General features: G+C 45.5%; 49 protein-coding genes and 1 other RNA gene. 14 read left to right on the forward strand and 36 right to left on the reverse strand.

The features are described from left to right. Positions 1–299 precede the first annotated feature (299 nt). From AB6E52_RS12875 to AB6E52_RS12900, 6 genes are all read left to right on the forward strand, one after another. Positions 300–728 (forward strand): DUF1499 domain-containing protein, encoded by a 429-nt coding sequence (locus AB6E52_RS12875; RefSeq protein WP_017059301.1) that lies wholly within the window; start codon positions 300–302, stop codon positions 726–728. A 127-nt stretch (positions 729–855) separates the two neighbouring features. Continuing rightward, positions 856–1,551, forward strand: a complete 696-nt coding sequence (gene mtnN, locus AB6E52_RS12880; protein ID WP_017059300.1) for a 5'-methylthioadenosine/S-adenosylhomocysteine nucleosidase — start codon at positions 856–858, stop codon at positions 1,549–1,551. A 10-nt stretch (positions 1,552–1,561) separates the two neighbouring features. After that, complete coding sequence (locus AB6E52_RS12885; RefSeq protein WP_102319700.1) at positions 1,562–2,521, forward strand: cobalamin biosynthesis family protein; 960 nt, start codon at positions 1,562–1,564, stop codon at positions 2,519–2,521. A gap of 1 nt (position 2,522) precedes the next feature. Continuing rightward, a complete protein-coding gene (gene btuF, locus AB6E52_RS12890; RefSeq protein ID WP_017059298.1) occupies positions 2,523–3,392 on the forward strand; it encodes a vitamin B12 ABC transporter substrate-binding protein BtuF in 870 nt (289 codons plus the stop codon). 74 nt (positions 3,393–3,466) lie between these two features. Further along, positions 3,467–4,084 carry a TRIC cation channel family protein gene (locus AB6E52_RS12895; RefSeq protein ID WP_017062893.1) on the forward strand — a complete coding sequence of 206 codons (618 nt, stop codon included), beginning with the start codon at positions 3,467–3,469 and terminating at the stop codon, positions 4,082–4,084. Positions 4,085–4,288: 204 nt separating this feature from the next. Then, positions 4,289–5,134, forward strand: a complete 846-nt coding sequence (locus AB6E52_RS12900) for a LysR family transcriptional regulator (RefSeq protein WP_102319699.1) — start codon at positions 4,289–4,291, stop codon at positions 5,132–5,134. On the opposite strand, the gene AB6E52_RS12905 is transcribed toward AB6E52_RS12900, so the two are convergent. The 22 genes from AB6E52_RS12905 to rsmI form a co-directional block, all read right to left on the reverse strand. Beyond that, entirely contained in the window at positions 5,085–5,864 is a 780-nt protein-coding gene (locus AB6E52_RS12905; protein ID WP_102319698.1) for a TSUP family transporter, read from the reverse strand. The two genes, AB6E52_RS12900 and AB6E52_RS12905, sit on opposite strands and share 50 nt — an antisense overlap. 195 nt (positions 5,865–6,059) lie before the next feature. Then, on the reverse strand, positions 6,060–9,290 hold the full coding sequence (gene carB / locus AB6E52_RS12910) for a carbamoyl-phosphate synthase large subunit (RefSeq protein WP_017059294.1): 3,231 nt from the start codon (positions 9,288–9,290) through the stop codon (positions 6,060–6,062). Positions 9,291–9,306: 16 nt separating this feature from the next. Continuing rightward, complete coding sequence (carA, locus tag AB6E52_RS12915; RefSeq protein ID WP_102319697.1) at positions 9,307–10,461, reverse strand: glutamine-hydrolyzing carbamoyl-phosphate synthase small subunit; 1,155 nt, start codon at positions 10,459–10,461, stop codon at positions 9,307–9,309. Positions 10,462–10,964: 503 nt separating this feature from the next. Then, positions 10,965–11,789, reverse strand: a complete 825-nt coding sequence (dapB, locus tag AB6E52_RS12920; protein ID WP_020628676.1) for a 4-hydroxy-tetrahydrodipicolinate reductase — start codon at positions 11,787–11,789, stop codon at positions 10,965–10,967. A gap of 92 nt (positions 11,790–11,881) precedes the next feature. Then, positions 11,882–12,280, reverse strand: coding sequence for an 8-oxo-dGTP diphosphatase MutT (gene mutT / locus AB6E52_RS12925; RefSeq protein ID WP_017062897.1), 399 nt, complete (start codon positions 12,278–12,280; stop codon positions 11,882–11,884). Positions 12,281–12,628: 348 nt separating this feature from the next. Further along, positions 12,629–15,355: a preprotein translocase subunit SecA gene (secA, locus tag AB6E52_RS12930; RefSeq protein ID WP_017059292.1), complete on the reverse strand. Its 2,727-nt coding sequence runs from the start codon at positions 15,353–15,355 to the stop codon at positions 12,629–12,631. Between the two features lie 390 nt (positions 15,356–15,745). Further along, positions 15,746–16,663, reverse strand: a complete 918-nt coding sequence (lpxC, locus tag AB6E52_RS12935) for a UDP-3-O-acyl-N-acetylglucosamine deacetylase (protein WP_010434751.1) — start codon at positions 16,661–16,663, stop codon at positions 15,746–15,748. Positions 16,664–16,759: 96 nt separating this feature from the next. Further along, positions 16,760–17,989 (reverse strand): cell division protein FtsZ, encoded by a 1,230-nt coding sequence (gene ftsZ / locus AB6E52_RS12940; RefSeq protein ID WP_017059291.1) that lies wholly within the window; start codon positions 17,987–17,989, stop codon positions 16,760–16,762. Positions 17,990–18,020: 31 nt separating this feature from the next. Next, positions 18,021–19,289 (reverse strand): cell division protein FtsA, encoded by a 1,269-nt coding sequence (gene ftsA, locus AB6E52_RS12945; protein ID WP_010434747.1) that lies wholly within the window; start codon positions 19,287–19,289, stop codon positions 18,021–18,023. After that, entirely contained in the window at positions 19,282–19,974 is a 693-nt protein-coding gene (locus AB6E52_RS12950) for a cell division protein FtsQ/DivIB (RefSeq protein WP_372134463.1), read from the reverse strand. The genes ftsA and AB6E52_RS12950 overlap by 8 nt, the downstream gene beginning before the upstream one ends. A 278-nt stretch (positions 19,975–20,252) precedes the next feature. Beyond that, the gene (gene murC, locus AB6E52_RS12955) at positions 20,253–21,713 is read right to left on the reverse strand and encodes a UDP-N-acetylmuramate--L-alanine ligase (protein ID WP_017059288.1); all 1,461 of its coding nucleotides are present in this window, start codon (positions 21,711–21,713) and stop codon (positions 20,253–20,255) included. Between the two features lie 13 nt (positions 21,714–21,726). Next, on the reverse strand, positions 21,727–22,788 hold the full coding sequence (gene murG / locus AB6E52_RS12960; RefSeq protein ID WP_017059287.1) for an undecaprenyldiphospho-muramoylpentapeptide beta-N-acetylglucosaminyltransferase: 1,062 nt from the start codon (positions 22,786–22,788) through the stop codon (positions 21,727–21,729). A gap of 12 nt (positions 22,789–22,800) precedes the next feature. Then, positions 22,801–23,997: a cell division protein FtsW gene (ftsW, locus tag AB6E52_RS12965; protein ID WP_102319695.1), complete on the reverse strand. Its 1,197-nt coding sequence runs from the start codon at positions 23,995–23,997 to the stop codon at positions 22,801–22,803. A gap of 22 nt (positions 23,998–24,019) precedes the next feature. Beyond that, on the reverse strand, positions 24,020–25,345 hold the full coding sequence (gene murD / locus AB6E52_RS12970; RefSeq protein ID WP_102319694.1) for a UDP-N-acetylmuramoyl-L-alanine--D-glutamate ligase: 1,326 nt from the start codon (positions 25,343–25,345) through the stop codon (positions 24,020–24,022). A gap of 57 nt (positions 25,346–25,402) precedes the next feature. Further along, complete coding sequence (mraY, locus tag AB6E52_RS12975) at positions 25,403–26,485, reverse strand: phospho-N-acetylmuramoyl-pentapeptide-transferase (RefSeq protein WP_102319693.1); 1,083 nt, start codon at positions 26,483–26,485, stop codon at positions 25,403–25,405. Then, positions 26,482–27,855: a UDP-N-acetylmuramoyl-tripeptide--D-alanyl-D-alanine ligase gene (murF, locus tag AB6E52_RS12980; RefSeq protein WP_017070828.1), complete on the reverse strand. Its 1,374-nt coding sequence runs from the start codon at positions 27,853–27,855 to the stop codon at positions 26,482–26,484. Before murF ends, mraY begins: the two co-directional genes overlap by 4 nt. Further along, positions 27,855–29,339, reverse strand: coding sequence for a UDP-N-acetylmuramoyl-L-alanyl-D-glutamate--2,6-diaminopimelate ligase (gene murE, locus AB6E52_RS12985; protein ID WP_102319692.1), 1,485 nt, complete (start codon positions 29,337–29,339; stop codon positions 27,855–27,857). Before murE ends, murF begins: the two co-directional genes overlap by 1 nt. A gap of 18 nt (positions 29,340–29,357) precedes the next feature. Next, positions 29,358–31,115, reverse strand: a complete 1,758-nt coding sequence (locus AB6E52_RS12990) for a penicillin-binding transpeptidase domain-containing protein (RefSeq protein WP_102319691.1) — start codon at positions 31,113–31,115, stop codon at positions 29,358–29,360. After that, the gene (ftsL, locus tag AB6E52_RS12995) at positions 31,112–31,429 is read right to left on the reverse strand and encodes a cell division protein FtsL (protein ID WP_017062901.1); all 318 of its coding nucleotides are present in this window, start codon (positions 31,427–31,429) and stop codon (positions 31,112–31,114) included. The genes AB6E52_RS12990 and ftsL overlap by 4 nt, the downstream gene beginning before the upstream one ends. A 3-nt stretch (positions 31,430–31,432) precedes the next feature. Further along, a complete protein-coding gene (gene rsmH, locus AB6E52_RS13000; RefSeq protein WP_017062902.1) occupies positions 31,433–32,383 on the reverse strand; it encodes a 16S rRNA (cytosine(1402)-N(4))-methyltransferase RsmH in 951 nt (316 codons plus the stop codon). A 228-nt stretch (positions 32,384–32,611) separates the two neighbouring features. Continuing rightward, positions 32,612–33,051, reverse strand: an RNA gene (rnpB, locus tag AB6E52_RS13005) — RNase P RNA component class A. Between the two features lie 176 nt (positions 33,052–33,227). Then, positions 33,228–34,094 (reverse strand): 16S rRNA (cytidine(1402)-2'-O)-methyltransferase, encoded by an 867-nt coding sequence (rsmI, locus tag AB6E52_RS13010; protein ID WP_017066241.1) that lies wholly within the window; start codon positions 34,092–34,094, stop codon positions 33,228–33,230. A gap of 61 nt (positions 34,095–34,155) precedes the next feature. On the opposite strand from rsmI, the gene AB6E52_RS13015 reads away from it, so the two are divergent. Genes AB6E52_RS13015 through AB6E52_RS13030 form a run of 4 tightly spaced genes read left to right on the forward strand, consistent with a single transcriptional unit; the run spans position 34,156 to position 37,573 of the window. After that, entirely contained in the window at positions 34,156–35,973 is a 1,818-nt protein-coding gene (locus AB6E52_RS13015) for a penicillin-binding protein activator (protein WP_102319690.1), read from the forward strand. Continuing rightward, positions 35,960–36,358: a YraN family protein gene (locus AB6E52_RS13020; protein WP_048614934.1), complete on the forward strand. Its 399-nt coding sequence runs from the start codon at positions 35,960–35,962 to the stop codon at positions 36,356–36,358. Before AB6E52_RS13015 ends, AB6E52_RS13020 begins: the two co-directional genes overlap by 14 nt. 2 nt (positions 36,359–36,360) lie before the next feature. Then, positions 36,361–36,951 carry a phosphoheptose isomerase gene (locus AB6E52_RS13025; protein WP_004729817.1) on the forward strand — a complete coding sequence of 197 codons (591 nt, stop codon included), beginning with the start codon at positions 36,361–36,363 and terminating at the stop codon, positions 36,949–36,951. 16 nt (positions 36,952–36,967) lie between these two features. After that, positions 36,968–37,573 (forward strand): BON domain-containing protein, encoded by a 606-nt coding sequence (locus AB6E52_RS13030; protein ID WP_017062905.1) that lies wholly within the window; start codon positions 36,968–36,970, stop codon positions 37,571–37,573. 254 nt (positions 37,574–37,827) lie between these two features. Here AB6E52_RS13030 and sspB read toward each other — a convergent pair whose 3' ends face one another. The 8 genes from sspB to zapE form a co-directional block, all read right to left on the reverse strand. Continuing rightward, a complete protein-coding gene (gene sspB / locus AB6E52_RS13035; RefSeq protein ID WP_032545786.1) occupies positions 37,828–38,322 on the reverse strand; it encodes a ClpXP protease specificity-enhancing factor in 495 nt (164 codons plus the stop codon). 6 nt (positions 38,323–38,328) lie between these two features. Then, positions 38,329–38,964: a stringent starvation protein SspA gene (gene sspA / locus AB6E52_RS13040; protein WP_009848943.1), complete on the reverse strand. Its 636-nt coding sequence runs from the start codon at positions 38,962–38,964 to the stop codon at positions 38,329–38,331. 97 nt (positions 38,965–39,061) lie between these two features. Next, the gene (locus AB6E52_RS13045; RefSeq protein ID WP_017061436.1) at positions 39,062–39,799 is read right to left on the reverse strand and encodes a cytochrome c1; all 738 of its coding nucleotides are present in this window, start codon (positions 39,797–39,799) and stop codon (positions 39,062–39,064) included. Beyond that, on the reverse strand, positions 39,796–41,061 hold the full coding sequence (locus tag AB6E52_RS13050; protein ID WP_017061435.1) for a cytochrome bc complex cytochrome b subunit: 1,266 nt from the start codon (positions 41,059–41,061) through the stop codon (positions 39,796–39,798). Before AB6E52_RS13050 ends, AB6E52_RS13045 begins: the two co-directional genes overlap by 4 nt. Beyond that, on the reverse strand, positions 41,061–41,651 hold the full coding sequence (gene petA / locus AB6E52_RS13055; protein ID WP_017061434.1) for a ubiquinol-cytochrome c reductase iron-sulfur subunit: 591 nt from the start codon (positions 41,649–41,651) through the stop codon (positions 41,061–41,063). The genes AB6E52_RS13050 and petA overlap by 1 nt, the downstream gene beginning before the upstream one ends. A 330-nt stretch (positions 41,652–41,981) precedes the next feature. Next, complete coding sequence (gene rpsI, locus AB6E52_RS13060) at positions 41,982–42,374, reverse strand: 30S ribosomal protein S9 (protein WP_004740758.1); 393 nt, start codon at positions 42,372–42,374, stop codon at positions 41,982–41,984. Positions 42,375–42,387: 13 nt separating this feature from the next. Next, positions 42,388–42,816: a 50S ribosomal protein L13 gene (gene rplM, locus AB6E52_RS13065; RefSeq protein ID WP_010434689.1), complete on the reverse strand. Its 429-nt coding sequence runs from the start codon at positions 42,814–42,816 to the stop codon at positions 42,388–42,390. A 247-nt stretch (positions 42,817–43,063) separates the two neighbouring features. Beyond that, entirely contained in the window at positions 43,064–44,167 is a 1,104-nt protein-coding gene (gene zapE / locus AB6E52_RS13070; RefSeq protein WP_102319689.1) for a cell division protein ZapE, read from the reverse strand. Between the two features lie 219 nt (positions 44,168–44,386). Here zapE and zapG point away from each other — a divergent pair, with 219 nt between their 5' ends. From zapG to degS, 3 genes are all read left to right on the forward strand, one after another. After that, positions 44,387–44,842: a Z-ring associated protein ZapG gene (gene zapG, locus AB6E52_RS13075; protein ID WP_017061432.1), complete on the forward strand. Its 456-nt coding sequence runs from the start codon at positions 44,387–44,389 to the stop codon at positions 44,840–44,842. Between the two features lie 126 nt (positions 44,843–44,968). After that, the gene (locus AB6E52_RS13080; protein ID WP_017061431.1) at positions 44,969–46,324 is read left to right on the forward strand and encodes a Do family serine endopeptidase; all 1,356 of its coding nucleotides are present in this window, start codon (positions 44,969–44,971) and stop codon (positions 46,322–46,324) included. Between the two features lie 158 nt (positions 46,325–46,482). Further along, entirely contained in the window at positions 46,483–47,547 is a 1,065-nt protein-coding gene (degS, locus tag AB6E52_RS13085) for an outer membrane-stress sensor serine endopeptidase DegS (RefSeq protein ID WP_102319688.1), read from the forward strand. Positions 47,548–47,649: 102 nt separating this feature from the next. On the opposite strand, the gene parC is transcribed toward degS, so the two are convergent. The 6 genes from parC to nudF form a co-directional block, all read right to left on the reverse strand. Then, positions 47,650–49,908 (reverse strand): DNA topoisomerase IV subunit A, encoded by a 2,259-nt coding sequence (gene parC / locus AB6E52_RS13090; protein ID WP_017067236.1) that lies wholly within the window; start codon positions 49,906–49,908, stop codon positions 47,650–47,652. Between the two features lie 3 nt (positions 49,909–49,911). Beyond that, a complete protein-coding gene (parE, locus tag AB6E52_RS13095; protein WP_017061428.1) occupies positions 49,912–51,792 on the reverse strand; it encodes a DNA topoisomerase IV subunit B in 1,881 nt (626 codons plus the stop codon). 239 nt (positions 51,793–52,031) lie between these two features. Beyond that, positions 52,032–52,637, reverse strand: coding sequence for an esterase YqiA (yqiA, locus tag AB6E52_RS13100; protein ID WP_102319687.1), 606 nt, complete (start codon positions 52,635–52,637; stop codon positions 52,032–52,034). A gap of 15 nt (positions 52,638–52,652) precedes the next feature. Continuing rightward, a complete protein-coding gene (cpdA, locus tag AB6E52_RS13105) occupies positions 52,653–53,477 on the reverse strand; it encodes a 3',5'-cyclic-AMP phosphodiesterase (protein ID WP_017061426.1) in 825 nt (274 codons plus the stop codon). 59 nt (positions 53,478–53,536) lie between these two features. Beyond that, positions 53,537–53,977 carry a DUF1249 family protein gene (locus AB6E52_RS13110; RefSeq protein WP_008222561.1) on the reverse strand — a complete coding sequence of 147 codons (441 nt, stop codon included), beginning with the start codon at positions 53,975–53,977 and terminating at the stop codon, positions 53,537–53,539. Between the two features lie 4 nt (positions 53,978–53,981). Further along, on the reverse strand, positions 53,982–54,611 hold the full coding sequence (gene nudF / locus AB6E52_RS13115) for an ADP-ribose diphosphatase (protein WP_017061425.1): 630 nt from the start codon (positions 54,609–54,611) through the stop codon (positions 53,982–53,984). Positions 54,612–54,838: 227 nt separating this feature from the next. On the opposite strand from nudF, the gene tolC reads away from it, so the two are divergent. Then, complete coding sequence (tolC, locus tag AB6E52_RS13120; RefSeq protein ID WP_017061424.1) at positions 54,839–56,164, forward strand: outer membrane channel protein TolC; 1,326 nt, start codon at positions 54,839–54,841, stop codon at positions 56,162–56,164. The last annotated feature ends 103 nt before the right edge of the window (positions 56,165–56,267 follow it).

Raw genomic sequence — 56,267 nt, forward strand, 5'->3', positions numbered from 1 at the left:
ATAACTCTTTACCATGCTGTTCAAAAAACACTCACGAAAGATCAACACGCCCTAGGCTACTTCCCCCTCGCCGCGATTAAAACGCTTTTATCTCGAACAAAATTTAACCACGAAAGGTCAACACGCCCTAGTATAAGGTTTCCTTTATTACTCAAGCCGTTACTATAAAAAAGGGATCCAATGATGGATCCTTTTTTGAATTAGATACGTTTATCACAAGCATATCGAAAAATACGTAAAACAATCGCAAACAAGCCAATACCTATAACTACAATTAAAACAACGCCATAGGAAACATTATGAAAAAAGCAGCTCTCCTCTCGTTATCACTTTTAACGTTAACCGCTTGCAGCCAAGGAATCACGGACATGAAAGACAGAACTTCATCACCTTGTGGAGACAAACCAAACTGCGTATCAACTCAAGATGATCGTGAGCAACATGCATTGGCCGCGTTTGAGTTGTCAGATTCAGCGAGCTTAGATGCGATTGAGCAGGTTGCGCTAACCTTACCGGGATCAAAAACCGCGAGTAAAACAGAAGATTATCTGCGTGTTGAATGTACTTCGCGCATCATGCGTTTTGTCGATGACTTAGAACTTAAAATCACGGATGGCAAACTGATCGTGCGTTCAGAGTCTCGTACTGGCCATTCTGATTTTGGCGTAAACCGAAAACGAGCTGAACAACTTCGTGCTAGCTTGAAAAGCGAAGGCCTAATCAAATAGATAAAAGAATATGCAGATAAATCGCTACTATTCGGATGAGAAGTGCCTCTGGGCAGTCGCTCGACACTTCTTATCCATGCTACAATTTCGCTCTACTGTTTAAATATTATTTATTAAGAGACTACACATGAAAATCGGCATCATTGGCGCAATGGAGCAAGAAGTTGCGATCCTAAAAGCAGCAATTTCAGACATTACTGAAGTTAATAAAGGCGGTTGTACCTTTTTCTCTGGTCAGCTAAATGGTGTTGACGTTGTTTTGCTTCAATCTGGCATTGGTAAAGTAGCAGCGGCTGTTGGTACTTCAATCCTACTAAGCGAATACCAACCAGATGCCGTTCTGAACACGGGCTCTGCTGGCGGTTTTGATTCAACACTGAACCTTGGCGATGTGGTTATCTCAACTGAAGTTCGACACCACGATGCAGACGTTACAGCTTTCGGTTACGAAATCGGCCAAATGGCAGGTCAACCTGCAGCGTTCAAAGCTGACGACAAACTGATGGCTGTTGCTGAACAAGCACTAGCACAAATGGAAGACAAGCATGCCGTTCGCGGTCTTATCTGTACTGGCGACGCATTTGTTTGCACAGCAGAACGCCAAGAGTTCATCCGCAAGCACTTCCCATCTGTTGTTGCTGTAGAGATGGAAGCATCGGCTATCGCTCAAGCTTGTCACCAATTCCAAGTACCATTCGTGGTTGTTCGTGCAATCTCTGATGTTGCAGACAAAGAATCACCAATGAGCTTCGAAGAGTTCCTGCCACTAGCAGCGCAAAGCTCTTCTGAAATGGTTATCAAGATGGTTGCCCTACTAAAGTAAGCGACTAGACATGCAAACACTGTTTGATCAGGTATTTGCAAATGGCGTGCTCCTTGTGATGTGGGGAGCACTACTTTTTCATTTAATTTTACCTATCCCCCATGCCGCACACCCCACGACCTTATGGCATAAGTTTGCTGAGCTTTTAGCAAGCAAGGTTAATAACAATAACAACCACAACTATTCCCAAAGTTTAATCTCAGGCACATTAGCCTGGGGGTTAATGGTACTGCCAACTCTGGTTATTCTATTGGCACTGCAACCATTGGTTTGGCAATCTCAACTGTTTGAATTGGCACTGTTATTACTCGCGATTGATTGGCGCAATAATGAAAAGCTGGCTAACCAACTGATCAAAGTACTTGGCCGAGAAGATAAAGCGGCCGCTCGTCAGTTACTGGCTCCGATTGTCAATCGTCAAACCGAATCACTTTCGTCACTTGGCCTCGGCAAAGCCGCCACAGAAACCATAATCATGGGTTACGCTCGTAACGTAGTTTGTGTGTTGTTCTGGTACGCCATTGGTGGTGGAATCGCTGCGTTAATGTATCGCCTTGTGGTCGAGTTAGCTCGAGCTTGGTCGCCAAGTCGCAAGCAGTTTTCTCCTTTCGGCTCAACGGCAATCAAGATCGTCGCTATCCTAGAACTTATACCAATGCGCTTATTTGCCTTGATGATCGTCTTTGGTGATAAAGCAACGCACACATTTAAGATGATGCTAGTCCAAAGTCGCTCTTGGCCACTACCCGGCCCAGCCTGGTTAATCACGGCTGTTGGCAACAAGCTGGAGTTATCATTAGGTGGCCCTGCGATTTACGACAACACTAAAGCCATTCGCGCAAAATTAGGCGGAAGAATCGCACCGTCAGCTCTGCATCTATCTCAGGTTCAGAAACTACTCTTTGGTCGCATCGCTATCTGGATATTTTTACAAAGCCTAGCCTTACTATTTATTCACCAAGGGATTTAGATTGAAACCTTCAGCGCTTGTTACAAGCCTTACTATTTTGTCTTCCAGCTTATGGCTGCCTTTATCATTTGCAGAAGAAGCACCACGGACTCAAGAACAAGTACAGCTGGCTCAACGCGTAGTCAGCCTTGCTCCTCATGCCACTGAACTCGCGTACAGCGCTGGTTTAGGCAACAACCTTGTTGCCGTAAGTGAACGAAGTGATTACCCACCACAAGCCGATAAGCTTGAAAAAGTGGCAAACTATCAAGGTATCAAGGTTGAGAAGATCATCGCACTTCAGCCTGATTTGATTCTTGCGTGGCCAGCGGGAAACCCGCCCAGAGAGCTCGCGAAACTAGAGCAATTTGGTTTTAATATTTACTACTCCAAGACCAAAAGCCTAGACAGTATCGCAACCAATATTGAACAACTGAGCGAATACGCTAGCGATCCAAGCATTGGCGAAAATAACGCTCAGCAATACAGAGAGCAGCTCAACGCGTTGAGACTAGAATACAAAGATGCCGAGCCAGTAAACTACTTCTACCAGCTCAGTGAAAAGCCGATCATCACTGTTGCTCAAGGACACTGGCCAAGTGAGGTGTTTGAGTTTTGTGGTGGCCACAATATTTTTGAAGACAGCGCCTCTCCCTATCCGCAAGTTGGTATTGAACAAGTTGTATTAAGAAAACCGCAAGTAATCTTCACTTCTCAGCACGCGATTGAGAATGGAACCATGTGGCAAACATGGGAAGATGAGATCCCAGCTGTCGCTCAAAATCAGATTTGGTCCCTCAATTCTGACTGGATTAATCGCCCGACAACGAGAACTTTGAAAGCGATCCAACAAGTGTGCGATTTCTTTGATAGAGCTAGGCAAAATCACTAACTATTTGCTGCGTTTTTTCGTACAATTCGCCACCGACCTGTCCCTACAATTTTAACTATAAGAGCACCAGTATCATGGACTCCATGCTGCTTTATATTATCGATTTATTTGGCACTGCCATCTTTGCCGTCTCAGGCGTATTTGTCGCTGGCCGTCTTAAGATGGATCCCTTTGGCGTCGCCGTTCTAGGCAGTGTAACCGCGATTGGCGGCGGCACAATTCGTGACATGGCATTGGGTGCAACTCCCGTGTTTTGGATCACCGATACCACCTACCTTTGGGTCATCATCATCACCTGTTTGCTGACCATGATTATTGTAAGACGCCCGAAACGTCTGGCTTGGTGGATATTGCCGGTATGTGATGCGATTGGCCTAGCGGTGTTTGTTGGCATTGGTGTAGAAAAAGCACTTATCTATCAAGATTCAGCACTAGTGGCGATCATCATGGGTGTCATCACCGGCTGCGGTGGCGGTATTATCCGCGACGTACTTGCCCGTGAAGTGCCTATGATTCTAAGAAGTGAAGTCTACGCGACCGCTTGTATCATTGGTGGTACTTTCCATACCATGGCGATCAGCATGGGGCACGATTCAGAAACTGCATTTCTGGCCGGCGTGTTCTCAACACTATTGATAAGGCTTGGCGCTATTCGTTGGCATTTATCATTGCCGACCTTCGCCATCAAATAAGCTAACGTTACAAAGTGAAAGGCTCCGTAAAGGAGCCTTTCTTAATTTGAGCTCCCCAACACAATTATTATGCTCTCGCGCTACACGTGCGAGCATAGCTAAAAATACCTAACTTGGTTCAAAGCTTTAGTTTCAAGACTAGAGAATGAATGTTGTTTGAGGTAATTTGAAACAATCATTCCCAAATTTCATGAATATAACCCAATGCTACTCGAAGGAATCGAAACTCTACTGGTATTGAGTAAAGCAAAGACCATGAGCCGCACAGGCAGTTTGCTTTATATCAGCCAATCAGCGGTCAGCAAACGGATTGCGAATTTAGAAAAGAAGCTAGGTAAAAAGCTCATTGAACCGAGTGGCCGACAGATAAAACTCACGCCAGATGCGATAGCATTAATCGAGAGTATTGGCCCGACATTCAATGAACTTCGTGGGCTTATTTATGAACAGCAAGAGTTGGAAGATACCACTCTCATCACCCTAGACAGCAATAAGTCTCTGATAGCCGGTTATTTAGGTGAGATGATGGGCCAATTTATCCAGCAAGATAAGTACATCACCATTACCACCAACCACACGCCGAGAATTATCGAACGGGTGCAGTCCGGCAAGGCGACCTTGGGGTTGTGTGCTGGCTTACTGCCACCACATCATGGGTTGATGACCTTCCATCTTTTTGATGAACCGTTTTACATAGTGAGTAAGTCGCCGCTAACGGATCTCCCTCCAATGGTCATCACTAACGACATGACCAATCCAGCCAATTCTTATCAACTTTCTGTATTAGAAAAATTTGGTATCAAACCCTTGATGGAGATGGATGCCTACACCGCAGCGGCGCAACTTGCATTGGGCGGGACTGGGCCTGCGTTAATCCCGCTCTCTATCGTAAAAACACTCAATATTGAGCCTCAATACTTGTATAGCTTCCCTGAATTAGCAGGCTTAATTCGACCGATTCATGTCTGTGTTAGACCGAATAGCTACCAGTCTCCAAGAGTTAAAATACTGATAGAATCCATTGTTGATGCTGTTCCCAAAGCAGTTTAGAAGCCATCAGCATCGACATTACGATCACAAGGGGGCGAATCCATTTCTGCCCTTTTGTCACCACGACTTTGGCGCCAAGCTGAGCCCCCATAAAACCACCAACCGCCATCACTAATCCTAACTCCCAAATAGGCAAGCCAGCCAAAATAAAGAAAATCAGTGCAGCGATGTTCGAGGTGAAATTCAATACTTTAGTTCGCGCCGTAGCATCGACCAATGAGAAATGGCCAATCGCAACAAAACACACAGTGAAGATTGAGCCTGTGCCAGGGCCAAAGAAGCCATCATAGAAACCAACACCGCCACCGACACATAACGCAAACATCGCCTCGGAGATCTTTTGTTTGCCTTCAGAGGCTCTGGTTTGTGGTGCTAATAGGAAATAGAGAGAGATCGCGATAAGCAGCAGTGGGATCACGCTGGTCAAAAGGCTCGCGTCGATGTATTGAACCAACTCAGCACCAATAGCCGAACCTATAAAGGTACAAAAGATAGCGAGGCGCATCTCCTTAATACTGACGATACCGTTACGCACGAAATACCAACTCGCGGAGAAGCTGCCAAATGAGCTTTGGAGTTTGTTGGTTGCCAGTGCCTGCGTGGGTGGAACTCCAGCCGCTAGCAATGCAGGTAGAGTCAGTAACCCACCGCCGCCAGCCATTGCATCAATAAAGCCTGCTGCCGTTGCAACAACAAACAAGATAGCCAATATTTCTAGAGTGATTTCCATATACCCAACGCCTTAAAATCCTGTGTAGCGACAAGTTACCACTCACAGCAGACGAGCAATAACGAAACACAAGATTCTAACCTATTCCAAATATTCATCATTAAGCTACCGCGGAATAACAGACATAAAAAAGCCCACTCCGAGGAGTGGGCTTTGAGCATTTATATCCGCATATCAGCGATACACTTTAGGCGATTAAGCTTGAGAAGCTTTAACCTGAGCGTGTAGCTCTTGAACTGAAGTTACTGACGTTTTCGCGTCTGCAGTGTGCGCCATACAAGTCGCGAATGCAGCGTTTAGCGTAGTCGTGTAGTTAACTTTCTCAGCAAGTGCACCACGACGAAGAACTTTAGAATCTTCAATCGCTTGACGGCCAGCTGCAGTGTTCACGATGTACGTGTACTCGTTGTTCTTGATACGGTCAAGAATGTGAGGACGACCTTCGTGTACCTTGTTTACTAGACGTGGGTTGATGCCCGCTTCGCCAAGGATAACCGCAGTACCGTGAGTTGCGTCTAGCTGGTAACCAAGCTTAGATAGCTTAGATGCTAGGTCAACAACACGCTCTTTGTCGCCTTCGCGAACAGAAAGAAGTGCACGACCGCCTTCTGGGTAGATGTTACCACAACCCAATTCAGCTTTAGAGTATGCTTCTGCGAACGTCGCACCAACACCCATAACTTCACCAGTAGAGCGCATTTCTGGGCCTAACAGTGGGTCAACACCAGGGAACTTGTTGAATGGAAGTACAACTTCTTTCACTGAGTAGTAAGGTGGGATGATTTCTTTCGTAAAGCCTTGAGACTCTAGAGATTGACCCGCCATTACACGAGCGGCAATCTTAGCGATTGGCGCACCAGTTGCTTTAGATACGAATGGAACCGTACGTGCTGCACGAGGGTTAACCTCGATTAGGTACACTTCATTGTTCTTAACAGCAAACTGCGTGTTCATCAGACCACGAACACCCAACTCGAACGCTAGCTTTTCAACTTGCTCGCGCATTACGTCTTGGATTTCTTGGCTTAGCGTGTATGCAGGAAGAGAACATGCTGAGTCACCAGAGTGAACACCCGCTTGCTCGATGTGCTCCATAATACCGCCGATTACAACGCGCTCACCGTCACAAATCGCATCTACGTCTACTTCAACAGCGTCATCTAGGAAGCTATCAAGTAGTACTGGAGATTCGTTTGATACGCTAACTGCTTCGTTGAAGTAGCGACGTAGGTCTTGCTCGTCGTATACGATTTCCATCGCACGACCACCAAGTACGTAAGAAGGACGTACAACCAGTGGGAAGCCGATTTCACGAGATTTCTCTACCGCTTGCTCCATTGTTGTTACTGTCGCGTTTTCTGGTTGAAGTAGGCCTAGACGGTCTACAGCAACTTGGAAACGCTCACGGTCTTCTGCACGGTCGATTGCGTCTGGGCTAGTACCGATGATTGGTACGCCAGCAGCTTCAAGAGCACGTGCCAGTTTAAGTGGCGTTTGACCACCGTACTGAACGATAACGCCTTTTGGCTTCTCAACACGAGCGATTGCTAGTACGTCTTCCAGAGTTACTGGTTCGAAGTACAGACGGTCAGACGTATCGTAGTCTGTAGAAACTGTCTCAGGGTTACAGTTAACCATGATAGTTTCGTAGCCATCTTCACGTAGCGCTAGTGATGCGTGTACACAACAGTAGTCAAATTCAATGCCTTGGCCGATACGGTTTGGACCGCCGCCTAGAATCATGATTTTTTCTTTGTCTGTTGGGTTTGCTTCACACTCGTCATCGTAAGATGAGTACATGTAAGCCGTATCTGAAGAGAACTCAGCTGCACACGTATCTACACGCTTGTATACCGGGTGGATATCGTATTGGTCACGTAGACGACGGATTTCGCTTTCCGCTACACCTAGAATCTTAGATAGGCGCGCATCAGCAAAACCTTTACGCTTAAGCTTGTTTAGCTCGTCTTTATTTAGACCAGCAAAGCCTTTCGCTTTAAGTTCTTGCTCTAGCTTAACGATGTCTTCGATTTGAACTAGGAACCAACGGTCGATTTGCGTTAGGTTGAATACACCATCTACCGACATACCAGCACGGAATGCGTCAGCGATGTACCAAATACGCTCTGCGCCAGCTTCTTTAAGTTCGTGACGGATAGTCGTTAGAGCATCTGGTGCGTCTAGGTCTACCATTTCGTCAAAACCAGTCGCGCCAACTTCTAGGCCGCGAAGTGCTTTTTGTAGAGATTCTTGTTGGTTACGGCCGATAGCCATAACTTCACCAACCGACTTCATTTGCGTCGTTAGGCGGTCGTTAGCACCTGCAAACTTCTCGAAGTTAAAACGAGGAATCTTAGTTACTACGTAGTCGATTGTTGGTTCGAATGATGCTGGAGTTGCGCCGCCAGTGATGTCATTCATTAGCTCGTCTAGCGTGAAGCCAACAGCCAGTTTCGCTGCAATCTTAGCGATTGGGAAACCTGTTGCTTTAGAAGCTAGTGCAGAAGAGCGAGATACACGTGGGTTCATCTCGATGATAACCATACGGCCATCTTTCGGGTTGATACCAAACTGTACGTTTGAACCACCTGTTTCAACACCAATCTCACGCAGTACTGCTAGAGATGCGTTACGCATTAGTTGGTATTCTTTATCTGTCAGCGTTTGAGCTGGAGCCACAGTGATTGAGTCACCTGTGTGAATACCCATTGGGTCGAAGTTTTCAATCGCACATACGATGATGCAGTTGTCGTTTTTGTCACGAACCACTTCCATCTCGTACTCTTTCCAACCGATAAGTGATTCATCGATAAGAAGTTCATTAGTTGGAGATAGATCCAAACCACGACGACAGATTTCTTCAAATTCTTCTTTGTTGTAAGCGATACCGCCACCAGTACCACCCATCGTGAACGATGGACGAATGATACAAGGGAAGCCAACCATGTCTAAAACTTTGTAAGCTTCTTCCATCGTTTTCGCTGTATCAGCAGTTGGACACTCAAGGCCAATTGCTTTCATTGCTTTATCGAAGCGTGAACGGTCTTCTGCTTTATCGATAGCGTCAGCCGTTGCACCAATCATTTCAACACCGAACTCTTCAAGAACGCCGTGCTTTTCTAGGTCTAGAGCACAGTTCAATGCAGTTTGGCCACCCATAGTAGGTAGAACTGCATCAGGCTTCTCTTTAGCGATGATGTTACGCACAACTTCCCATTGGATAGGCTCGATGTAAGTTGCATCTGCCATGTCTGGGTCAGTCATGATTGTCGCTGGGTTCGAGTTTACAAGAATAACTCGGTAACCTTCTTCGCGAAGCGCTTTACAAGCTTGAGCACCAGAGTAATCGAACTCACATGCTTGGCCGATAACGATCGGGCCAGCACCTAGAATAAGAATACTTTTAATGTCAGTACGTTTTGGCATTGTCTACTACTCCGAATTACGCTGTGTGCTGTTTGATTAGTTCAATAAAGTGGTCGAATAACGGCGCTGCGTCTTCTGGACCTGGGCTTGCTTCAGGGTGACCTTGGAAGCTGAATGCTGGTTTGTCTGTACGGTGAATACCTTGTAGAGAACCATCAAATAGTGATTTGTGCGTTGCACGTAGTGTCTCTGGAAGGGTTTCTTCGTCAGCAGCAAAGCCGTGGTTTTGCGAAGTAATCATCACAACATCACGATCTAAATCTTTAACCGGGTGGTTTGCGCCGTGGTGACCAAACTTCATCTTCACTGTCTTAGCGCCTGACGCAAGAGCAAGAATCTGGTGACCTAGACAGATACCGAAGATTGGTAAGCCTTTTTCTAGGAACACTTTTGTCGCTTCAATTGCGTAAGTACATGGTTCTGGGTCACCAGGGCCATTTGAAAGGAAAACACCGTCTGGGTTCAGAGCAAGTACTTCTTCAGCTGAAGTCTCAGCAGGAACAACCGTTAGGCGGCAGCCGCGGTCAACAAGCATTCGTAGGATGTTTCGTTTTGCACCGAAGTCATAAGCAACAACGTGGTATGGCAATTCTGAGTCTGATTTCGCTTCAGGAAGTCCACCCGTAAGCGTCCACGAACCTTGTTTCCATTGATACGCTTCTTTTGTTGTAACTTCTTTCGCAAGGTCCATACCTTTCAGGCCAGGGAATTCTTTTGCTTTAGCAAGAGCTAGAGCTTCGTCTAGGTTTCCGTCGTTTACTGAAGAGCCAGCTACAATACAACCGTTCTGTGCGCCTTTTTCACGAAGAATACGCGTCAACTTACGAGTATCAATATCAGCGATACCAACAACGTTTTGCGACTTAAGGTAATCAGAAAGGGATTGTTCATTACGGAAGTTAGAAGCGATTAGAGGGAGATCGCGAATCACAAGGCCTTGAGCGTGGATTGAAGAAGATTCTTCGTCTTCGGAATTGGTTCCGGTATTGCCAATGTGAGGGTAAGTAAGGGTAACGATTTGTTGAGAATAGGAAGGATCAGTGAGGATTTCTTGGTACCCCGTCATCGAGGTATTAAAAACGACTTCACCAACTGCAGAACCTACAGCGCCAATGGCTTCACCGTGAAATACTGTCCCATCTTCTAGGACGAGTAGTGCTGACTTCTTCAAGACAACCTCCAGAAATAAAAATGCATTAAAATTGATTTAATTTGCAAATCTACCTTCCTGCAACACCAAAAACTGCGTGTTTATGGAAATTAGACAAATTGGCGGTATTTTAGTGATCTGCGTGATACGTGTCAACATTTAACTCAAAAGAAATTAAACATTTGTAAGGACTAATTCAATTTACCCCCTCAAAGCTCCAAAAGTTCAACTTTCATACGCATTTAGCTCGAATATTACGATTTTCTAATTTTCACCCCTCATTTTAGCCAACCATAGAGTGATAAAAATATCAGCAACAAAACGCAATCGATAAATACCAAGAGAAAACATGACAATTTAAAGATCTAAAACAAAAAACACACTAAAGACCACATAAACAGCATAGAAATGGAGTCAAAAAGGCGATAAGAAGAAAGTAGAAGGAAGATCGGAGAAGTGAGATTACTAAGGAAAAGGCACCAAATAAAGAAAGCGCCGGCAATTGCCAGCGCATAAATATCTATTTATAGGTCATTCAAACCAAGCACATCCGTCATGGTATAAAAGCCTGCTGGTTTATCATTTAACCAAACCGCGGCCTTGATTGCGCCATTAGCAAAGGTCATTCGATCAGTGGCTTTATGGGTAATTTCCACTCGTTCACCGATATCAGCAAACATAGCGGTGTGTTCACCAATAATGTCACCGGCACGAATCGTCGCGAAACCAATCTCATCTTTAGTGCGCTCGCCAGTAATACCCTCGCGTGACCATACAGCTACATCGTTCAGCTCGTTGCCCATAGCACCCGCAATAGCTTCGCCCATACCAATCGCAGTACCTGACGGTGCATCGACTTTATGACGGTGATGAGCCTCAACGATCTCGACATCACAGTAATCGCCCATCACTTTAGCGGCCTTCTCTAGCAGCTTAAAGACCAGGTTCACACCAACGCTGTAGTTAGGTGCCATTACGATAGCCATCTCTTTTGAAGCAGCATCAATCACCTGCTTCTCTTCTTCAGAGAAGCCCGTTGTACCGATGATCAGTTTTTTACCGTGACGTTTACAAAGTTCAATATTCGCTAATGTGCTAACAGGGGCAGTAAAATCGACAATCACATCAAACTCTTCGATGGCTTTAGACAAATCATCGACTAAAGCAACATCAAAACGACCTTCACCGCATAACTCGCCGACATCTACGCCGACCAAAGATGACTCTGGACGCTCTGAACCAGCTCCAACACTTGCTTCTGAATTATGATGAGCGGCTTTCACCAAGTTGCGGCCCATGCGGCCCGCTGCTCCTGCAATTGCAATTCTTACCACTGCGAATATCTCCATTGTTTTGGTTACCGTTGCCACTTATCTCTTGCAGCAACGTTCAATCGATTAATCTCTTTAAACTAACAACAATCTCAAACTCAGGCTAGCAATTACGAAAACTCTTTTATTACTCGCTCTAAAATTGGCACATTTGCCTCTGGGAAGGCGTATTGATTCAATGATTCTAGGCTTACCCATTCACCTTGCTGACCTTCTTTACCATAAGGCTGCTCTTCAAAATCAGTCACGAGAATGAAATCGAACTTAAGTGACTTATCGGTGTAATCAAATTCAAGATGCTCAAACAGAGACTGCTCGGTCACCTTGATACCGACCTCTTCATCAAGCTCGCGAGTCATCGCTTGCTCAATAGTTTCGCCCTCTTCAACCTTGCCACCTGGAAATTCCCAGAAGCCACCTTTGTGCTTGTCATCTGGACGCTTAGTGATAAAGACCTGTGACTTATCTTGATTGAAGATAATACCCGCTACGATATGGATTCTTTTCATTGATGGTGTTCCTTAATAAAACGCTGAACTCACATAGTCCCTAAATACGTCATCCTCAAGAAAGAGGAACGACTGAGTTGGGGATCTAAAACTACGCGAGCCTAACTAAACAAGATTCCCTACTACGCTCACTCCTCGCTATAGGGAATGACAACTTCCTTGCGTAACAAAGTAAGCCATGAAATTTACATACAAAAAGAGCCGCCTAAGCGACTCTTTATATTCTATTTGTCAGTTTTATGAAGCTAAGTTGTAGTGTATGAGAGCAAGGCGGTGGCACGGAGCTTACGACTGTAAGTGAGTACCACCAACGCAGCTATCATGCGCTACAGCAACGATTCATTAAACTTACGCGATTTTACCGTGACACTGCTTGTACTTCTTACCGCTACCACATGGGCATGGCTCGTTACGGCCAACTTTACGCTCGTCACGCACTACCGTTTGTGGAGATGCCGCTTCAGCTTCATCGTCAGCTAGCTGGTTTTCAGCTGTTGCATGTTGCGCTTGTGCACGACGCGCCGCTTCTTCAGCTTGAGCTTGACGTTGAGCTTCCATCTTTTCAACTTCTTCTTGTTGCTGAACGCGCACTTTAGAAAGGATGGTAACAACGTCTGTTTTCAGTACATCTAGTAGGCCTTCAAACAGTTCAAACGACTCGCGCTTGTACTCTTGTTTCGGGTTCTTCTGAGCATAACCACGTAAGTGGATACCTTGACGAAGGTGATCCATCGCAGCCAAGTGCTCTTTCCAAAGGCCGTCTAGCGTTTGTAGCATCACAGATTTCTCGAAGTTACGCAGTACTTGAGCACCAACCACTTCTTCTTTCTGTTTGTACGAATCAACCGCCATAGCAAGAATACGCTCACGCAATGCTTCTTCATAAAGCTTGTCGTCTTCGTCTAACCAACCTTGAATATCAAAGTCTAGATCGAAGTCATTCTTCAGACGATCTTGCAGACCCGCGATATCCCACATATCTTCAAGAGACTGAGGTGCGATGTATTCATCAATCACTGATGCCAATACATCTTCACGGTTGTGTTCGATCATCTCGCTGATATCGTCAGAGCTCATCAGTTCATCACGAAGCTCATAAACCACTTTACGTTGGTCATTGGCTACATCATCGTACTCAAGAAGCTGCTTACGAATATCGAAGTTACGACCTTCAACTTTACGTTGTGCTTTTTCAATTGAGCGAGAAAGCATCTTAGATTCGATCGCTTCGCCTTCGTCCATACCACTTTGGATAAGACCAGCCATACGATCCGATGTGAAGATACGTAGCAGAGAATCTTCCATTGATAGGTAGAAACGAGAAGAACCCGCATCACCTTGACGACCAGAACGACCACGTAGCTGGTTGTCGATACGGCGAGATTCATGACGCTCAGTACCAATGATGTGCAGACCACCTGACTCAAGCACTTTATCGTGGATTACTCTCCAGTCAGCTTTGATCTTCTCGATCTGCTCTTTGGTTGGATTCTCTAGCTTCTCAACTTGTGCCTGCCAGCTACCACCTAATACGATATCGGTACCACGACCAGCCATGTTAGTTGCGATAGTTACCGCACTCGGCATACCAGCTTGTGCAACGATCTCTGCTTCCATTTCGTGGAATTTAGCATTTAGAACGCTGTGCTTAATTTTTGCTTTTTTCAGTGCGTTAGACAGTAGTTCAGACTTCTCGATAGAAACCGTACCAACCAATGATGGCTGACCAGCAGCTACACGGTCTTTGATGTCTTCAATGATCGCATTGAACTTGTCTTCTTCGGTACGATAAACCACATCTGGCATATCGTTACGAACCATAGGCTTGTTGGTTGGGATAACCACTGTTTCTAGGCCGTAGATAGACTGAAATTCGAAAGCTTCTGTATCGGCTGTACCTGTCATACCTGACAGTTTTTCGTATAGACGGAAGAAGTTCTGGAATGTAATCGATGCTAGCGTCTGGTTTTCATTCTGAATCTTCACACCTTCTTTAGCTTCAACAGCTTGGTGTAAACCTTCAGACCAACGACGACCTGGCATAGTACGACCAGTATGTTCATCAACGATAACCACTTCGCCTTCTTCAGTAACGATGTAGTCGACGTCTTTCTCAAACAGTACGTGTGCACGCAGCGCTGCATTAACATGGTGCAATAGGCTGATATTAGTTGGAGAGTAAAGCGTGTCACCCTCTTCCATCAGGCCGTTTTTGACCATTAGCTCTTCTACAAATTCTTGACCGTTTTCAGTCAGGTGAACCTGTTTCGATTTCTCGTCCATGGTGTAGTGACCTTCACCACGGTACTCTTCAGAATCTTCTTTATCTTGGCGCTCAAGGTTAGGGATCAACGTGTTAATACGCGTGTAAAGATCTGAACTATCTTCAGCTGGGCCAGAGATAATAAGTGGAGTACGAGCTTCATCGATTAAGATTGAGTCAACCTCATCGACAACAGCAAAGAAGCGCTCACGTTGAACACGATCTTCAGCACGGAAAGCCATGTTGTCACGTAGGTAATCGAAGCCAAACTCGTTGTTTGTTCCGTATAGGATATCCGCTTGGTACGCTTCTTTCTTCTCTGGTGGAGCCATGTTTGGCACGTTTACGCCAACAGTCATACCAAGGAATTCAAATAATGGGCGGTTTGTTTCCGCATCACGCTTCGCTAGGTAGTCGTTCACCGTTACTACGTGAACACCTTTGCTAGGTAGGGCGTTAAGATAAGCTGGTAGGGTTGCTGTAAGAGTCTTACCTTCACCAGTACGCATTTCTGCAATTTGGCCAGCATTTAGAACCATGCCACCAATCATTTGCACGTCAAAGTGACGCATGCCGTAAACACGCTTAGACGCTTCACGTACCGTAGCAAATGCTTCAGGTAGAAGTTGGTCTAGCGATTCACCTTTATCTAAGCGCTCACGAAATTCAACCGTTTTTGCTTTTAGTTCTTCGTCTGAAAGTGCTTCAAACGTTGGTTCGAAGTTATTAATTTCTTTTACAATTTTTCTAAGGCGGCGCAGTGTTCTGTCATTGCGACTGCCAATTACCTTTGTCAGCAGCTTAGTAATCATGTGCTTGGAATCTCTTCGTTCTCAGATCGTCCGCGATCTATTTTAAATGCCGTCAGTGTCTCTACTAGCTATGAACTAGTCTTCAGTTACTAACCAAGGATACTGAGATAAATCTAGTATCTTTGATATTGTACTTGAGAGTAGAGTTTTCAAGGCTTGAGTTAAAATTAATGCCCTTTAGTGTAAGTAATTTTCACACCAACAACCATTTATAACCCCATTTGTTTGATGTGCTTGGAACTTTTCTTTCTAATTGCTGATGGATTAGCCAGACTGCAGCTCATTGGGAGACAACTTTCGGATGTTGACGACACTGTATCTGGAAAATAGATACAAAAAAACCAGGTCAATGACCTGGTTTTCGAAATCTTATATTGCTGTAAACAACAATTACGCTAGAACCATTCCTGGTTCAGCAAATGCAACAGGAGAGCCTACTTCTTCTTCGAATGTTGCCCATTCCCAAGCTTCTGCGTCAGCAAGTACTGCACGTAGTAGTTGGTTGTTTAGGCCGTGACCTGATTTGTATGCACGAAACTCACCAATAATAGCGTGTCCACACATGTACAAGTCACCAATCGCATCTAGTACTTTATGAGTTACGAACTCATTGTCAAAACGTAGACCCTCTTCATTAAGAATTCGGTATTCGTCAAGTACGATAGCATTATCAAAGCTACCACCAAGTACTAGGTTTTGAGATTGTAGATACTCAATGTCGCGCATGAAGCCGAAAGTACGAGCGCGAGAGATTTCTTTCACAAAACCTTGTGAAGAGAAATCAAACAACAAACGTTGCTCATCAGATTCAATTGCTGGGTGGTTAAAGTCGATCTCAAAGTCCATACGGAAGCCGTTAAATGGAACAAACTCTGCCCACTTATCGCCATCTTCAAAACGGATAGGCTTTTTGATACGAATAAAACGCTTCGCTGCATTCAGTGTTTCTACACCCGCTTGCTGTAGCAAGTATACGAATGGGCTTGCGCTACCATCCATAATTGGGATTTCAGGAGCATCTACTTCAACAATAATGTTGTCAATGCCCATACCCGCTAAAGCTGCGTTAAGGTGTTCCACTGTAGAGATACGTACGCCTTCGTCATTAACAAGAGCTGTACATAGCATAGTGTCACGAACTGACGCTGGATCAGCTGGGAAATCTACAGGTGGATTTACATCTGTACGACGATAAACAATACCTGTATTTGCAGCTGCCGGGCGAAGAGTAAGTGTGACTTTACGACCAGAGTGGAGACCCACACCAGTTGTTTTCACAATTTCTTTCAGAGTACGTTGTCTGATCATCTGCTTGCCTCGTTATCAGTGCTACAAATCACGGTCAGTATTTACCGACCGCGAATTTTACCATTAATTCGACGATAGTCAAATTTTGGGTATTTGTTAATCAGCCTGACGTCGTAAGAATGCTGGAATATCTAAGTATCCACTCTCTTTCTCAGCCTTAGGTGCTGCACTTTGGCTAGCGCCTGTACCTGAAGAAACAGGTGACGTTGTTGGTTGCGGCTTAACTTGAGGTTTAACCTCAGTTTTTTCTTGCAATGGTTGTGCCACTTTCTCTTCCACTTTTGGTGCAGTTTGAGCCGCTACCTGTGGTTGAGGAGTTGGTGCAACCTTAGCTTTACCACCAGCAACTAATGTAATGTCTGGTTTTTTCTCTGTGCCGATACCTGTTGCAACAACAGTTACGCGGATTTCATCTGTCATATCAGGGTCTAGAGAAGTACCAATCACAACTGTTGCATTATCAGATGCGAATGCCTTAACTGTATTACCTACTGTTTCGAACTCATCTAGACGCATATCTAGGCCTGCAGTGATGTTCACAAGAACGCCACGCGCGCCAGCTAGGTCGATGTCTTCTAGTAGTGGGCTAGAAATTGCTGTTTCAGCAGCTTCTTCAGCACGGTCTTCACCTTTTGCGATACCGCTACCCATCATTGCATGACCCATCTCAGACATTACGGTGCGAACATCCGCGAAATCGACGTTAATCATACCAGGGCGAGTAATTAGCTCAGCGATACCTTGTACAGCGTTTTTAAGTACATCATTTGCACTTGCGAAAGCTTCTAGCAGAGTTACGCCGCGGCCAAGTACTTTAAGTAGCTTTTCATTTGGAATCGTAATTAATGAATCCACATGTTTAGAAAGCTCTTCAATACCTTGCTCAGCAAACGCTAAACGCTTTTTGCCTTCAAAGCTAAATGGCTTAGTTACAACAGCAACCGTCAGCACACCCAACTCTTTCGCAACTTCAGCAATAACTGGAGCAGCACCTGTACCAGTCCCACCGCCCATACCAGCTGCGATAAATACCATATCGGCGCCAGTTAGAACTTCTTTAATTCTTTCTCGATCTTCGAGAGCTGCATCACGGCCTACTTGTGGGTTTGCACCAGCGCCCAAACCTTTAGTGATATCACCACCAATTTGGATCACGCTGCTCACGCTTGTTTTACGAAGTGCTTGTGCATCAGTGTTAACACTGATGAATTCTACGCCTTCGATTGATTCACGTACCATGTGCTCAACAGCGTTACCGCCACCGCCACCAACTCCAACGACTTTAATTACTGCATCGTCAGACATTTCCATCATCGGTTCAAACATGTGTTATCTCCGTTTTTTCCTGCAACTCAGGTTAAAACTCTTTTTGTATCCAATTACGCAATTTGCCAAATAAACCAGACATAGAAGGTGCTGAACGCTTAGGTTCGCTGTAATCACCTTCATCACTGATCTGACAATCTCTTGCGTAATGAAGTAAACCAACCGCCGTAGAATGATACGGCTCTTTAACATAGTCAGTTAAGCCACTAACTTCTAACGGCTTACCAACTCGAACTTGATTGCGGAAAACACGTTCCGCACACTCTACCAATCCGTCAATTTGTGCCGCTCCACCAGTGAGAACGACGCCAGCTGCAAGGTGGTGTTTAATACCTTCATCTCGTAGCTGTAATTGAACCGTATCAATAGTTTGGTTAACGAGACCCATAAGTTCAGTGTAACGTGGTTCAATCACTTCCGACAAAGTTTGTCGTTGCAAACTTCTCGATGGGCGACCACCAACACTTGGGACGTTAACAGAATCATCCTTGCTTACGAGTTCACTCAGAGCGCAACCATGGTTTACTTTTATCTCTTCAGCATCGCTCACTGGCGTGCCGAAAGCGAAGGCAATATCACTGGTTACTGCATTTCCTGCGTAGGAAAAGACTTCTGTGTGTCGAAGTGCGCCGCCAGTCCAAATGGAAATATCCATTGTACCCGCACCGATATCGACAACACATACTCCAAGCTCTCTCTCGTCTTCAGTAATTACCGCATTGCTTGAGGCAAGTCCTGAAAACACGATTTGTTCTACTGTGAGACCACATCGTTCAACAGCTTTAATAATGTTTCTCGCCATGTCGCTATGGCAAGAAATTAGGTGAACACTGACTTCCATTCGAACACCAGATAAGCCAAGTGGGTTCTTAATCCCTTCTTGATAATCAATGGTAAATTCTTGTGGGATCACGTGCAGAATTCTCTGCTCATCACCTATTTTAATTGATTTCGCGGTATGGATCGCTCGATCCATATCGTCTTGAGACACCTCTTCATCAGAGATAGTGCCCATGCCTTTTTCAATTCGGCTTGCGATATGTTTGCCTGATAGCGAGATAAACACATTGCTGATTTGGCATTCCGCCATCAACTCTGCTTGATCAATTGCTCGCTGAACTGACTTAACTACCGACTCTAGGTCGTTCACACCACCTTTATCCATACCTCTGGATGGGCTTTGCCCAGAGCCAATGATATTGATTTGACCATCAGGCAATATTTCACCAACCAGAGCTGATATGGTCGCAGTGCCTATATCAAGACCAACGATTATGTTGTCATCTGCGGTCTTAGTCATCTGTGCTCTCTTCTAACTCTTGCTCTGGAAACCAGCCTACAGCGGCTCCCGTATCATACCTGAGGTCGATGTAGCTCACTTGATTCGCTTTACTACCAAGTTCGTTGTAAAGCGAAATGAAGCGTTCAACACGCTCATCTAAAGAATCTTTACCTAGTTCTAAACGGATACCGTTATCTAGGATTATTTGCCAAGCGCGACGCTCATTGAGAACGAGAGAGGTAACGGTTAACCCTAGACTGTTAATCAAAGGGGTTATCTGTCGCCACTTTTCTATCACTTCTTGGCTGGTGCCGTCTGGGCCGTAAAGCTTAACTCTATCGCCCTTCAACAGGCCGATATCACCATTAAACACCTGACCATCGTCATTCAGCAGCATGTTACCGTTCCAGATTGCTGCCGCATGGTACTCAGTCAAAAATACTTTTATTGTGTCTGGCCACTGCTTACGAATGGAGACCGCTGAAACCCAAGGTAACGCTTCTAAACTGTCTTGCAACACACCGATGTCTTGCGACATGAAGGTTCCAATGTGCTCTAGCTCGCTAAAGGCATGTTGAACATCACCAGCGGTTACGTAAGTTAAGTCGCCTTGAAGTACTATTTTGGAGAGAGGCAATCGCTGATCGTCCCACATCCAAGTTAGTGTGGTATAGAAAAGAAACCCAATGAATAGCAATACCATGACAAAAAAAGACCCGCCTAAGGCGTGTTTCTTGAGCGACGGTAAACTGAATAGGTGGCGGTTTTCGCTAAAAGTACTTTCTACCAAAGCCCGCATTCCCTGTCGTTGGTTCGCAATTCTATTCCCTATCTTCGTAATAGAGGTAAAAGCACTTACTTTAACCTATGAATTATACTGAGCAAAATCAAACTATCAAACGTTGATAATAAGATTTTTGGTCAATTTTAGGTCAATCGCAAGAAGTGAGCGATTGACCACAGTCTGTAGACAGTATTCTGTTACGCGTTCTGCATTTTATTAATGTCTAACTGTAACGATTCCAACTGCTTCGCTACTCGACCAACATCGCCTGCACCCTGCGTTAAAACAAGGTCACCGCCTTGAATTACGTTGGCTAAAGCCGATGGCAGTGCGTTGATATCGGCAACAAAGATTGGGTCTATCTTACCACGCCCACGAATAGTTCGACTTAATGAACGTCCGTCAGCCCCTGCAATCGGTTTCTCACCTGCAGAATAAACATCTAACAGAATTAGGACATCAACCTGCTCAAGAACGTTCGCGAAATCATCATACAGATCGCGAGTACGGCTATAACGGTGCGGTTGGAAGATCATAACAAGACGTTTATCAGTCCAGCCACTACGAGCAGCTTGAATCGTCACATCAACTTCGGTTGGGTGATGACCGTAATCATCGACCAGCATTGCAACGCCTTTACCTGTTTCATACTCACCTAGGTGATCGAAACGGCGACCCGTGCCTTCCGTTCCCGCCATCGCTTTGAGAATCGCTTCATCGCTGATGTCATCTTCTGTTGCAACAGCAATCGCAGCCGATGCATTCAATGCGTTGTGGCGACCTGGAATGTTCAACGTGATATCTAAGTTAGCTTTACCTTCACGTACAACCGTAAACTTGCCTTGTTGACCTTCTTGTACGTAGTTTTCAATACGAATATCTGCGTCTTCAGAGAAGCCGTAAGTAATCACTTGGCGGCTCACCTGAGGGATAAGTTCACGTACAACAGGATCATCAACACACATCACAGCCTGACCGTAGAATGGTAGGTTGTGTAAAAAATCAATAAACGTCTGCTTTAGCGTTTCAAAATCGCCGCCGTAGGTATCCATATGATCCGCTTCAATGTTAGTTACGATACTAACCATAGGTTGCAGATGTAAAAATGAAGCATCACTCTCATCGGCTTCAGCGATAAGAATACGGCTTGAACCTAAACGTGCGTTAGTACCAGCACTTTTAACCAAACCACCGTTTACGAAGGTTGGATCTAGGCCGGCTTCCGAGTAAATCTGTGTCACTAGCGCAGTCGTGGTTGTTTTACCGTGCGTACCTGCCACAGCAATACCGTGACGAAAACGCATCAGCTCAGCCAGCATTTCTGCACGACGAACGATCGGTGTGCGCGCTTCACGAGCTGCAATAATTTCTGGGTTTTCTTCGTTGATAGCGGTTGAAACAACCACCACACTTGCGTCGGCAACGTTACTCGCTTGGTGACCGATATAAACGGTCGCACCCTTGCTAACTAAACGATCAGTCACTGGGTTTTGAGCAATATCAGAACCCGTGATCTGGTAGCCTTCATTTAGCAAGACTTCAGCAATCCCGCTCATTCCGGCACCACCAATACCAATGAAGTGGATAGATTTAACACGGCGCATCTCTGGCACCATTGCACGGATTTGCGCTAAGTCTTGGGTATGTTCAATCGTCATCAATTCAATCTCATTATTTTGCTAAAGCTTTAATCGCTTCAGCGACGGTCACATCAGCATCAAGCTTGGCGGCTTGACGAGCTTTTGTTGCCATCATTTTTAATTCATTTCTATCAAGCTGCGTGATAGTGTTCGCTAGCTTATCAGCCGTTAGTTGAGGCTGTTCAATCATTAACGCTGCGCCACATTCAACTAAATGGTCGGCATTCAACGCTTGTTGTCTGTCTTTGTGCATAAACGGAACGAAGATAGAACCGACACCTGCCGCAGACACTTCTGATACGGTTAATGCACCTGAGCGACACACTAATAGATCTGCCCACTCATAAGCTTGCGCCACATCATCAATAAATTCAGTCACTTGAACATTACCAACAGAATGTGATTTGTATTGCTCAATAACTTGTTGTTGATTGTTCTTACCCGCTTGGTGCATCACAGTGAAGCCTTCACCAAGCTGCGCCATCGTTACTGGCAAGGTATCGTTTAGGATTTTTGCGCCCTGACTGCCGCCCATAACCAAGATGCGAATATCGCCGTCACGCTCCGCCATGCGTTGCTCGGGTTCAGCTAAGGCAACCACATCTTCGCGTACTGGGTTACCCACCACTTCTGCGGTAGGAAACGCACCAGGGAAAGCTTGGAAAACCTTTTTAGCAATCTTAGACAGCCATTGGTTGGTTAAACCTGCCACTGCATTTTGTTCATGGAGAACCACTGGAATGCCAGACAACCATGCCGCGATACCACCCGGGCCACTCACGTAACCACCCATGCCAAGTACCACATCAGGCTGCCATGCTTTAATGTGTTGTCTTGCTTGAAGTATGGCATTAATAATCTGGAACGGCGCTTTAATTAACTTGCTAATGCCTTGACCACGCAGGCCTTTCACTTTGATGAAGTCGATTTCAATGCCATGCTTTGGCACTAAATCCGCTTCCATTCTGTCTGCTGTGCCTAACCAGCGAATTTCCCAACCTTGTTGCTGAAGCTTTTTCGCTACTGCTAACCCTGGGAAAACGTGACCGCCAGTACCACCAGCCATCACTAAAAGTTTTTTGTTTTGTTTCATCACGTTAGATTCTTATTCTACTAATTCGTTTTGACTATCAGCTTGTTCTTTTTGTTGCATTCGGCATTCGTGGTCAATGCGCAGCAGCATTGATACCGCCACAGACATAACAATTAAACTCGAACCACCATAACTGATTAGCGGTAGGGTTAGACCTTTGGTCGGAACGATGCCAGATGCAGCACCTACGTTAACAAGCGTCTGAAACGCAAACCAAATACCAATACCAAAAGCCAGATAGCCGCTGAACACTTGATCGTGTTCAAAGGCTTTTTTGCCAATAAAAATGGCTTTAAAAACCAAGCTAAAGATGAGTATCAAGACCAAGGTCACGCCAACAAAACCCAATTCTTCTGCCAACACAGCAAATACAAAATCGGTGTGCGCTTCGGGTAAGTATTCGAGTTTCTGAATTGAGTTACCGAGCCCTTGCCCCATCCAATCACCACGGCCAAACGCCATCAATGACTGAGTTAACTGGTAACCACTGCCGAACGGGTCGTTCCAAGGTTCCCAGAATGAGGTAACACGTCGAACACGATAAGGCTCTATAACAATCAAACCGACGACCGCGGCAATACCTGCCACCATCAAGGCGATAAACTGTGAAAGCTTGGCACCAGCAATGAATAGCATGCCGAACAGGGTCACTAGCATTACGACCACAGTACCTAAATCGGGCTGGCCTAGCAGCAGCACGGCAAAAGCGCCGAATACCATGATCGGTTTACCAAAACCACCGAAGAAGGTTTTTCTCACTTCATCTTGCTTCCGAACCAAGTAGCCCGCCATAAAGATAAACAGCGATAACTTGGCGACTTCAGCGGGTTGTAAGTTAAATAGCCCTAATGGGATCCAACGCGATGCGCCGTTAACCGACTTACCGACGGCTAATACCACAATCAGCAAGAAGAAGGACAAGCCCAGTAGATACATACTGTATTGAAACCAGCGTTGCATCGGGATTTGCAATATGATGCTAGAGACACCTAACGCCAATACAAGGAAGATGGCATGACGGAACATAAAGTGAAACGGCTGATCGGTTAAACGAGCACTGATGGGGAACGAAGCAGACGTCACCATCACCAAACCTGTCAGCATTAGCCCAAGAGCAATCCACACCAATTGACGATCGTAAAGCGCCTCGGGAGTAGCACGGTTTAGCCACTGCCAGATGGATTGATTAATCTCTTTGACTCTTTGCACTGAATGTTAGTCCTTCAACACGTTAAGCATACTCATGAGCAAGCTCAGTGAACGCATCACCTCTTGCCATGAAATTATTAAATTGATCGAAGCTTGCGCACGCCGGAGACAGCATCACCATATCTCTAGCCACCAGCTGTGGCGAGATAGATTCGATTATCTGCTGCATGGTATCGAACTTTTGTGCCGATGGGTGCAGAGGCATGAATTGATCTGCATCTTCACCGAAACAACACAGCTGAACACGCTCAAGTTGCGCCAATACTGGTTCAAGCTCACTAAAGTCAGCACCTTTACCAACGCCGCCAACCAAAAGATATAACGTACCTTGATACTCCAACCCAGACAGGGCTGCCAATGTGCTGGCTACATTCGTTGCTTTGGAGTCATTAACCCATTTGATTTCGCGCTTGTCAGCCACGACTTGGCAACGATGCGTCAAACCGTTATAGGCCTTCAAAGCATCAAGACTTTTGCTGTAGTCGATACCAACTTGCTTCAATAGTGCAAGTGAGACTAACGCATTCGCCACATTGTGACGTCCAACCAATGTTAAATCTTGGGTAGCAAGGACAGGTTTACCGTGATCGACCAACCACTCAGTACTATCAATCGTTGATACACCAAACTCTTGGTTATCTAGGCCAAAAGTCAACAATGGCATTGTCTGGTCAGGGTAAGTCTCTTTGTCTTCACGATTAACAATCGCACACTGCGCGTTATTAAAAATTCTTAACTTGGCTTCACGATAATCAGCCATACCCTGATAGCGATCCATGTGATCTTCTGACAGGTTCAAAAAGGCTGCTGCTACAAGGTTTAGGTTCGATGTGGTTTCTAACTGGAAGCTTGAAAGCTCAAGCACATATAAATCCGCATCAAGTTCTAGAAGGTCTAGAAGGTCTAGGGCAGGAATGCCAATATTGCCGCCAACGCCAACATTAAGCCCAGCAGCCTTAGCAAGCACACCAGTCAGATCAGTCACGGTACTCTTACCGTTTGAACCAGTAATCGCCACAACAGGCTTATCTACAGCCCAACCAAACAGCTCGATGTCGCCAACGACAGGCGTACCCGCTTGAAGCACATCTTGAATTTCAGGTGTCGCTAAAGCAATGCCTGGGTTAGCAACCACCAGATCAGCCTCAGCTAGCCATTGGCTATTCCAGCTTCCAGAATGCAGCTCAACCGACTCAGGCAAAGATTCCTTTCCTGGTGGTAGCTCTCGCGTATCAATTACCTTTACGCAAGTATGGGGCTGATATTTTACGAGATGTTTAACGACAGAGAGCCCGGTAATACCGAGCCCCACAACCACTACATTTTGAATATTTTGCCAACGTTCCATTTAAACAAGATGCTCTTAATAGTTTTAAAGAGCCCCTATTCAGAGGCTCATACAGGATTAACGAACTTTCAGTGTCGCTAGGCCAACCAGTACTAATACCATTGAGATTATCCAAAAACGCACGATAACACGCGGCTCTGGCCAACCTTTAAGTTCATAGTGGTGGTGAATCGGTGCCATGCGGAAAATACGCTGACCACGCAATTTGTAAGAGCCCACCTGCAGAATCACTGACAGAGTCTCCATTACAAACACACCACCCATGATCACTAGTATCAACTCTTGACGAACGAGTACCGCAATCACACCTAACGCACCACCCAGTGCTAGAGAGCCAACATCGCCCATGAATACTTGTGCTGGGTAAGTGTTAAACCATAGGAAGCCAAGGCCTGCACCAACGATAGCAGTACATACCACCACCAGTTCAGAGGTGTATGGGATGTATGGAATGTGTAGGTATGCTGCAAAGTTAACGTTACCTGTCGCCCAAGCGATAACAGCAAAACCCGCAGCAACCATAACCGTTGGCATAATCGCCAAGCCATCTAGGCCATCAGTTAGGTTTACCGCGTTACTGGTACCCACAATAACAAAGTAAGTTAGAACAATGTACAGTAAACCAAGTTGTGGCATCACATCTTTAAAGAAAGGCACCACTAATTGTGTCGCAGCAGTGTCTTGCCCATGAGCATACAGAGCAAACGCCACAACCAATGCAATAGCCGATTGCCAGAAGTACTTCCAACGCGCAATCAAGCCATCAGTGTTCTTACGAACGACTTTACGATAATCATCAACAAAACCAACTGCACCGTAACCGCCTAGCACGACAAGTACGGCCCAAACGTAAGGGTTTGATAAGTCAGCCCAAAGTAAGACCGTAATGATGATCGCAGCAAGGATCATCACACCACCCATGGTTGGTGTACCACGCTTACTGAAGTGAGATTCTGGGCCGTCATTACGAACAACTTGGCCAATTTGCAGCATTTGCAGACGCTCAATTAAACGAGGTCCCATCCACAGCGACAGACATAAAGCCGTCAAAATGCTCGCGATTGCACGAAACGATAAGTATTCGAACAAACGGAAAAAAGAAAAGTGTGGCTGTAGTAGCTCTGCAAGCCAAATTATCATGAAAAGTTCTCCTTTAAAGCAGCGGCTATTTTACTCATTCCTGCACTATTGGCGCCTTTTACCAACAAGGTATGTGGCGCGTTTTCTGGCAAGCTCAAGTGCTGCTCTATGTGCGCGATCATCGCTTCATGCGTTGCAAAGTGAGTGCCGTTACACACTTCACTAATCACCTTGGTATCATCACCGTAAGTGAGTACATGCTCAAAAGCGAATGGGGCAGCATATTCACCGACTTGACGGTGAAGTGCAAGGCTTTCATCGCCTAACTCAGCCATATTGCCTAAAATCAACCAACGCTGACCTTTGAAGCTCGACAACAATTTAGCTGCAGCCTTCATTGCCGGTACACTGGCGTTGTAACTGTCATCTATCAGCTTGATATTCTGACTTAATTGTTGAACCTCAACTCGGCCTTTAACTGAGATAAGATTCGCTAAACCGCTTTTAATTTCTGCAAGCGTGGCACCGAATTGAATGCTCAGTGCTGCTGCGGCTAATGCGTTGGCTACATTGTGCTGACCAATAATGCCAAGTTCGACATCGATAGCGCCTTGCGGGGTCTGCATATCAAAGCAAGCTTCACCCTGCTCGTTGATGCGAATATTCGTCGAAAAGTAATCCGCCGTGTCATCACTTTCAGAAAAGGTCAGTACGTTTTTGTCTGCAAGCACATCTTTCCAGAAGTCACCACCATTGCTCTCTAGGTTAACAATAGCAGTATCACCAGCAGCAAGCCCCTGAAAAATTTCGCCTTTCGCTTGTTTAACACCATCAATTGAGCCAAAGCCCTCTAGATGCGCGGCAGCAACGTTATTCACTAAGGCCACCTGTGGTTTCACAAGCTGCGTGGTATAGGCAATTTCACCAATGTGGTTCGCGCCCAGTTCTATCACGGCATAGTCGTCATTGGGTTCACTGCGCAGCAAGGTTAGTGGTACTCCAATATCATTATTGAAGTTACCCGCTGTAAACAGCACTTTGCCACGTTGTTGTAGAATACTCGCGACCATCTCTTTGACGGTCGTTTTGCCACAGCTTCCTGTTATCGCCATGGTTGGCACGTTACATTGTTTGTGGATCCAAGCACTTAGCTGACCTAAAGCAAGTTTAGTGTCTTCAACAACAACTTGAGTAATATTTAGGTCAAGTTTTCGTTGAACTAATAACGCACTCGCATTGGCCTCAACAGCCTGACCACAAAAATCATGCGCATCAAAACGTTCACCTACAAGAGCAACAAACAGTGCACCTTCTTCAACGGTGCGAGTATCGGTAGAAACCGCATTGATCAAACTATTGCTCGATTTGCCAGCCTCTATCAGCTGACCGTACACCGCTGAGCAGATCTGCTCGAGTGATACATCAATCATTATGAAATACCTAAAAGTTGTAGTGCTGACTCTCGATCCGAATAGTGGATCGTTTTGTCTTTCAATACTTGGTAATCCTCATGGCCTTTACCTGCCAGAAGAATAATGTCGTTATTACCCGCCTGCTCTAGAGCAAACTTAACCGCCTGAAAGCGATCGTGTTCAACAAAGGCGACTTCAGGCTCACTTAAACCTGCCAGCATGTCTTTAACAATCAATGCCGGGTCTTCACTGCGAGGGTTGTCATCTGAAATAATAATGTTATCGGCGAACTGCTCTGCGGTAACCGCCATCATAGGGCGCTTGCCTGTATCTCGATCACCACCGCAGCCAAAGATTGCCCATAGCTTTCCAGAGCAATGTACACGTAGTGCTGCCAATGCTTTCTCTAAAGCGTCTGGCGTATGCGCGTAATCGACAACCACTTTTGCTTTGTTCGGCACTTGGAACAGTTCCATACGACCAATCACAGGTTGCAACTGAGGCGCAGTGTCGACCAAGATTTGCTTATCGATACCTAATGACAGCAAGGTCGCAAAGGCAACCAGTACATTTGATGCGTTGAACTGGCCAATTAAAGGAACAGACAGTTGTCCCTGCCCCCAGCTACCATCAAAAGCGAGTTTGATACCCGTCTCTGCATAAGCAACATCAGATGCCCATACCGACTGTTGGTAGCCAGTTAACGGAAGCAATGACACAGCTACTGCATTGGACAGATCAGCCATCCAAGCTTTACCGACTTCATCATCAACATTAATCACAGCGTGCTTACACTTATGCTGAGTAAACAAGCTCTTCTTAGCCAGAGCGTACTCTTGCATCGTGCCGTGGTAATCCAAGTGGTCACGGCTCAAGTTAGTAAATACACCAGCCTCAAAATCCAATGCCTTAACTCGGCCTTGAACCAAACCATGAGACGAGATTTCCATCGCGGTATAAACAGCGTTTTCTTCAGCCAACTCACTCAGCGTACGTTGTATTTCAATCGCACTACCGGTCGTATTCGCCGCCGTTTTAAGGTTGTCTAGAAAACCGTTACCCGTGGTGCCCATTACCGCAGAGCGTTGGCCGACTAAATCTAGCCACTGAGCAATCAATTGGGTGATAGTGGTTTTGCCATTGGTGCCGGTAACACCAATCAGCTTAGTCGCCTGAGACGAGTAAACACGACCGGCCAACTCAGATAACACCAAGTTAAGGTCTTTAATGTAAACAACCGGAACAGCATCCAACCACTCAATCAGACCATGGGCCTTTTCAGCATCAGCTTGTGCGATAACGGCATTGGCTCCCTGTGAGACCGCTTTGTCAATGAAACGACGGCCATCAACAGCATGCCCAACTACAGCAACAAAAATATCGCCGTCTTTGATGGCACGACTATCCAACTCCAACTGTTCAACGGCAATCGCATCCAGCTCAGGTGAACTAAAGTCACCCCAAGGAGAAAGTAAAGATGACAGCGTGAGGCTATTACTCATATTGAATCCTGATTGGCTCTATTCTTGAAACTTGTTTTCATCAGCAGGGACATTCAGAATTTGCAGTGCGCCCTTCATGATTTCAGAAAAAACAGGGGCTGCGACCGAGCCACCATAGTAGAGGTCACCTTGAGGTTCATTGATCATCACAACCAAAGAGACTCTTGGGTCACTCACTGGAGCAACACCTGCGGTATAGGCGAAGTACTCGTCTCCATAACCACCGGAAATCGCTTTTCTAGATGTACCTGTTTTTGCTGCTACTCGGTAACCCGGCACGGCAGCTCTTGTCGCTGTACCGCCCTTTTGGGTTACGCCTTCTAGCATGTTCAAAACCAACTCAGCATTTTCGCGCTTGATGCTCTGTTTTGAGAAATCTTGGTCGTTGCTTTTAACGATATGGATAGGTTCGTAAACACCGTGATTCGCTAACGTCGCATAGGCATGAGCCAATTGCAGCGGAGTAATCGCTAGACCATAACCAAAGGATAAGGTAGCGATTTCAAACTTAGACCAGCGTCGACGGTTCGGGAAAATACCCGCGGTCTCACCGACTAGATTCAGCCCAGACATCTCGCCAAGACCAACAGAACTGTACATGCCCAGTAGCGCTTCAAGTGGCATATCCAGTGCTAACTTCGCCACACCGATGTTACTCGACTTCTTAAGGATTAACGCCAAGTCTGCCTTACCAACTTTGGAAGTATCACGTACACGGCTACCACCGATTTGCATGATGCCGTTACCCGTATCAATTACAGTATCAGCATCCGCGGTACCATTTTCGAGAGCGGCAAGAACAACAAACGGCTTAACCGTCGAACCTGGCTCAAAAGCATCGGTGATCACGCGGTTACGCATCTTAAAGCTTTGTAAATCAGCACGATTGTTTGGGTTGTAAGACGGTGCGTTAACCATGGCCAAAACCGCACCCGTTTTTACGTCTAATAAGATGGCAGATCCAGACGTCGCCTTGTGATCGGCTACCGCCTGTTTAATCGCTCGATAAGCGATGGCTTGTAAGCGCTGATCGATGGTCAATTCGAGTGGTTTACCTTCTTCACGCTCTTCTAGTGCAATGTTTTCAACTACTCGCCCGTAACGGTCTTTACGGATTGTACGTTTACCTGCTTCACCCGTGAGCCACTTATCGTAGCTGCGCTCGACACCTTCTAGGCCGTGTCCATCAATTCCGGTCACACCAATAAGATGCGCGCTGACTTCACCGGCTGGGTAATAACGACGTGATTCTGCTTTAAGACCAATACCCACCAGCTTTAAGTCGCGGATGTATTTCGCCATTGCTGGGCTAACTTGTCTTTGTAGGTAGATAAAACGACGAGATTTGTCGCTGGAGATCTTGTTGATCATCGATTGTCGATCTAAGCCAAGTACATCAGCTAGCGCATACCAACGATCAATTTGGGCCATGCCATTTTTATCGAAAATCGTTTTAGGATCGGCCCATACCGCTTCAACTGGAACACTCACAGCAAGCGGCTCGCCATTGCGGTCTGAAATAATACCGCGAGCAGAAGGAATGGCCTTAACACGTACTGAGCGAAGGTCGCCCTGACGAATTAAGTTATCTGGTTCAATAATTTGGATGTAAGCCACACGACCAACCAGCGCAGCAAAGGCAAGAAACACGAAAGCAATAACAACGTTGAAACGCCATTTAATAAGAATTGGATCCGAGTCCTTTTCGCTCTTCACTCGCTCTTTCGTTGGTTTCTTAACGGCTTTCGCGGGGGCTTTTTCCTTTTTTCCGGTCATTTCAGTGTGATCACAACTTCTTTGTCGGAGTCTGGACGTTTCATGTCTAGCTCTCGTTTTGCCGATGCTTGAACGCGGCTATGTTCAGCCAGAGCCGTCTCTTCAAGCATTAAATTTCGCCATTCATTATCAAGCTGTTCACGCTCACTCAATGCCATGTCTTTTTGCGTGATTGCCTGACGTGACATGTGTGTCGTGAGAACGACCCCCATCGCGCTCGCGAAGATACAGATAAGCAGCACCAATGGGACTTTACCCACGGAGATCAAATCAAAAAATATTATCTTGGCTAAGTTAGGTTTGGAGGTCTTCATTGACTATAGCTTTTCTGCGATTCGTAATACTGAGCTACGCGAACGAGTATTCTCATCCACTTCATCTTTAGAAGGCTTGATCGCTTTACCAACAGGCTTAAGATCAGCACTGCCTAGCGCTTTGATCTGCTCTTCTGTTAGTGGCAGGCCATGTGGTACTTGCGGACCTTGGCTCTCTTTACGGATAAAGCGCTTCACCATGCGGTCTTCAAGAGAGTGAAAGCTAATAACAGACAAACGGCCTTGAGGAGCAAGAATGCTTGCTGCGCCTTTCAGGGCTGTATCGATCTCTTCAAGTTCACTGTTGATGTAGATACGGAAGGCTTGGAAAGCACGTGTTGCTGGGTGCTTTTTCTCTTTGAAGCTTTTTGGAGCTACATCAGAGATAAGCTTAGCCAATTGGCCAGTACGTGTTAACGGTTCGTTCTCTTCGTTCTCTTGATAAGCAATGATGCCTTTCGCGATACGACGAGCGTGTTTGTCTTCACCGAACTCACGGATAACCCATGTGATGTCATCAAGATCGGCTTCAACTAACCACTGAGAGACAGGAATACCGGTTGTTGGGTCCATACGCATATCAAGCGGACCGTCTTTCATGAAGCTAAAGCCACGCTCAGCGTCATCTAGCTGTGGTGAAGAAACACCTAGATCCAGTAACACACCATCCACTTGACCGACTAAGTCATAACGCTCTGCATATTCAGCCATACCTGAGAACGGGCCGTGAATAATCGTAAAACGAGGGTCATCAATCTTTTGCGCTTCTGCAATCGCTTGTGGATCGCGGTCAATACTAAAGAGTCGTCCATTCTCGCCCAGTTTAGACAGGATTGTACGGCTGTGACCACCACGGCCAAAAGTACCATCGATGTAGGTACCGTCAGGTTTGATCGCAAGTCCGTCAATAGATTCGTTAAGCAATACTGAAATATGTTTGAATGCTTCTGTCATAGTCTTCTCAGTGAGTGGATTGAGCCATTAGTTCGGCAATAATTTGTTCTATTAACGTTTTAGTGTACTGATTTCACGCCGTATCTCCACCATATTGTGTATAGGCTTTGGGAATTTTTGACCCAAGCTCATATCAGGGTGAAGGATTCTAAGGAAATCTAAATAATTTACGTCAATATAAAGCAAAAAACCCATCACTACCGTTAAGTAATGATGGGTTCTTTATATAGGTGGAGTTGACACATACGCCGGGTTCTGTTCCGCTTGCGCGGCGGTAACCATTCGTCTAGGCCTGCAATCGCTCACAGGCTCAAGCAATCTACCCGCCCCCATACGCGAGCAACGCAATGTGAGGGCCTATTTGATCTTGCTCCGGGTGGAGTTTACCTTGCTACGAACTGTTGCCAGTCGCACGGTGCGCTCTTACCGCACCCTTTCAGCCTTACCTGTGCCCCTTCCGAAGAAATGAGGCCATCGGCGGTCTTCTCTCTGCTGCACTTGTCGTGGGCTCGCGCCCCCCAGACGTTATCTGGCACCCTGCTCTATGGAGCCCGGACGTTCCTCCCCTCTGCCAGTCTCCCGAAGGACTTCAACGTCAGTTTCCCGAAGGACCTCAACGTCAGTCTCCCGAAGGACATCAGCAAAGCAGCGATTACCCGTTCAACTCCGAGGGCGGATTGTATAGAGATTAGGGTGCAGTGTCTAGCGAGATCACAAATATGGTGCAAACCTCTAAGCAACTGCGTGAATTTTACACAATTCAGACAAAAAAAGAGGAATAACGGCAATACCATCACTCCTCACAAGCTTTTCAATACAGGTTAGCTACTCTATAAAGAGGTTTCTAGTGGTCTAGATGCTCTAGGCCCCATTTGTATAACGCGTTCTTTTTCAGATTGTAGATTTCTGCCGTCATCGCCGCCGCTTTTTTAAGAGGCAGCTCTTTGGTTAGAATGCCTAGTGTGCGAGTCGCTTCGTCTGGCAGTTCTGTGCTCGCTTCTTCACGGTGGCCGTGAATCAGTAACACCATCTCACCGCGTTTACGGTTCGCGTCTTCTTCAATCCACTCAATAAGTTCACCCAGTGGCAGCCCTTGGATGGTTTCGAAGGTTTTAGTTAGCTCACGCGCCAATACAACCTCACGGTCAGGGCCAAGAATCTCAAGCATGTCTTGCAAAGAGTCTGAAATACGGTGTGGTGATTCATAGAAGATGCAGGTGCGCTCTGCCTTTGCGATCTCTAAGAACTTGTCTTTACGACCTTTGCTTTTGGGCGGTAAGAAGCCTTCAAAGCTGAAACGATCTGACGGTAAACCAGAAGCACTTAACGCGGTAATCACAGCACAAGCACCAGGAAGTGGCACAACTCTCACACCCGCTTGACGACATTGTGAGACAAGATGGTAACCTGGGTCACTAATTAAAGGAGTACCCGCATCAGAGACTAATGCGATAGACTGACCTTCTAATAACCTTTCGACTAGAACTTGCGCTTTAGTTTGTTCATTATGATCATGTAAAGCGAACGTTCTGGTTGATATATTGAAGTGAGCAAGCAGCTTACCCGTGTGGCGTGTGTCTTCGGCTGCAATAACATCGACACTTGATAAAATTTCAATTGCTCTTTGAGTGATATCTCCCAAATTTCCGATTGGGGTTGGCACAATGTAGAGAGTTGGGCTCTCTGTGAGCAAGGTTTTGTTATCTGTCATTTGTTTACCATCACTTCAACGATTAATATAGATACAAATTTATACGGAATTTAAAGAACTCATGGCAACGATGAACCATAAGAGACTCAGTGTACCACGCTTACTAACTCCAATTGCATTAGCAATTACATTGGTGGCTTGTTCTTCAGGTCCTCAAGCACCAACGAGCGTTGATATTACACTAGATCCAGCGCAATCAACTGAAAGTTACATGATGCAAGCGGATAGTAGCAAAGGAAGTCTACAAAACGACTGGTTAATCATGGCGCTTAAGGCTTCTGTGCAAGCTGGAAAAACCGATCAAGCAACTCTGCTTATTAAACGCTTAGCAAAACAAGAGCTGAGCGAAACGCAACAAGCGGAATGGCAATTAGCTCGCGCTCAACTGTTGGTGAATAACTCGCAGCCTGAACAAGCTTATAGCCAACTGAACTTCCAGCCTTGGTGGAAACTTCCGAACGAGCAGTGGAAAGATTATCACGAGCTACGCGCGAACATTTCTGAAATGCAAAGCGAGTATTTTGAAGCAAGCCGTGAGTTAGTTCTTTATTCAGAATATCTAGACGCTGACGACGAGCTCCAACAACAAGCTGCTGACCGTATTTGGCAGAACCTAAATAGCTACTCTCAATATGAGATTCTGGAGCTTAAGACGTCGCCTACAGAAGACGTTCTTGCAGGTTGGTTACAGCTGGCGATTTACATGAAGACGCTGAATTCAAACCTTCCAAACCTGCAGGAAACCCTGTCTGATTGGCTAGCAGAGAATTCTCAGCACCCAGCAGCAACATATACACCTCAGGCGATCACTGACATCTTGGCGCTAGAGATCAGCAAGCCAACCAGCACTGCACTATTACTGCCTCTAACCGGTAAGTACGGCAAGCAGGCACAACTTGTGCGTGACGGTTTCATCTTTGCGATGATGAATGACAAAGAGCGCGAAGAAGATGCAACGCTGACGGTAATGGATACCAACGTGCAAAGTGCCGCTGAGATTAAAGCGACACTGGAAGAGAACAATGTTGATTTCATCGTTGGCCCGCTGATCAAGAGTAACATCACTAAGCTTCAGCAAGCACAGAAAAACCACGAAAACTCGATTCCAGCATTAGCTCTGAACATTCCAACACAACTAGAACCTGATACTAACATTTGTTATCTCGCTCTATCGCCAGAACAAGAAGTTGCTCAGGCAGCGAAACACCTATTTGCTCAAGGCTACAAGTATCCGCTTATCCTTGCGCCAAGAGGACGTTTAGGTGAGCGTGTTGAGCAAGCGTTTAAAGAAGAGTGGAAAAAATACAGCAGCAACGATGTTGCTATCAGCTTATTCTCTGACAAACGCCAACTGCAACGTAATGTGAATCAGGTATTCGGCCTGCAAGAGAGCCAACAGCGTATCGCTCAAATGGACGGGTTACTGAACCTAGACCTAGAAACAGAGCCACGCAGCCGTCGTGATATCGATTCTGTTTACATTGTGGCTAAGAACTCAGAGCTAACGCTAATCAAACCCTTCATTGAAGTTGCAATTAACCCTGATGCTAGCCAGCCCGCTCTTTTCTCAAACTCACGCAGCAACAGCGGTGATAAGCAGTATGAAGACCTAACCGGTGTGTTCTACAGCGATATCCCACTATTAGTTGAGAATAAAAACGAGCTTAATAAAGAGCTCAACGACCTATGGCCTGCACACTCAAACGGCCAAAAACGCTTGCAAGCACTGGGAATGGATGCTTACTACCTAATGGATGCACTGCCACAGATGAAAGCAGTGCAAGGTTACAGCATTCCAGGTGAAACGGGTGTGTTAACCATCGATAACAACTGTGTAGTTCAACGTGAAATCAGCTGGGCAGAGCATGGGGCTTTTTAGCCGAAAGTTCCTATCCAAACCAAGCATCACCCACAAACAAGTGGGTGATAAATACGAGACCGTGGCAAAATCTTATCTGATTAACCACGGTTTATCGTTAATAGAACAAAACTTCATAGCAAAATGTGGCGAGATTGATCTTATAATGCGCCATAACAATACGGTTGTGTTTGCTGAGGTAAAATACCGCAAGCAAACCCGCTACGGACATGCCGCTGAAATGGTGACTGCCAAGAAGTCACAGAAACTGCTCAAAACAGCCAATGTTTGGCTTATGCAGCAAGGATTGTCGGTGCACTCTACAGATTTCAGGTTTGATATTGTTGCCATTGAAGGGCCGAATGACACTATCGACTGGATTCAAAACGCGATTACCCAAGGATAAACATGCTAGACAGCATTAAAGAAAGTTTCACAGAAAGTATTCAAATCCAAATTGCGGCTGCAGAAGCTCTGCCTGACGCAATCACGCATGCCGCTCAAGCAATGGTTGCGACCTTGCTTAACGGAAACAAAATTCTTTGTTGTGGTAATGGTGGTTCGGCGTCGAATGCTCAGCAATTTGTATCGTGCCTACTCAACCGGTTTGAAACAGAGCGCCCCAGCCTTCCAGCAATGGCACTCACAGCAGACAACACCACGCTAACGGCTGTGGCTAACGACTACCACTATGAAGAGATCTTCTCTAAGCAGGTGCGTGCATTCGGTCAAACTGGCGATATTCTGTTGGCTATCTCGACTAGCGGTAACAGCAAGAACATCATCAAGGCAATGGAAGCGGCGGTAACTCGCGACATGACCATCATCGCCTTTACCGGTAAAGATGGTGGTGAGATGGCAGGTTTGCTTGGTGAACACGATGTAGAGATTCGTATCCCGTCACACCGTACAGCGCGCATTCATGAAGTACACATGGTGACACTGCACTGCCTATGTGACCTAATCGATCAAGTACTCTTCCCTGCCCACGAAGAGTGATATACGGAGCATCACAATGAAATCATTAACCTCTATGAGGCTTTTTAAGCTGATTAATGTTTCGCTACTTACACTGTCTCTGTCTGGTTGTGCTGGCATTTTCATTGCTGGTGCTGCAACTACTGCAAACCTAGTCACGGATACGCGAACAACCAAAGAGATTTGGAACGACAACAACATCGAATTTGAAGTTGCAGCGATTACCAATAAACAACCATTCCGTGGCAATGTACGTGTCACCGCTAGCTCATACCGAGGTTCAGTGGTGTTGATGGGGCAAGCAACCACAGATTCAGAACGTCGCGCTTTTGAAAACCAAGCCAAAGAAGTGGCTGGCGTTGAGAGCATCCACAATCAAGTTCGAGTGAAAGAACCTTTGTCTGTAAGTGCTATCAGTAAAGACAGCTGGATTACCACTAAGGTGAAATCAGCTCTGCTTGCGAATGCTGAGCTTAACGGCATCAAAGTAAAAGTGATTACTGAGGATTCAGAAGTATTCCTACTTGGACTCGTGACTAGAGAGCATGCCGATATCGCGACAGAAGTTGCGCGTAACATATCTGGCGTAAAACAGGTTATTCGAGCGTTTGAATACGGTGAAGAAGAGACGGCTGTTAACTAGCCGTAAGCCAGTCAACTAAATGCGATATAGCAGAAAAGAAAAAGCAGCGACGAGTCGCTGCTTTTTTATTTGGTTCGTTATCTAATACCAATCGTAGTAAATAATCTATCATTCTAGCTTGTTAAAAATTTCGATAACTGCGTTAGAATTTTTGATTGTAGAATAACTACTTATCAAAAAATTCCGCCTTGCTCTCAAGCTTTTTTCCTGCGCTATTTCTGATCACTTACTTACTGTGATTGGTATAACTAACGTTATTTGATAACACGAAGGCTTGGGCGACCTTTCGCTGGACGAGGTGGCTCAGGATCTGAGTCTGGCTCTTCAGCATCTACGTCTGCCGTTGCTACGCTCAAAGATGGGCCTTTTTCTGGTTCTTCAAAAGGACTTTCTTCAATCCCTTCTTCAAACGCTTCCATGTAAGCCTCTTCAGGTTCAAACATGGTACCAGCACCATTTTCACGAGCATAAACCGCTTGAACTGCGTAAAGCGGAACGATCACAGAGTGTGGACGACCACTAAAGCGAGCACTAAACGTCACAGCTTCGTTACCCAGTTCAAGTTGTCCAACCGCACGAGGCGCGATGTTCAGAATGATCTGACCATCTTGAACAAACTCTTCTGGAACTCGCACACCCGGTAATGTTGCTTCAACAACAAGGTGCGGAGTTAGTTCGTTATCAACCAGCCATTCATAAAATGCACGAAGCATGTATGGTCGGCGTGGAGTCATATTAGAAATATCCATAAACGCTTAGCGAACGAGTCGCATCTCACGCTCAGCTTCAGTTAGAGAAGCTAGGAATGAATCACGTTCGAATACGCGGTTCATGTAAATCTTAAGCTCTTTAGAACCAGGACCAATTAGTTCGATACCAAGCTCAGGTAAACGCCATAATAGCGGAGCTAGGTAACAATCAATTAGGCTAAACTCTTCGCTCATGAAGTATTCATACTCAGCGAAGATAGGAGCAAGAGTCAGTAGGTCGTTGCGCAGTTTAACGCGAGCTGCTTCAGATTCTTCAGCGTTGCCTTTAACGATCTTCTCTGCAACTGAATACCAGTTACGCTCAATGCGGTACATCATTAGACGGCTGTTACCACGAGCAACCGGGTATACAGGCATCAACGGTGGATGAGGGAAACGCTCATCTAGGTATTCCATGATGATCTTCGAGTCATATAGAGCAAGCTCACGATCAACAAGAGTAGGTACTGATTTGTACGGGTTCAGTTCAACAAGCTCTGCTGGTAGATTTTTTTCATCAACCAACTCAACTTCAACACTTACGCCTTTTTCAGCAAGAACGATGCGCACCTGATGGCTATACATATCAGAAGCACTTGAGAAAAGAGTCATTACAGAACGTTTATTGGCAGCTACAGCCATGGAGCCCTCCAGTACACTTTAAATAAAAACAATGGAGGCCTAAAGCCTCCATTGAACATTAACATAATTTGGGAATTAGCACGGTATTATAGCACAATTAGTGCACATCACGCCAATACTCTTTCTTCAGCAAAATCACGATGATAGTGAAGATTACTAAGAAGGCCATTACCCACCAACCCATAGCGTGACGCTCAAGTTGAACTGGGTCGCCCGAGTAAACCAAAAAGTTAACAAGGTCACGAACTGCTTCGTCGTATTCACCAGCACTTAATTCGCCAGAGCCGTCAGTCTCAGTGCCAACAACAACCGTCACTTCCTCGCCATCTACCATATGAGTATCGTAGATTGGTGTTGGGATACCTTGCAGTTCTTCAAGAACGTGCGGCATACCAACGCTTGGGAAAACAATGTTGTTCACGCCAAATGGACGAGACGGATCTTCATAGAAAGTACGAAGGTAAGTGTACAGCCAGTCTGCGCCACGAACACGAGCAACCAATGTTAGGTCTGGTGGCGGAGCACCAAACCAACTTGCCGCTTGATCAGAAGGCATAGCATTAACCATCAAGTCACCGATTTTCGCTTCAGGGTCGAAAATCAGATTTTCCTTCATAAGATCAACGGGGATCTCTAAATCATTCGCAACACGTTCATAGCGCTGGTACTGCGTTGAGTGACAAGCGAAACAGTAGTTCATGAACATCTTAGCGCCATTTTGCAATGAAGCTTTGTCTGTTAAATCATTGTTCGCTTTGTCTAATGGTACGTTTGCACCCGCTGCCATCACCAGTGACGGCAACATAGCAAATAAAATTACAATCCACTTTTTCATTTGAATGTCACCCTTTCTGGTAATGGTTTCGTCGCTTCATTTTTACTGTAGAACCACAGTAGAACGAAGAACATGAAGTAACCTAAGCTAAAGATTTGAGCCAGTAGCGTGTATGTTGGCGTTGCTGGAAGCGCACCAAGTACACCAAGCGCAATAAAGCTTATTGTGAATTGGATGATGTTAATCAAATGCAGTTTGCTACGGTAACGGTAAGAACGCACTTTACAACGGTCGAACCATGGTAGTAGGAATAGCACAACAATAGATGCGCCCATTGCTACAACACCTAGCAACTTATCAGGAACAGCACGCAGAATTGCGTAAAACGGCGTGAAGTACCATACCGGAGCGATGTGCTCTGGTGTTTTCAGTGGGTTAGCAGCTTCAAAGTTTGGCGGCTCAAGGAAGAATCCACCCATCTCTGGGTTAAAGAACAGCACATAACAGAAGAAGAATAGGAAACCGGCCACACCAACCATATCTTTCACGGTCCCGTATGGGTGGAAAGGAATAGAGTCAATGATGTCGTATTTCTTAGTGTAATCCTTGTGGAATGGGAACTGCGTTTTGTAGTCGTCGCCCATTGTGCCTTTAGGAAGTTTCGTCTCAATACCGTCTGGGTTGTTCGAACCCACTTCGTGCAGTGCTAGTACGTGAAGTACGATAAGCAGCAGAAGTACAATTGGTAGAGCGATAACGTGCAGTGCGAAGAAACGGTTCAGCGTTGCACCAGAGATGATGTAGTCACCACGGATCCAAAGCGTTAGGTCATCACCGATAACAGGGATCGCACCAAACAGAGAAATGATTACCTGAGCACCCCAGTAAGACATTTGACCCCATGGTAGTAGGTAACCCATGAAAGCCTCAGCCATAAGCACTAAGAAGATCAACATACCGAAGATCCAAAGTAGCTCACGAGGCTTTTGGTAAGAACCATAGATTAGGCCACGGAACATGTGCAGGTAGATAACAACGAAGAATGCCGAAGCACCTGTTGAGTGCATGTAACGTAGTAGCCAACCGTATTCCACATCACGCATGATGTATTCAACAGAAGCAAATGCACCCTCACCTGACGGTACGTAGTTCATTGTTAGCCAAATACCCGTAAGGATTTGGTTAACCAATACCAACATTGCCAAAGAACCGAAAAGGTACCAAAAGTTAAAGTTCTTAGGCATTGGGTATTCAGATAAATGCTTTTTATACGCATTCATCGCGGGTAGACGTTTCTCTACCCAATCAAGCAATCCTTGCATTACGCGTCTCCCTCGTCCACACCGATCATGATCTTAGTGTCACTCAAATACATATGCTTTGGTACAACAAGATTCAATGGAGCTGGTACGCCTTGGAATACTCGACCTGCCATATCAAACTTTGAACCATGACAAGGACAGAAGAAACCAGACTTAACACCCTGAACTTGTTCTGCAAAAGAATCCGGCAGGTAAGTTGGAGAACAACCTAAGTGCGTACAGAAACCAACAGCAACGAAGAATTCCGGCTTAATTGAACGGAACTCGTTCTGTGCGTATTCTGGTTGTTGTTCAGCTTCAGATTGAGGGTCACGAAGTTGACCACCGATCGATTTTAGGTTTTCTAGTACCGACTCAGCACGGCGTACAACCCATACAGGTTTACCTTGCCACTCGACACGAACCATTTGTCCCGGTTCTAACTTACTGACTTCCACTTCCACCGGCGCGCCCGCAGCTTTCGCCTTGGCACTCGGATTCCATGATTTAATAAAAGGCACGGCTACAGCAGCTGCTCCTAAACCACCAACAACGGCTGTTGTTGCGGTTAAGAAACGCCTGCGACCGTTATTTAAAGGCGCGTTGCTCATCCAAACATTCTCCCATTTGCTCCTTGTGGATTGAAATAATTCCGATTAAAGAGCATGGCTAACAAAATATGTATTTAGTTCTATTTATTGACGGCAAATGATAAATAAAACCCTACTTTTTGACAAGATAAAGCTACCTTTTTGTAACAATCATGAGGCAAAGCGCACATTGGGTTACAAAAGCTTTCAAAATATAAGAATTTGGAAATAAAACGAGGAAGGGAAAGCGTTTAGAGGGGGTATAAAAACAAAAAGCCCGGCATATAGCCGAGCTTTGAACCACAATTCCAGTCGTAAAACTGGGGGCGTGTACTTTTTCGTAAAGAAAAATTAACGCTTAGAGAATTGAGGTTTACGACGTGCTTTACGTAGACCAACTTTCTTACGTTCAACGCAACGAGCGTCACGAGTAACGTAGCCAGCTGCACGTAGAGCAGGACGTAGAGTTTCATCGTACTCCATAAGAGCGCGAGTGATACCGTGGCGGATTGCGCCAGCTTGACCAGAAATACCACCACCAGAAACAGTGATGTAAAGGTCAAGTTTCTCAGTTAGTTCAACTAGCTCAAGAGGTTGCTTAACAACCATACGAGAAGTTGGACGACCGAAGTAAACATCAAGGCTACGCTTGTTGATTACGATCTCACCAGAGCCTGGTTTGATGAAAACACGAGCTGCTGAGCTTTTGCGACGACCAGTGCCGTAGTATTGATTCTCTGCCATTTTCATAATCCCCTTAGATGTCTAGTACTTGTGGCTGTTGAGCAACATGGTTGTGCTCAGTACCAGCGTACACTTTAAGCTTACGGTACATCGCGCGGCCTAGAGGACCACGTGGAAGCATACCTTTAACTGCTAGTTCTAGAACCATTTCTGGTTTCTTAGCAATTAGCTTTTCAAAAGTGATAGTTTTAAGACCACCTGGGAACTCTGAGTGACGGTAGTAAACCTTACCCTTAGCTTTGTTACCAGTTACAGCAACTTTCTCAGCGTTAACAACGATGATGTAATCACCAGTGTCTACGTGAGGAGTGTATTCTGCTTTGTGCTTGCCGCGTAGGCGAGAAGCGATTTCACTTGCTAGACGGCCAAGAGTTTTGCCTTCAGCGTCTACAACATACCAGTCGCGTTTTACAGTTTCTGGTTTAGCAACGAAAGTTTTCATGCTAATAATTACCTATTTAAAAAATTTACACTTAAGGAATACTCGCGTATTCCCACTGTCTAAGAGTTACCATTCATCACCCCTTCGAGTGTTGGAAAACTCTTGGCATAACGTGATTTTACTCATCGCTAGAGGCCCGCAGTAACGGTAGGTCGCAGGATTATAGAGAAGAGCGAAGAAAAAATCACCTCTTTTTGAACAAAATCACGATTTTTTTAATTCTATTTCTTATTCGAGATAATCAAAGCTAACTTAAGTGTTCTTTTGCCAAATATTCATGGCTCTGCATTTCAATTAAACGCGACTGACAACGTTTAAATTCAAACTCTAGCTGACCATGGGTGTATAGCTTTTCTAGCTCCACTTCCGCTGAAATAATCAGCTTCACATTGCGCTCGTAGAACTCATCAACTAATGCAATGAAGCGCCTCGCAGCGTCATCTGAAGTCGCGCCCATTTGCAATACATCCGCCAATAGAACTGTGTGATAAACCCGAGACAACTCAATATAGTCGTTCTGGCTACGAGCCGACTGACAAAGCTGAGCAAAGGTACCATGCAGTACGCCATCACTCGCTTCGACTACATCTAATTGACGGTGGTTAACCTCTATCTGCTTAAGCTTCTCTTTATCTTCACCAACGAGCTGAGCGTAATACTTTTCGAGATTAATATTCGCTTGGCTATCTAGCGGGTAATGGTAAATCTCAGCCTGTTCTAAGGTACGTAGACGATAGTCAATACCACTATCGACATTAAGGATATGACAGTTGTCTTGAATGAGCTTGATGGCAGGTAAGAAACGCGCTCGCTGTAACCCGTTGCGATACAGATCCGCAGGTGGAATATTAGAGGTCGCAACCAAGATAGCGTTTCGAGCGAATAACTCTTGGAACAAGGTTCCTAGGATCATCGCATCGGTGATGTCTGAAACAAATAATTCGTCGAAACAGATAATGTCCGCTTCTTCCTTCAACTTGTCTGCGACTAAAGGCAATGGATCACTCACATTACCTAGCGCCTTTAGCTCATCATGAACTCGATACATAAAGCGGTGAAAGTGAACACGCATTTTTTTAGTGGTCGGTAAGGCATCATAGAACGTATCCATTAAGTACGTTTTTCCTCGCCCTACGCCACCCCAAAAATAGAGACCTTTCGGTGGTTGTGGCAGTTCTGGCTTTTTGCCTAGTAATTTCTGGAAGCGAGTCAGTTGAGGAATGGGCGTATTCATGTAATCTTGAAATTGATGAAAGAGTTCATCTAAAGATTTTACGGCTTGCTCTTGTGCTGGATCTCTTTGAAATCCATGTTCTTTTATATCTTGTTCGTATTTTTTAATGGGATTCATGACGACATTTCCACAATGAAAGCAATATCAGACAACAACTAAAAATGAGCCCAAACAGTACGAGGAATAACGTGATGTGGTGAATAATGCAGCATCAAACTGCTAACTAGCGCACACGCATTTCTCTTTATACTGCGGCTTTCTCATAGTACCATGGAGCTGTATCACGTGTAACTAAGTAGTAACAAACATGTTAAAAAACAATAATAAGGAGCTGTTATGCCTTGGATGTATGCCGTTGCCGGTTTACTAGTCGGAGTTATTTTAGGGGTCGCTATTTCTCGTCTCATGACACCTGAATACAAAAAACAAAAGAACGTACAGAAAGAATTGGATAGCGCAAAGTTTGCCCTTGAGCAGCAGCGACAAGAGCTGGCTGATCACTTTGCGAAATCAGCAGAAATGTTGGACACATTAGGTAAAGACTACACAAAACTGTACCAACACATGGAAAAAACAAGCTCAGAGCTGATTCCTAACCTGCCAGAGCAAGATAACCCGTTTGTGAAAACAGCCGCTGCCCATTCGGACAAGCCACAAGAGAAGCCTTCAGTAAAAGAGGCGACACTTGAGGAACAACCGAAAGATTACGCTAATGGCGCAACCGGTTTATTTACAGAGCAGAAGAAAGAAATCATGAATGCTCCCGATGTTGTTACAGCAAAAGCATCGTAAACATTTAACACTTCTGTGAACTTTACAAAGGTTTTTGAGTCATAACTTTCACTCAGGTCATTTGAAACTTATCATACTTATTAAACGTATAAGAGGGTTAAGACCTTAACTAGAGAGGAGTTTATGATGAAAAAACCTTTGCTTGCTTTATCAGTGCTAACTTTAAGCTTAAGTTCAATCATCACCCCCATTAAAGCAACAGCCGCACTGCCATTAAGTGTGGGTAATGAACAATTACCGAGCCTTGCTCCTATGCTTGAACAAGTGACCCCCGCTGTGGTTAGTATTGCCGTAGAAGGCAAACAGGTACAACGTCAGCAAATCCCTGAACAATTTCAATTCTTTTTTGGTCCAGAACAAACACGAGAGCGTCCCTTCCGCGGATTAGGCTCTGGTGTCATCATTGACGCCGAGAAAGGTCATATCGTGACCAATTACCATGTCATTAATGGTGCGGACGATATCAAAGTAAAACTGCATGATGGTCGAGAGTACGATGCTGAGCTAATCGGCGGCGACCAGATGTCTGATATCGCACTGCTAAAATTAGAAGAAGCCAAAAACCTGACCCAGATAAAAGTCGCAGACTCAGACAAACTAAGAGTTGGTGATTTTAGTGTCGCGATCGGTAACCCATTCGGACTTGGGCAAACCGTGACATCCGGTATTGTTTCTGCACTCGGCCGTAGCGGCCTGAATCTAGAAAACTTTGAAAACTTCATTCAAACCGATGCAGCAATCAACAGCGGCAACTCTGGTGGTGCGCTAGTGAACCTTAACGGTGAGCTAATTGGTATCAACACCGCCATTCTTGGCCCTAACGGAGGTAATGTCGGTATCGGCTTTGCAATCCCTTCTAATATGATGACAAACCTGACAGAACAAATTCTCGACTTCGGTGAAGTAAAACGCGGCATGCTTGGCGTTCAAGGCGGAGAAGTGACCTCTGAATTGGCAGAAGCACTCGGTTATGAATCAAGCAAGGGCGCCTTTGTTAGCCAAATCGTCCCTGACAGCGCAGCCGATAAAGCAGGACTGAAAGCGGGCGATATTATTGTCTCTATTAATGGCAAACGCATTGATACCTTCAGCGAGTTAAGAGCTAAGGTCGCAACACTCGGCGCTGGTAAGCAGATTGAACTGGGTGTGGTTCGTGACGGTAAGAGCAAAACCTTTGATGTGACGCTTGGTGAATCCACCAATAATAAAACACAAGCTGAGAAGCTCCATGAAGGACTAGCTGGTGCTGAGTTAACCAACACAACAGAGAGTGACTCTGCAACGGGCGTCAAGGTATCGAATGTTGCTCAAGGTTCACCAGCCGAAGCCTATCAACTCCTGAAAGATGACATCATCATCGGAGTAAACCGCCAGCCCGTTAAGAACCTTGCTGAGTTTAGAGAGATTCTTGAAAAACAACCTGGTGTACTGGCGCTTAATATCCAGCGAGGCGACCGAACTATCTATCTTGTGATTCGATAGTCTTACGTCAGCGCAATTACAGGGAGGCTCAGTAAGTTTGCTTTAAACTTACTCAGTCTCCCTTTTCTTTAGATCAATCAAAATGCTATGCTTCACTTGTAATCAAATCAGTCATCCATTGATGGAGGCTTCACACCTTACTTGTTGAAGAGGGAAACATGCTGTCCTTTCTATTTCGTTCTATTTCCCTTGGACTCGTTTCAGCGGCGCTTATTCTTCTCGCCTTCCCGATCTTAAGACCAGCGATTGTCGCTGACGTCACTAGCCCTAAAGTCGATAATATTGGCTCTCTTCAGATTTCATTTAACCAAGCAGTTCGCCGCGCGGCGCCTGCAGTGGTTAACATTTATAGCCGTAAATACGCTGAAAGCGATCGAAACAAACTGCTCACACAAGGTTTGGGCTCTGGGGTGATTGTTAGCGAGAAAGGCTACATCATTACCAACTTCCATGTGGTGGCTCAAGCAGACCAAATAGTTGTGGCACTTCAAGATGGCCGAGTAGCAGCTGCGCAACTTGTCGGTTCAGACAAACGCACCGATATCGCGATACTTAGAGTCAGCGGTGATAATCTACCGGTGATCCCACTCAATCCTAATTACAAAGCCAATGTCGGTGATGTTGTACTGGCTATCGGTAACCCATACAACCTAGGTCAAACAACAACCTTTGGTATCATCTCTGCAACCGGCCGTTCTTCGATCAGTGCCGATGGCCATCAAGCCTTTATCCAGACCGATGCGGCAATCAATGAAGGTAACTCAGGTGGCGCACTGGTGAACTCACAAGGTGAGCTAGTCGGTATCAATACCGCCTCTTTCCAGCAAGCTACCGACATGGAAACCTATGGGATCTCATTCGCTATCCCCTATCCGCTTGCTAATAAAATCATGGAAAAGATCATCGCCGATGGTCGTGTGATTCGTGGCTATATTGGTATCGATGGACAAGACATCAACTCAGTCACCTCACGCATGTTGGGTACTAAGAATATCGGCGGGATCGTTGTGTTGGGGATAGACCCTAATGGTCCGGCTGCCGATGCGGGTTTTGAAGCTCAAGACATTATTGTCAGTATCAACGATAACCAAGTAAATGGTCGCCAGAGTGTAATGGACATCGTTACCGACCTGCGACCTGGTACAGTTATCGATGTGGGTATATTGCGCCAAGGTGAAAGCAAAACCTTAAAGGTGACCATCGCCGAAGATACTCGCCTGTAGAGCAAACTCTGTAAGCAATGATTCAAGCTGCTAATACACAAGTACAAAAAACCCAGCTCATAGGCTGGGTTTTCTTTTATCTAAAGATTGTTTCAAGTATCTCTACGATTCACTTTGCTCTTCGATATCGATGCGAGTCACTCGCTGTAGTCCTCTAGGCAGTAGACCACCACGACGACCACGTTCACCACGGAAGTTTTCAAGATCCGCAGGTTTCAAACCAAGCTTACGTTTACCGGCGTAGATAGTCAGCGTCGCATTCTCTGGGATAGCCATAAGATGTGAGACAAACTCTTCACGCTCTTTTGCTTTCGCAGAAGGGATGTTGATGATCTTGTTGCCTTTACCTTTGCTCAGCTGAGGGAGATCTTTAATCGGGAACAACAACATACGACCTTGGTTAGTAATCGCCAGAATCTGATTACTGTCCAAGTCAGCAATAGGGCTTGGCATCATCACTTCAGAAGCTTGTGGCAAGTTAACCAAGGCTTTACCGCTCTTGTTCTTGGACAGCAGATCGCTACCCTTACAAACAAAACCATAACCTGCATCAGAACCGACTAACCATAATTGTTCATTCTCTCCCATCACCACTTGGCGAATAGAAGTACCTGGGCTGACGTTCAAGCGGCCTGTAATTGGCTCACCTTGGCTTCGCGCCGACGGTAATGAATGTGACTCAAGGGAGTAGCTTCGACCATCACTGCCGAGGAACACCGCTTGCTGGTTACTCTTACCCTTAGCACTCGCTAAGAATTTATCACCCGATTTGTAGTTCAAACCTTCAGCGTCAACTTCATGCCCCTTGGCATGACGAATCCAACCTTTCTCAGACAACACAACCGTGATTGGTTCGCTTGGTACTAAGTCGCGCTCTGTTAGCGCTTTCGCTTCAGCGCGCTCAATCAGAGGTGAACGACGATCATCGCCGTATTTATCCGCATCTGCTTGGATTTCTTTCTTGATCAGCGTATTCAAGCGACGCTCTGAACCGAGTAGCTTTTCAAGCTTCTCACGTTCAGCTTCAAGCTCTTCTTGTTCCGCTCGGATTTTAAACTCTTCTAACTTAGCTAAGTTACGAAGTTTAATATCAAGAATCGCATTGGCTTGAATTTCAGAAATGTTGAAACGGCTCATTAGGACAGGACATGGTTCGTCTTCTGTACGAATGATCTCAATCACTTCATCGATATTAAGATAAGCAGCAAGCAAACCTTCTAAGATGTGCAAGCGTGCCAGTACTTTATCTAAACGGTACTGCAAACGACGGCGAACCGTTGTGCGACGGAACTCGATCCACTCTTTCAGGATTTGAACTAAGCCTTTAACTTGAGGACGATTATCTAAACCAATCATGTTCAAGTTAACGCGGAAGTTTTTCTCTAGATCCGTCGACGCGAACAGGTGACTCATCAATTGGTCACAGTCGATACGATTCGAACGAGGAACGACAACGATACGCGTTGGGTTCTCGTGATCCGATTCATCTCGCAAGTCGTCAACCATTGGCAGCTTCTTAGCGCGCATCTGGTTAGCGATTTGCTCAAGTAACTTCGCACCTGACACTTGATGAGGTAAAGCCGTGATAACAATATCAGAGCCTTCCTTGTGCCAAACCGCGCGCATCTTGATGCTGCCACGTCCAGTACGGTAGATCTTTTCGATGTCCGATTTCGGGGAGATAATCTCAGCTTCAGTCGGGTAATCTGGACCTTGAATGAAACCCATCACGTCTGAAAGCTCAGACTTAGGCGTATCAATTAGGTGAATGGCTGCATTAGCGACTTCACGCACGTTGTGTGGTGGAATATCGGTCGCCATACCTACCGCGATACCTGTAATACCGTTAAGTAGGATGTGAGGTAGGCGAGCAGGCAACATTTGAGGCTCTTTCATCGTGCCATCAAAGTTTGGTTGCCAGTCAACAGTGCCTTGACCTAGTTCACCTAGAAGAACCTCAGCAAACTTAGATAATTTGGCTTCGGTATAACGCATCGCAGCGAACGATTTCGGATCATCAGGAGCACCCCAGTTACCTTGACCATCTACCAATGGGTAGCGGTAAGAGAAAGGCTGCGCCATCAATACCATCGCTTCGTAACAAGCAGAGTCACCATGTGGGTGATACTTACCTAATACGTCACCAACGGTACGTGCTGATTTTTTGTATTTCGATGCAGCCGATAAGCCTAGCTCAGACATCGCGTAGATAATACGACGCTGTACTGGCTTCAAGCCATCACCGATATACGGCAATGCACGATCCATGATCACGTACATTGAGTAATTTAAGTAGGCATCTTCGGTGAACTTGCGCATTGGCAGCTGTTCAACGCCATCATATGTAATTTCGTTAGACATCCATTATACCTCGGCCATATCACCGTTAGTCTGTAGCCATGTACGGCGATCATCTGCACGTTTCTTACCAAGCAGCATGTCCATCATCTCGTTGGTTGCTTCGCTGTCATCAATCGTTAACTGCACAAGGCGACGAGTGTTTGGATCCATGGTGGTTTCACGCAACTGAAGTGGGTTCATTTCACCCAGACCTTTGAATCGTTGCACGTTGATCTTGGCTTTCTTCTGCGATAGTCGCTCAAGCACACCGTCTTTCTCTGCGTCATCGAGTGCGTAGAACACTTCTTTACCGCAATCGATACGATACAGAGGAGGCATTGCCACATAGATATGACCCGCTTCAACTAATGCATGGAAATGGCGAGTAAACAAAGCACACAGCAGTGTCGCGATATGAAGACCATCCGAGTCCGCATCGGCAAGGATACAGATCTTACCGTAACGCAGGCCGGATAAATCATCGTTGTCCGGGTCGATGCCTAGAGCCACCGAGATGTCGTGCACTTCTTGCGAAGCCAATACTTGGTCTGCTGACACTTCCCATGTATTTAGGATCTTACCGCGAAGTGGCATAACTGCTTGGAACTCACGATCACGTGCTTGTTTAGCAGAACCACCCGCCGAGTCCCCTTCCACGAAGAAGATTTCGGTACGGCTTAAGTCTTGAACTGAACAGTCAGTTAGCTTACCCGGCAGTGCTGGGCCTGAAGCGATTTTCTTACGCACAACCTTTTTGCTTGCGCGCATACGGCGGTGGGCATTCGCAATACAAGCTTCTGCTAGCTGTTCTGCCAGTTGTGGCTTTTCGTTCAACCACAGGCTAAACGCATCTTTTACCACACCAGACACAAACGCAGCAGTTTGACGTGAAGACAAGCGCTCTTTTGTTTGACCAGCAAACTGCGGATCTTGCATCTTCACCGACAGTACGTACGAACAGCGATCGAAGATATCGTCGCCCGTTAGCTTAACGCCACGCGGCAGCAAATTACGGAATTCACAGAACTCACGCATTGCATCAAGAAGACCTTGGCGAAGACCGTTTACGTGTGTACCACCTTGTTTAGTCGGTACTAAGTTCACGTAACTTTCGGTGATCATGTCGCCGCCTTCTGGCTGCCAGATGATCGCCCAGTTTGCCATTTCTGTTTCAGCAACGAATTCGCCAACATACGGTTCTTCAGGCAGCAAGGTGTAACCTTTCACGCCTTCGGCAAGGTAGTCTTTTAGACCATCTTCATAGAACCATTTATGCTCTTCACCACCGACTTTGTCGATAAAGGTAATTTCTAAACCTGGGCAAAGCACTGCTTTTGCACGTAGGTTGTTAATCAGACGAAGTGTCGAGAATTTAGGGCTATCGAAGTACTTAGGATCAGGCCAGAAATGTACTGATGTACCACTGTTACGATGACCACAAGTGCCCGTCACAGTAAGCTCTGTTACTGCATGACCGCCTTCAAGTGCGATCTCGTGAACCTGACCTTCTCGGCGTACGGTCACTTCAACACGTTTTGACAGCGCGTTTACAACCGAGATACCTACACCGTGCAGACCACCAGAGAACTTATAGTTGTTATTCGAGAATTTACCGCCAGAGTGGAGCTTAGTTAAAATCAGCTCAACACCTGAGATCCCTTTTTCAGGGTGGATATCGACAGGCATACCACGGCCGTCATCGGTAACTTCTAACGATTGGTCTGCATGAAGTACCACTTTGATCTTCTTAGCGTGTCCCGCTAGTGCTTCATCGACCGAGTTATCAATGACTTCTTGGGCAAGGTGGTTAGGTCTTTCTGTCTCGGTATACATTCCCGGGCGGTGTCGCACAGGGTCGAGACCTTCAAGTACCTCGAGGTCTTTTGCATTATATTGTTCAGTCATAATACGGAGTTTACTCAAAAAGTTTGCGTCAGTTCGCTGGCTCCAGTTTCACTAAAGCAGAATCATTACTATGAACCGTCATAGTAGAGCGAACGAGCGAAGTATTGGGGAATATAGTCTGGAAGCTGAGTAATGATGTCAAGCTAGTTCAAAAACTAAGACATCAAACTATGATATTTCACCATTGATAGATGAAATAACAGGCAAACAAGAGAAAATCACTTGGTTGGTGGAACAGATTAAAGATTTAGAAAGGTGATGATTTGTTGTGGGTAGCGTTCAAAATCAACAAAGCTATGATCCCCGCCCTCTTCTACTGTCTGTGTTGCACCTTGGTACTTCTCTACCGCTTGTCGGTAATCCAGAACTTCGTCTTCCGTTTGCTGAAGTAACCAGAAGTCGCTCGGCTTAGCGATAGCCGAAACCTCTAACGCCTTCAGTTCATCAATATGTTTTGTTTCCAGTACATATCGTTCATCTGTGTATGGGTTTACTTGTTCACCTAAATAGTCAGCAAGAAGCTCATACGGCTTCACTGCTGGGTTTACAACCACCGCTTTAAAACCATAGTGGCTATTCAGCCATGTTGAAAGATAGCCACCCAGCGAGCTACCGACCAACGCTATTTGATATTGCTCTTTGTATTGCTCCACCAGCTGCTGTAAATGAAGTGCCGCTTGTTGAGGGAAACTCGGCAGTTGAGGGGTTACGACTTTAATATCAGCGCGATGCTCCGCACAGTAATCTGCCATCACATTCGCTTTATGAGAACGTGATGAGCTGTTAAATCCGTGAATATAGAGAAGCAGCGATGGCTTATTAGCTTGTTGATTAGAGCCTAGCATCAATAACCGCCTTCATTAGTAACCAGCAGCCTTAAAATCAGGCAAGAACTGCCCATGAGGCAGACGACGAACTTGCGTGCTAACGGTACCGTCTTGATGTAATTCAATCTCTCTCCAGCCCGGAGACAAAGTATCAACCGCGAAGTCATCTGAGTTAGGTTTGAATTGCACACAAGTCGACGGTGTTGCCATGACTTGTACACCATGATGATCTCGGTTCATGTCTTGATGAACGTGACCACACAGTACGGCTTTAACATTGGTGTGCTGTTGAACCACATCCCAAAATTGATCGGCGTCTTTTAGGTTATGTTGATCTAACCATGCGCTGCCAACCAACAATGGATGGTGGTGCAATAGAACCAAGGTATTACGTTCAGGGAACTCCGTCAGCTTCTGTTCTAATAGGTCAAGCTGTTGATCGCTGAGGCGACCATGAGGCACACCAACCACCTGCGAGTCTAGCATCACCATCTGCCAGTTATCGCCTAGCAAGACATGCTCAACACACTGTATTTGTGGTGATGGTAAAACACTGCCCATATTAGGCTTAAAGTCATGGTTCCCTGGCAGCCAATAGCATGGCTTTTCCAAAGGCTGAATCCCTGACTCAAATTTCTGGTACGACTCAGCACTGTGATCTTGAGATATATCACCGGTTGCTAAAATCGCTTGATAGTCAAAGCCCTGACTAACAATGCCATCGACTACAGCACGAAAGCTATCTTGAGTGTTGATGCTTAATAAGCTGCCATTGCTCGGCGCAAATAAATGCGTGTCCGTTAGCTGCACAAGCTTAATAGTGCTCTCATCAAATTTTGAAGTGTGTGATAATTCCAAAATAACAAATCCAGATACGTTACTGTTTAGACTTTAAAAGTGTTGATAAATAGGCTCAATTAAAAGGCAATTGGGGTTCGGCTGATACCCGTTTTTAAACAAAACGTTAACCATTCCCCAAGAAATTTATTCAATTGAAATTTCTCGTCCTTTTGCAGAAGCTTAGTGTTGGGGTAGTCATATTTCGCTTTGACTCGCGAAAAATCCCCGCTAGCGCACACTTCTGCAACTCGAGCGTCGTGATATAGCCTGACAGACATTTTTGGCAAAGGAAACACTGGCATCGCATCACTCTGACATATATCTATTAATGTGGTGTATTTTGTGACCTCATTCACTGTCAATTGATACACCATATTAACGGCTTGGTAACAGCGAACGTCACCAACCTCATGCCCAACCGGTAACAAAGCGTTCAGTTTGGCATAGTTAGTCTCGTAAACTCGCATCAATTCAGCAAGATCAACATGATACGGTTTTTTGACCGCGATATTTGGCATGACGTTAATCTATCCACTCTGACTGTAATTCTTGGTAGTTCAATTGTAGCCACTGTAGCGCAATGATCGTGGCTCCATTTTCAAATACACCATCTTTTACCAACTGATAAGCCGCTTCGCGACTCATCACTTGTACACGAATGTCTTCACCTTCGTAGTCCAATCCGTGTACCCCTTTGGCTGTCGTTGCATCAACACAGCCAACAAAGACGTCGAGCTTTTCAGAGCAACCACCAGATGAAGGATAATACGAAGTAATAGGCAATACAGATCCGACTTCGACTCCGGCTTCTTCCATTGCTTCACGACGAGCGACGTCTTGTGGCGATTCGTCCGTATCAATGATCCCAGCAACAATTTCGTATTGCCATGGGTTCTCATGCTCTAGGGCTCCGACACGGATCTGTTCGACGATCACCACTTCATCACGCACAGGATCATAAGGTAGCAAAGCGGCAGCATGTCCACGCTCAAACATCTCACGCTCTATTGGTTGGCTCCAGCCTCCCTCAAATAGTCTATGTTTAAATGTGTACTTGACCATTTTGAAAAAACCACGAAACAGCGTCTCTTTTGAGACTATTTCCACATCTTGCGGAGTAAACTCATGTCGTTGATTGTCATACTGTTGCATTTGGTACCTCACTAAGTGATCTTTATAGTTTACTCATTGTCCGAGTTAACTACCAAGGATAAGGTTCAACTTTTTATATAAAATTTATAATTAAAGTTAAGCTTTAAAAAATAAATATTGCACAAGTGGACAGTTAACTGTAAAAAAGTGCAAAGTTTCGAGTAAATTACCACCAAACTGGGTTAAACTCTTCTAAAGAAAATTCCATAAAAGGCAGGAATAGGAAAATGAAAAAACTGCTTCCACTATTTATCAGTGCAGCAATTGGCAGCCTGAGTTCGTCAGCTTTTGCTGATACGCTAGCTGAAGTTTACGACCAAGCAAAACAGAACGATCCACAACTTCTTCGTTCAGCAGCGCAGCGCGATGCCGCTTTTGAAGCAGTAACGTCAAGTCGTAGCTCTTTGTTACCGCAAATCAACCTAACAGCAAACTACGACATTAATCGTGGTGATCGAGATACATCAGGTGTTGGTAATTCAAGCATTGATAACAACACTTGGGGAGCTGCTATCGGCTTCAGCCAAGAGCTTTACCAGCGTTCTTCATGGATCACACTAGATACGGCAGAGAAAACCGCTCGTCAATCTGATTCAGCTTACGCGGCAGAACAACAAGCCTTGATCCTTCGTGTTGCGACAGCATACTTCGAAGTGCTTCGCGCTCAAGATAACCTAGAATTTGTTCGTGCAGAGAAAGCAGCGGTTGCTCGTCAACTAGAGCAAACTAAGCAACGTTTTGAAGTAGGTCTTTCAGCAATCACCGATGTACATGATGCGCAAGCTCAGTACGATGGTGTTTTGGCTGATGAAGTTCTTGCAGAGAACGACCTAACGAATAGCTACGAAGGTCTTCGTGAGATTACAGGTCAGGAACACTCTAACCTAAGCATCCTAGATACTGATCGTTTCTCAGCAAGCAAATCTTCTGAGTCTGCAGTTGCACTTGTTGAACAAGCAGAACAAAAGAACCTTAGCTTATTGGCTGCACGTATCTCTCAAGACGTAGCAAAAGACAACATCTCTCTAGCAAGCTCTGGTCACCTACCAAGCTTAACCCTAGATGGTAGCTACGCTGTTTCAGATCAATCAAACAGCACCCAAGATTACGACCAAGACAACCTAAACATTGGTTTGAACTTAGTTGTACCTCTATACACGGGTGGTAACACAACTTCATTGACTAAACAGGCTGAATACAACTACGTTGCAGCAAGTGAAGATCTAGAAGCAACTTACCGTAGCGTTGTAAAAGACGTACGTGCATTCAACAACAACATCAGCGCTTCGATCGGTGCTCTACGCGCTTACGAACAGTCTGTAGTTTCTGCTCAGTCTGCTCTAGAAGCAACAGAAGCTGGTTTTGATGTAGGTACTCGTACTATCGTTGACGTACTAGATTCGACTCGTCGTCTATATGATGCGAACAAAAACCTTTCAGATGCTCGTTACAACTACATCCTAAGTGTACTTCAGCTTCGTCAAGCAGTTGGTACGCTAAGCGAACAAGACATTGTTGATGTAAACGCAGGTCTAAAAGTAGCAAGTAAGTAACTCTTAATTACTCAAGTTACCGTTACAAAAATGCCGCTCATTGAGCGGTAATGCCGATCAGTTAAAGCCAAAGCGATCGGTTGAAGGATCCTTCAGAGCTGTC

It is taken from the genome of Vibrio sp. 10N.247.311.13 (assembly GCF_041467595.1).
GTDB classification, from domain to species: domain Bacteria; phylum Pseudomonadota; class Gammaproteobacteria; order Enterobacterales; family Vibrionaceae; genus Vibrio; species Vibrio crassostreae_C.

Coding starts and splice junctions, on each gene's coding strand:
- AB6E52_RS12875 (WP_017059301.1), top strand. CDS start 300: ATGAAAAAAGCAGCTCTCCTCTCGTTATCACTTTTAACGTTAACCGCT.
- mtnN (WP_017059300.1), top strand. CDS start 856: ATGAAAATCGGCATCATTGGCGCAATGGAGCAAGAAGTTGCGATCCTA.
- AB6E52_RS12885 (WP_102319700.1), top strand. CDS start 1,562: ATGCAAACACTGTTTGATCAGGTATTTGCAAATGGCGTGCTCCTTGTG.
- AB6E52_RS12895 (WP_017062893.1), top strand. CDS start 3,467: ATGGACTCCATGCTGCTTTATATTATCGATTTATTTGGCACTGCCATC.
- AB6E52_RS12900 (WP_102319699.1), top strand. CDS start 4,289: ATGCTACTCGAAGGAATCGAAACTCTACTGGTATTGAGTAAAGCAAAG.
- AB6E52_RS12905 (WP_102319698.1), bottom strand. CDS start 5,864: ATGGAAATCACTCTAGAAATATTGGCTATCTTGTTTGTTGTTGCAACG.
- carB (WP_017059294.1), bottom strand. CDS start 9,290: ATGCCAAAACGTACTGACATTAAAAGTATTCTTATTCTAGGTGCTGGC.
- dapB (WP_020628676.1), bottom strand. CDS start 11,789: ATGGAGATATTCGCAGTGGTAAGAATTGCAATTGCAGGAGCAGCGGGC.
- mutT (WP_017062897.1), bottom strand. CDS start 12,280: ATGAAAAGAATCCATATCGTAGCGGGTATTATCTTCAATCAAGATAAG.
- secA (WP_017059292.1), bottom strand. CDS start 15,355: ATGATTACTAAGCTGCTGACAAAGGTAATTGGCAGTCGCAATGACAGA.
- lpxC (WP_010434751.1), bottom strand. CDS start 16,663: ATGATCAGACAACGTACTCTGAAAGAAATTGTGAAAACAACTGGTGTG.
- ftsZ (WP_017059291.1), bottom strand. CDS start 17,989: ATGTTTGAACCGATGATGGAAATGTCTGACGATGCAGTAATTAAAGTC.
- ftsA (WP_010434747.1), bottom strand. CDS start 19,289: ATGACTAAGACCGCAGATGACAACATAATCGTTGGTCTTGATATAGGC.
- AB6E52_RS12950 (WP_372134463.1), bottom strand. CDS start 19,974: ATGGTATTGCTATTCATTGGGTTTCTTTTCTATACCACACTAACTTGG.
- murC (WP_017059288.1), bottom strand. CDS start 21,713: ATGACGATTGAACATACCCAAGACTTAGCGCAAATCCGTGCAATGGTG.
- murG (WP_017059287.1), bottom strand. CDS start 22,788: ATGAAACAAAACAAAAAACTTTTAGTGATGGCTGGTGGTACTGGCGGT.
- murD (WP_102319694.1), bottom strand. CDS start 25,345: ATGGAACGTTGGCAAAATATTCAAAATGTAGTGGTTGTGGGGCTCGGT.
- mraY (WP_102319693.1), bottom strand. CDS start 26,485: ATGATAATTTGGCTTGCAGAGCTACTACAGCCACACTTTTCTTTTTTC.
- murF (WP_017070828.1), bottom strand. CDS start 27,855: ATGATTGATGTATCACTCGAGCAGATCTGCTCAGCGGTGTACGGTCAG.
- murE (WP_102319692.1), bottom strand. CDS start 29,339: ATGAGTAATAGCCTCACGCTGTCATCTTTACTTTCTCCTTGGGGTGAC.
- AB6E52_RS12990 (WP_102319691.1), bottom strand. CDS start 31,115: ATGACCGGAAAAAAGGAAAAAGCCCCCGCGAAAGCCGTTAAGAAACCA.
- ftsL (WP_017062901.1), bottom strand. CDS start 31,429: ATGAAGACCTCCAAACCTAACTTAGCCAAGATAATATTTTTTGATTTG.
- rsmH (WP_017062902.1), bottom strand. CDS start 32,383: ATGACAGAAGCATTCAAACATATTTCAGTATTGCTTAACGAATCTATT.
- rsmI (WP_017066241.1), bottom strand. CDS start 34,094: ATGACAGATAACAAAACCTTGCTCACAGAGAGCCCAACTCTCTACATT.
- AB6E52_RS13015 (WP_102319690.1), top strand. CDS start 34,156: ATGGCAACGATGAACCATAAGAGACTCAGTGTACCACGCTTACTAACT.
- AB6E52_RS13020 (WP_048614934.1), top strand. CDS start 35,960: ATGGGGCTTTTTAGCCGAAAGTTCCTATCCAAACCAAGCATCACCCAC.
- AB6E52_RS13025 (WP_004729817.1), top strand. CDS start 36,361: ATGCTAGACAGCATTAAAGAAAGTTTCACAGAAAGTATTCAAATCCAA.
- AB6E52_RS13030 (WP_017062905.1), top strand. CDS start 36,968: ATGAAATCATTAACCTCTATGAGGCTTTTTAAGCTGATTAATGTTTCG.
- sspB (WP_032545786.1), bottom strand. CDS start 38,322: ATGGATATTTCTAATATGACTCCACGCCGACCATACATGCTTCGTGCA.
- sspA (WP_009848943.1), bottom strand. CDS start 38,964: ATGGCTGTAGCTGCCAATAAACGTTCTGTAATGACTCTTTTCTCAAGT.
- AB6E52_RS13045 (WP_017061436.1), bottom strand. CDS start 39,799: ATGAAAAAGTGGATTGTAATTTTATTTGCTATGTTGCCGTCACTGGTG.
- AB6E52_RS13050 (WP_017061435.1), bottom strand. CDS start 41,061: ATGCAAGGATTGCTTGATTGGGTAGAGAAACGTCTACCCGCGATGAAT.
- petA (WP_017061434.1), bottom strand. CDS start 41,651: ATGAGCAACGCGCCTTTAAATAACGGTCGCAGGCGTTTCTTAACCGCA.
- rpsI (WP_004740758.1), bottom strand. CDS start 42,374: ATGGCAGAGAATCAATACTACGGCACTGGTCGTCGCAAAAGCTCAGCA.
- rplM (WP_010434689.1), bottom strand. CDS start 42,816: ATGAAAACTTTCGTTGCTAAACCAGAAACTGTAAAACGCGACTGGTAT.
- zapE (WP_102319689.1), bottom strand. CDS start 44,167: ATGAATCCCATTAAAAAATACGAACAAGATATAAAAGAACATGGATTT.
- zapG (WP_017061432.1), top strand. CDS start 44,387: ATGCCTTGGATGTATGCCGTTGCCGGTTTACTAGTCGGAGTTATTTTA.
- AB6E52_RS13080 (WP_017061431.1), top strand. CDS start 44,969: ATGAAAAAACCTTTGCTTGCTTTATCAGTGCTAACTTTAAGCTTAAGT.
- degS (WP_102319688.1), top strand. CDS start 46,483: ATGCTGTCCTTTCTATTTCGTTCTATTTCCCTTGGACTCGTTTCAGCG.
- parC (WP_017067236.1), bottom strand. CDS start 49,908: ATGTCTAACGAAATTACATATGATGGCGTTGAACAGCTGCCAATGCGC.
- parE (WP_017061428.1), bottom strand. CDS start 51,792: ATGACTGAACAATATAATGCAAAAGACCTCGAGGTACTTGAAGGTCTC.
- yqiA (WP_102319687.1), bottom strand. CDS start 52,637: ATGCTAGGCTCTAATCAACAAGCTAATAAGCCATCGCTGCTTCTCTAT.
- AB6E52_RS13110 (WP_008222561.1), bottom strand. CDS start 53,977: ATGCCAAATATCGCGGTCAAAAAACCGTATCATGTTGATCTTGCTGAA.
- nudF (WP_017061425.1), bottom strand. CDS start 54,611: ATGCAACAGTATGACAATCAACGACATGAGTTTACTCCGCAAGATGTG.
- tolC (WP_017061424.1), top strand. CDS start 54,839: ATGAAAAAACTGCTTCCACTATTTATCAGTGCAGCAATTGGCAGCCTG.